This window comes from Variovorax sp. Root411 (assembly GCF_001425205.1).
Taxonomy (GTDB): Bacteria; Pseudomonadota; Gammaproteobacteria; order Burkholderiales; family Burkholderiaceae_C; genus Variovorax.
The window spans coordinates 173,188-229,548 of sequence record NZ_LMDW01000002.1 but is presented as its reverse complement, the minus strand read 5'-3'; the positions used below and the strand labels follow the sequence as shown (position 1 = coordinate 229,548).

At 66.7% G+C, this 56,361-nt stretch carries 48 protein-coding genes, 1 tRNA gene and 4 pseudogenes (1 of these 53 only partly in view); 27 read left to right on the top strand and 26 right to left on the bottom strand.

Translation table 11 applies throughout. The annotated features are described in order from the left end of the window. A protein-coding gene (locus ASC92_RS07160; protein WP_056512450.1) for a putative selenate ABC transporter substrate-binding protein crosses the window boundary here: on the bottom strand, positions 1 to 472 show its 5' portion. It extends 389 nt beyond the left edge of the window; the window shows 472 of its 861 coding nt (coding positions 1-472); the start codon lies at positions 470 to 472; its stop codon lies beyond the left edge, outside the window. A gap of 83 nt (positions 473 to 555) precedes the next feature. Between ASC92_RS07160 and selD the strand changes: the two genes are divergently transcribed. Next, a complete protein-coding gene (gene selD, locus ASC92_RS07155; RefSeq protein ID WP_235505719.1) occupies positions 556 to 1,623 on the top strand; it encodes a selenide, water dikinase SelD in 1,068 nt (355 codons plus the stop codon). 83 nt (positions 1,624 to 1,706) lie between these two features. On the opposite strand, the gene ASC92_RS07150 is transcribed toward selD, so the two are convergent. Then, positions 1,707 to 1,934 (bottom strand): hypothetical protein, encoded by a 228-nt coding sequence (locus ASC92_RS07150; protein ID WP_056512444.1) that lies wholly within the window; start codon positions 1,932 to 1,934, stop codon positions 1,707 to 1,709. A gap of 203 nt (positions 1,935 to 2,137) precedes the next feature. Here ASC92_RS07150 and ASC92_RS07145 point away from each other — a divergent pair, with 203 nt between their 5' ends. From ASC92_RS07145 to ASC92_RS07135, 3 genes are all read left to right on the top strand, one after another. Further along, positions 2,138 to 4,654 carry an ABC transporter permease gene (locus tag ASC92_RS07145; RefSeq protein WP_056512441.1) on the top strand — a complete coding sequence of 839 codons (2,517 nt, stop codon included), beginning with the start codon at positions 2,138 to 2,140 and terminating at the stop codon, positions 4,652 to 4,654. A gap of 89 nt (positions 4,655 to 4,743) precedes the next feature. Then, positions 4,744 to 6,249 (top strand): AAA family ATPase, encoded by a 1,506-nt coding sequence (locus tag ASC92_RS07140; RefSeq protein WP_056512438.1) that lies wholly within the window; start codon positions 4,744 to 4,746, stop codon positions 6,247 to 6,249. Positions 6,250 to 6,347: 98 nt separating this feature from the next. Continuing rightward, positions 6,348 to 6,572, top strand: a complete 225-nt coding sequence (locus tag ASC92_RS07135) for a SlyX family protein (protein ID WP_056512436.1) — start codon at positions 6,348 to 6,350, stop codon at positions 6,570 to 6,572. Positions 6,573 to 6,578: 6 nt separating this feature from the next. On the opposite strand, the gene trhA is transcribed toward ASC92_RS07135, so the two are convergent. Genes trhA through cyoA form a run of 8 tightly spaced genes read right to left on the bottom strand, consistent with a single transcriptional unit; the run spans position 6,579 to position 14,099 of the window. Further along, positions 6,579 to 7,265: a PAQR family membrane homeostasis protein TrhA gene (trhA, locus tag ASC92_RS07130; RefSeq protein WP_056512432.1), complete on the bottom strand. Its 687-nt coding sequence runs from the start codon at positions 7,263 to 7,265 to the stop codon at positions 6,579 to 6,581. Positions 7,266 to 7,302: 37 nt separating this feature from the next. Further along, a complete protein-coding gene (locus ASC92_RS07125) occupies positions 7,303 to 7,848 on the bottom strand; it encodes a response regulator transcription factor (protein ID WP_056512428.1) in 546 nt (181 codons plus the stop codon). Beyond that, complete coding sequence (locus ASC92_RS07120) at positions 7,829 to 9,226, bottom strand: ATP-binding protein (protein WP_056512834.1); 1,398 nt, start codon at positions 9,224 to 9,226, stop codon at positions 7,829 to 7,831. Before ASC92_RS07120 ends, ASC92_RS07125 begins: the two co-directional genes overlap by 20 nt. Further along, positions 9,210 to 10,004, bottom strand: coding sequence for an SURF1 family protein (locus ASC92_RS07115; RefSeq protein ID WP_056512424.1), 795 nt, complete (start codon positions 10,002 to 10,004; stop codon positions 9,210 to 9,212). Before ASC92_RS07115 ends, ASC92_RS07120 begins: the two co-directional genes overlap by 17 nt. Further along, a complete protein-coding gene (gene cyoD, locus ASC92_RS07110; protein ID WP_056512422.1) occupies positions 10,004 to 10,414 on the bottom strand; it encodes a cytochrome o ubiquinol oxidase subunit IV in 411 nt (136 codons plus the stop codon). The genes ASC92_RS07115 and cyoD overlap by 1 nt, the downstream gene beginning before the upstream one ends. Further along, a complete protein-coding gene (gene cyoC / locus ASC92_RS07105; protein WP_007839254.1) occupies positions 10,411 to 11,073 on the bottom strand; it encodes a cytochrome o ubiquinol oxidase subunit III in 663 nt (220 codons plus the stop codon). Before cyoC ends, cyoD begins: the two co-directional genes overlap by 4 nt. Continuing rightward, the gene (gene cyoB / locus ASC92_RS07100; RefSeq protein ID WP_056512419.1) at positions 11,066 to 13,069 is read right to left on the bottom strand and encodes a cytochrome o ubiquinol oxidase subunit I; all 2,004 of its coding nucleotides are present in this window, start codon (positions 13,067 to 13,069) and stop codon (positions 11,066 to 11,068) included. Before cyoB ends, cyoC begins: the two co-directional genes overlap by 8 nt. 1 nt (position 13,070) lies before the next feature. Next, positions 13,071 to 14,099: a ubiquinol oxidase subunit II gene (cyoA, locus tag ASC92_RS07095; RefSeq protein ID WP_056512416.1), complete on the bottom strand. Its 1,029-nt coding sequence runs from the start codon at positions 14,097 to 14,099 to the stop codon at positions 13,071 to 13,073. A 178-nt stretch (positions 14,100 to 14,277) separates the two neighbouring features. On the opposite strand from cyoA, the gene ASC92_RS07090 reads away from it, so the two are divergent. Both ASC92_RS07090 and ASC92_RS07085 read left to right on the top strand, forming a co-directional pair. Beyond that, positions 14,278 to 15,618, top strand: coding sequence for an MFS transporter (locus ASC92_RS07090; protein WP_056512411.1), 1,341 nt, complete (start codon positions 14,278 to 14,280; stop codon positions 15,616 to 15,618). Between the two features lie 62 nt (positions 15,619 to 15,680). Next, positions 15,681 to 16,370 carry an HAD family hydrolase gene (locus ASC92_RS07085; protein ID WP_056512408.1) on the top strand — a complete coding sequence of 230 codons (690 nt, stop codon included), beginning with the start codon at positions 15,681 to 15,683 and terminating at the stop codon, positions 16,368 to 16,370. A 10-nt stretch (positions 16,371 to 16,380) separates the two neighbouring features. Here ASC92_RS07085 and ASC92_RS07080 read toward each other — a convergent pair whose 3' ends face one another. From ASC92_RS07080 to ASC92_RS07060, 5 genes are all read right to left on the bottom strand, one after another. Further along, a complete protein-coding gene (locus tag ASC92_RS07080) occupies positions 16,381 to 17,394 on the bottom strand; it encodes an isopenicillin N synthase family dioxygenase (RefSeq protein ID WP_056512832.1) in 1,014 nt (337 codons plus the stop codon). A 16-nt stretch (positions 17,395 to 17,410) separates the two neighbouring features. Further along, the gene (locus ASC92_RS07075; RefSeq protein WP_056512406.1) at positions 17,411 to 18,154 is read right to left on the bottom strand and encodes an amino acid ABC transporter ATP-binding protein; all 744 of its coding nucleotides are present in this window, start codon (positions 18,152 to 18,154) and stop codon (positions 17,411 to 17,413) included. Further along, the gene (locus ASC92_RS07070; protein ID WP_056512402.1) at positions 18,151 to 18,861 is read right to left on the bottom strand and encodes an amino acid ABC transporter permease; all 711 of its coding nucleotides are present in this window, start codon (positions 18,859 to 18,861) and stop codon (positions 18,151 to 18,153) included. Before ASC92_RS07070 ends, ASC92_RS07075 begins: the two co-directional genes overlap by 4 nt. A 13-nt stretch (positions 18,862 to 18,874) precedes the next feature. Then, positions 18,875 to 19,570, bottom strand: a complete 696-nt coding sequence (locus ASC92_RS07065; RefSeq protein ID WP_056512398.1) for an amino acid ABC transporter permease — start codon at positions 19,568 to 19,570, stop codon at positions 18,875 to 18,877. 167 nt (positions 19,571 to 19,737) lie between these two features. Beyond that, positions 19,738 to 20,565 (bottom strand): ABC transporter substrate-binding protein, encoded by an 828-nt coding sequence (locus tag ASC92_RS07060; protein WP_056512396.1) that lies wholly within the window; start codon positions 20,563 to 20,565, stop codon positions 19,738 to 19,740. 389 nt (positions 20,566 to 20,954) lie between these two features. On the opposite strand from ASC92_RS07060, the pseudogene ASC92_RS07055 reads away from it, so the two are divergent. The 9 genes and pseudogenes from ASC92_RS07055 (at position 20,955) to ASC92_RS07020 (ending at position 31,480) form a co-directional block, all read left to right on the top strand. Next, positions 20,955 to 23,555 (top strand): annotated as a pseudogene (locus tag ASC92_RS07055) (type VI secretion system Vgr family protein). Then, positions 23,546 to 25,411 carry an esterase/lipase family protein gene (locus ASC92_RS07050; protein WP_056512392.1) on the top strand — a complete coding sequence of 622 codons (1,866 nt, stop codon included), beginning with the start codon at positions 23,546 to 23,548 and terminating at the stop codon, positions 25,409 to 25,411. Before ASC92_RS07055 ends, ASC92_RS07050 begins: the two are co-directional and overlap by 10 nt. Positions 25,412 to 25,449: 38 nt before the next feature. Next, positions 25,450 to 26,412, top strand: a complete 963-nt coding sequence (locus tag ASC92_RS07045) for a T6SS immunity protein Tli4 family protein (protein ID WP_056512389.1) — start codon at positions 25,450 to 25,452, stop codon at positions 26,410 to 26,412. An 11-nt stretch (positions 26,413 to 26,423) separates the two neighbouring features. Beyond that, complete coding sequence (locus ASC92_RS28510) at positions 26,424 to 26,633, top strand: hypothetical protein (RefSeq protein ID WP_157609001.1); 210 nt, start codon at positions 26,424 to 26,426, stop codon at positions 26,631 to 26,633. A gap of 58 nt (positions 26,634 to 26,691) precedes the next feature. Next, positions 26,692 to 27,570: a T6SS immunity protein Tli4 family protein gene (locus ASC92_RS07040; protein ID WP_235505718.1), complete on the top strand. Its 879-nt coding sequence runs from the start codon at positions 26,692 to 26,694 to the stop codon at positions 27,568 to 27,570. 242 nt (positions 27,571 to 27,812) lie between these two features. Beyond that, entirely contained in the window at positions 27,813 to 28,307 is a 495-nt protein-coding gene (locus ASC92_RS07035; RefSeq protein ID WP_056512384.1) for a pentapeptide repeat-containing protein, read from the top strand. Between the two features lie 267 nt (positions 28,308 to 28,574). Beyond that, complete coding sequence (gene fabV / locus ASC92_RS07030) at positions 28,575 to 29,771, top strand: enoyl-ACP reductase FabV (protein WP_056512382.1); 1,197 nt, start codon at positions 28,575 to 28,577, stop codon at positions 29,769 to 29,771. Positions 29,772 to 29,798: 27 nt separating this feature from the next. Further along, the gene (locus ASC92_RS07025) at positions 29,799 to 30,218 is read left to right on the top strand and encodes a group II truncated hemoglobin (protein ID WP_056512379.1); all 420 of its coding nucleotides are present in this window, start codon (positions 29,799 to 29,801) and stop codon (positions 30,216 to 30,218) included. 38 nt (positions 30,219 to 30,256) lie between these two features. Continuing rightward, complete coding sequence (locus ASC92_RS07020) at positions 30,257 to 31,480, top strand: NAD(P)/FAD-dependent oxidoreductase (protein ID WP_056512376.1); 1,224 nt, start codon at positions 30,257 to 30,259, stop codon at positions 31,478 to 31,480. A gap of 143 nt (positions 31,481 to 31,623) precedes the next feature. On the opposite strand, the gene ASC92_RS07015 is transcribed toward ASC92_RS07020, so the two are convergent. After that, entirely contained in the window at positions 31,624 to 32,280 is a 657-nt protein-coding gene (locus tag ASC92_RS07015) for a Smr/MutS family protein (RefSeq protein ID WP_056512373.1), read from the bottom strand. Beyond that, positions 32,280 to 32,957 (bottom strand): RadC family protein, encoded by a 678-nt coding sequence (radC, locus tag ASC92_RS07010; protein WP_056512371.1) that lies wholly within the window; start codon positions 32,955 to 32,957, stop codon positions 32,280 to 32,282. Before radC ends, ASC92_RS07015 begins: the two co-directional genes overlap by 1 nt. A gap of 108 nt (positions 32,958 to 33,065) precedes the next feature. On the opposite strand from radC, the gene ASC92_RS07005 reads away from it, so the two are divergent. The 3 genes from ASC92_RS07005 (at position 33,066) to ASC92_RS06995 (ending at position 35,525) form a co-directional block, all read left to right on the top strand. After that, positions 33,066 to 33,509 carry an FKBP-type peptidyl-prolyl cis-trans isomerase gene (locus tag ASC92_RS07005; RefSeq protein ID WP_056512829.1) on the top strand — a complete coding sequence of 148 codons (444 nt, stop codon included), beginning with the start codon at positions 33,066 to 33,068 and terminating at the stop codon, positions 33,507 to 33,509. An 85-nt stretch (positions 33,510 to 33,594) separates the two neighbouring features. Further along, entirely contained in the window at positions 33,595 to 34,563 is a 969-nt protein-coding gene (gene ispH / locus ASC92_RS07000; protein WP_056512370.1) for a 4-hydroxy-3-methylbut-2-enyl diphosphate reductase, read from the top strand. Next, a complete protein-coding gene (locus tag ASC92_RS06995) occupies positions 34,560 to 35,525 on the top strand; it encodes a threonine/serine dehydratase (RefSeq protein WP_056512367.1) in 966 nt (321 codons plus the stop codon). Before ispH ends, ASC92_RS06995 begins: the two co-directional genes overlap by 4 nt. Before the next feature lie 104 nt (positions 35,526 to 35,629). Here ASC92_RS06995 and ASC92_RS06990 read toward each other — a convergent pair whose 3' ends face one another. Then, entirely contained in the window at positions 35,630 to 36,031 is a 402-nt protein-coding gene (locus ASC92_RS06990; protein ID WP_056512364.1) for a VOC family protein, read from the bottom strand. A gap of 61 nt (positions 36,032 to 36,092) precedes the next feature. Between ASC92_RS06990 and serS the strand changes: the two genes are divergently transcribed. The 4 genes from serS to ASC92_RS29630 all read left to right on the top strand — a co-directional run bounded on the left by serS (position 36,093) and on the right by ASC92_RS29630 (position 38,253). Beyond that, positions 36,093 to 37,424, top strand: coding sequence for a serine--tRNA ligase (gene serS / locus ASC92_RS06985; protein ID WP_056512361.1), 1,332 nt, complete (start codon positions 36,093 to 36,095; stop codon positions 37,422 to 37,424). 57 nt (positions 37,425 to 37,481) lie between these two features. Next, positions 37,482 to 37,571: transfer RNA gene (locus tag ASC92_RS06980), tRNA-Ser, on the top strand. Positions 37,572 to 37,745: 174 nt separating this feature from the next. After that, the gene (locus tag ASC92_RS06975; protein WP_056512358.1) at positions 37,746 to 38,000 is read left to right on the top strand and encodes an Arm DNA-binding domain-containing protein; all 255 of its coding nucleotides are present in this window, start codon (positions 37,746 to 37,748) and stop codon (positions 37,998 to 38,000) included. Between the two features lie 46 nt (positions 38,001 to 38,046). Beyond that, on the top strand, positions 38,047 to 38,253 hold the full coding sequence (locus ASC92_RS29630; RefSeq protein WP_414820397.1) for a phage integrase central domain-containing protein: 207 nt from the start codon (positions 38,047 to 38,049) through the stop codon (positions 38,251 to 38,253). 104 nt (positions 38,254 to 38,357) lie between these two features. On the opposite strand, the gene ASC92_RS06970 is transcribed toward ASC92_RS29630, so the two are convergent. The 3 genes from ASC92_RS06970 to ASC92_RS06960 form a co-directional block, all read right to left on the bottom strand. Continuing rightward, positions 38,358 to 39,731: a hypothetical protein gene (locus ASC92_RS06970; protein ID WP_157609000.1), complete on the bottom strand. Its 1,374-nt coding sequence runs from the start codon at positions 39,729 to 39,731 to the stop codon at positions 38,358 to 38,360. Between the two features lie 226 nt (positions 39,732 to 39,957). Continuing rightward, the gene (locus ASC92_RS06965; protein WP_056512352.1) at positions 39,958 to 40,818 is read right to left on the bottom strand and encodes a YihY family inner membrane protein; all 861 of its coding nucleotides are present in this window, start codon (positions 40,816 to 40,818) and stop codon (positions 39,958 to 39,960) included. Next, positions 40,806 to 41,708 (bottom strand): LysR family transcriptional regulator, encoded by a 903-nt coding sequence (locus ASC92_RS06960; protein WP_056512350.1) that lies wholly within the window; start codon positions 41,706 to 41,708, stop codon positions 40,806 to 40,808. Before ASC92_RS06960 ends, ASC92_RS06965 begins: the two co-directional genes overlap by 13 nt. 205 nt (positions 41,709 to 41,913) lie before the next feature. Here ASC92_RS06960 and ASC92_RS06955 point away from each other — a divergent pair, with 205 nt between their 5' ends. Genes ASC92_RS06955 through ASC92_RS06935 form a run of 5 tightly spaced genes read left to right on the top strand, consistent with a single transcriptional unit; the run spans position 41,914 to position 48,418 of the window. Further along, a complete protein-coding gene (locus ASC92_RS06955; protein WP_056512826.1) occupies positions 41,914 to 42,732 on the top strand; it encodes an SDR family NAD(P)-dependent oxidoreductase in 819 nt (272 codons plus the stop codon). Continuing rightward, entirely contained in the window at positions 42,729 to 43,898 is a 1,170-nt protein-coding gene (locus ASC92_RS06950; protein WP_056512345.1) for an acetyl-CoA acetyltransferase, read from the top strand. Before ASC92_RS06955 ends, ASC92_RS06950 begins: the two co-directional genes overlap by 4 nt. Then, positions 43,895 to 45,484, top strand: a complete 1,590-nt coding sequence (locus tag ASC92_RS06945) for an acyl-CoA synthetase (protein ID WP_056512343.1) — start codon at positions 43,895 to 43,897, stop codon at positions 45,482 to 45,484. Before ASC92_RS06950 ends, ASC92_RS06945 begins: the two co-directional genes overlap by 4 nt. 40 nt (positions 45,485 to 45,524) lie before the next feature. After that, entirely contained in the window at positions 45,525 to 46,541 is a 1,017-nt protein-coding gene (locus ASC92_RS06940) for a TRAP transporter substrate-binding protein (RefSeq protein ID WP_056512340.1), read from the top strand. Positions 46,542 to 46,546: 5 nt separating this feature from the next. Continuing rightward, positions 46,547 to 48,418, top strand: coding sequence for a TRAP transporter large permease subunit (locus ASC92_RS06935; protein WP_414820400.1), 1,872 nt, complete (start codon positions 46,547 to 46,549; stop codon positions 48,416 to 48,418). A 10-nt stretch (positions 48,419 to 48,428) separates the two neighbouring features. On the opposite strand, the gene ASC92_RS06930 is transcribed toward ASC92_RS06935, so the two are convergent. The 5 genes and pseudogenes from ASC92_RS06930 to ASC92_RS29585 form a co-directional block, all read right to left on the bottom strand. Next, complete coding sequence (locus ASC92_RS06930; protein ID WP_056512332.1) at positions 48,429 to 50,147, bottom strand: tannase/feruloyl esterase family alpha/beta hydrolase; 1,719 nt, start codon at positions 50,145 to 50,147, stop codon at positions 48,429 to 48,431. 93 nt (positions 50,148 to 50,240) lie between these two features. Continuing rightward, positions 50,241 to 51,131: an OmpA family protein gene (locus tag ASC92_RS06925; RefSeq protein WP_235505717.1), complete on the bottom strand. Its 891-nt coding sequence runs from the start codon at positions 51,129 to 51,131 to the stop codon at positions 50,241 to 50,243. 32 nt (positions 51,132 to 51,163) lie between these two features. Continuing rightward, positions 51,164 to 54,772 (bottom strand): annotated as a pseudogene (locus tag ASC92_RS06920) (beta strand repeat-containing protein); the annotation flags it as partial. A gap of 1 nt (position 54,773) precedes the next feature. Further along, a pseudogene (locus ASC92_RS29590) lies at positions 54,774 to 55,351 on the bottom strand (adhesin); the annotation flags it as partial. Between the two features lie 486 nt (positions 55,352 to 55,837). Next, a pseudogene (locus ASC92_RS29585) lies at positions 55,838 to 56,157 on the bottom strand (hypothetical protein); the annotation flags it as partial. Positions 56,158 to 56,361: the final 204 nt, after the last annotated feature.

Here is a 56,361-nt window from a genome sequence, read left to right as displayed (position 1 = left end):
CGGCCTGCAGCAAAAAGTAGCGCGGCATCAGGCTGCCCGAGGTGGACGAGGGTGCGCCGAAGGCAAAGGTCTTGCCCTTCAGGTCTGCCAGGGTCTTCGCGGTGCTGTCGACCGGTACGATGAACTTGCTGGTGAACACCTCGTCTTCCGCGCGCTGCACGATCGGCACGGCGCCGCCATTGGTGCGGATGCGCGCCTGCACGAAGGTGAAGCCGCCCAGCCAGGCCATGTCGATCTTGTTTGTGGCCAGGCCTTCGACCACGGCGGCGTAGTCGGTCACGGGCGTGAACTGCACGTCCATGCCGGTTTCCTTCTTGAGGTAATCGCCCAGCGGCGTGAACTTGCGCTGCAGCTCGGTGGGCGCCTCGTCGGGGATGGCCGAGACGCGCAGCACGCCCTGGGCGAGGGCGCCGAAGCTGGCGACGGAAACGGCGAGCGCGAGCGCCACCTGGGTGAGAGTTGTCTTCTTCATGGATGTGCCTCGAAAACGTGCAGCAGGTGCGGGAAGGGAAAGGACAGGATTGTAGAAAGCGGGGCCGCTTCGATAATCGACCCATGAACCCAACGCTCATGAACCCGCTTGCGCCCTTGCGCCTCACGAGTTTTTCGCATGGCGGCGGCTGCGGCTGCAAGATCGCGCCCGGCGTGCTGTCGCAGATCCTGAAGAACCACGCCGGCGGCATGATTCCGCCCGAACTCATGGTGGGCATCGAGACCGCCGACGACGCGGCCGTCTACAGGCTCAACGACCAGCAGGCACTGATCGCGACCACCGACTTTTTCATGCCCATCGTGGACGACCCCTACGAGTTCGGCCGCATCGCCGCAACCAACGCCATCAGCGACGTGTACGCGATGGGCGGCCAGCCGATCATGGCGCTGGCCCTGGTGGCCATGCCGATCAACCAGCTGCCCGTGGAAGTCATCGCCGAGATCGTGCGCGGCGGGCAGGACGTGTGCCGTGCAGCCGGCATTCCGATTGCAGGCGGCCACACCATCGATTCGGTCGAGCCGATCTACGGCCTCGTCGCGATGGGGCTGGTGCACCCGGATCGCGTGCGGCGCAATGCCGATGCGAAGGCGGGCGACGTGCTGGTGCTGGGCAAGCCGCTGGGCGTGGGCGTGCTTTCGGCCGCGCTCAAGAAGGAGCAACTGTCCGAGACGGGCTACCGCCAACTGATCGAGAACACGACGAAGCTCAACACGCCCGGCATCGCGCTGTCGGCACTCGACGGCGTGCATGCGCTGACCGATGTCACGGGCTTCGGGCTGGCCGGCCACGCGCTCGAACTGGCGCGCGGCGCGAAGCTGGCGGCGGTGGTCGAGTGGTCGAAGGTGCCGTTGCTCGACAACGTGGTGGCGATGGCCGCCGCCGGGTTCGTTACCGGCGCTTCGGGGCGCAACTGGGCGGGCTATGGCACCGAGGTCGAACTCGCAGCCGGCCTGCCGGCCACCGCGCAGAACCTGCTGAGCGACCCGCAGACATCGGGCGGCCTGCTCGTGAGCTGTGCGCCCGAAGCGGTCGATGCGGTGCTGAAGATCTTTCGCGACGAAGGCTTTGCGCGAGCGGCGGTCATAGGCCGTGTGGAGGCTGGCGAGCCCTCGTTGCGCGTGATTTCATAGGCCCCGGTATGTCTCCCTCCCCTTCCGGGGGAGGGCAGGGGTGGGGGCAAGCGGCGCTCGATAAGTGGATCTGGCGACCGGCGCTACTTGGGCGCCGCAGCGTCGCCGCCGCTCGGCGCGGGTGCCGCGCCGCCGGAGGAACTGCCGCCGTTCGGGCCGCTCATGCGGCCGACGCCGGAGTCGGCGGGCCTGACGTCCGCCGGGCTCGCGCCGGTCACCTTCGGTACGGGGGGTTTGGGATCGCAGGCACTGGCCAGCACACCTGCAACCAGGCACAGGCCGACGATCTGCAAGCGCTGGCATCGTGGCATAGACACTCCTCGCGAAGGATGGTCCGACAAACAAACTGGCTGTCTTCTTGCCTCGCCCTTTGCCCGCCGGGATGCCCGGTTTGCGATAGAACGGGGTGTGTTTGTCGCATCATGCGGCAGCATCCTGCCGGGATCAAGGGGCGCCAGGGCGCAATAACCCTTGAGGCCGGACGTGCCCCGGATCGTCGGCTATCGTTCGCGCCATGAATGCCTCCCTCCGCCTGGGTTGGCGCACGCTCTGGCGCGACCTGCGCGCCGGCGAGTTGCGCCTGTTGATCGTCGCCGTGCTGCTGGCCGTGGCCGCGCTCACGGCGGTCGGCTTCTTCGCCGACCGGCTGCAGGGCGGGCTGAAGCGCGATGCGCGCCAGCTGCTGGGCGGCGATGCGGTGATCGTCAGCGACAACCCGACGCCCGCGGCCTTCGTGGCGCAGGCCAGGTCGCTCGGCCTGGAAGGTTCCGGCACCTACGGCTTTCCGACCATGGCGCGGGCCGAAGACGCGCAGGGCGGCGCCAGCAAGCTGGTGGCGCTGAAGGCCGTGGCCGCGGGCTATCCGCTGCGCGGCAGCCTGCAGACCTCGACCACTTTCGAAGGCCCGGGCAAGGCCACGCGAGACATCCCCCCGCCGGGCGAGGTGTGGGTCGATGCCTCGCTGCTCGACTCGCTCGCGCTCAAGGTCGGCGACACGCTGCTGCTCGGCGACGCCGGCCTGCGCGTCGGCCGCGTCATCACGCTGGAGCCCGACCGCGGTGCCGGCTTCATGAGCTTCTCGCCGCGCGTGATGATCAACCAGGCCGACGTCGCGCGCACCGCACTCGTGCAGCCGGCCAGCCGCGTCGGCTACCGCTATGCGGTGGCGGGCAGCGACGCGGCGGTGAAGCGTTTTTCCGACTGGGCCGACGCCACCATCAAGAAAGGCGAGCTGCGCGGCGTGCGGCTCGATTCCTTCGAAGGCGGCCGGCCCGAGATGCGCCAGACGCTGGACCGCGCCGAAAAATTCCTGAGCCTGGTCGCGCTCCTCGCGGCGCTGCTGTCGGCCGTGGCCGTGGCGCTGGCCGCGCGCGGCTTTGCGGCCAGCCACCTCGACGACTGCGCGATGCTGCGCGTGCTGGGCCAGAGCCAGCGCACCATCGCCGTCGCCTACGCCTTCGAGTTCGCGGTGATCGGCATCGTGGCCAGCGCGCTCGGCGTGGCGATCGGCTTCGCGGTGCACTACGTGTTCGTGCTGCTGCTGGCGGGGCTGGTCGAAACCGCGCTGCCCGCGGCCACGCTGTGGCCGGTGGCCTTTGGGCTGGGCATGGGGCTCACGCTGCTGTTTGCCTTCGGCCTGCCGCCGGTGCTGCAACTGGCCCGCGTGCCGCCGCTGCGCGTGATCCGGCGCGACGTGGGCGGCCTCAAGCCCGCTTCGCTCGCGGTGCTGGGCGTCGGCGTCGCAGGCTTCGCGGCGCTGCTGATGGCGGCGAGCAGCGACATCAAGCTGGGCCTCATTGCCGTCGGCGGCTTCGCGGGCGCGGTGGCGGTGTTCGCGCTGCTGAGCTGGCTCGCGGTGAAGGTGCTGCGCCGCAGCGTCAACGAAACGACTGCGCCGCGCTGGCTGGTGCTGGCCACGCGGCAGATCTCGGCGCGGCCGGCGTATGCGGTGGTGCAGGTCAGTGCGCTGTCGGTGGGGCTGCTGGCGCTGGTGCTGCTGGTGCTGCTGCGCACCGACCTTGTCGCGAGCTGGCGCCAGGCCACGCCGCCCGACGCGCCGAACCGCTTCGTCATCAACGTCATGCCCGACCAGAGCGACGCCTTCCAGAAGTCGCTGCGCGATGCGGGCGTGCGCAAGTTCGACTGGTATCCCATGATCCGCGGCCGCCTCGTGGCCATCAACGACAAGCCGGTGTCGCCCGACGACTACGCCGAGGACCGCGCCAAGCGGCTGGTGGACCGCGAGTTCAACCTCAGCAACAGCGTGGCCGCGCCCGCGCACAACAGCATCACGGCCGGCAGGTGGACGCCGGATGCGCCCGGCGAGGTGAGCGTGGAAGAGGGCCTGGCCGAGACGCTGGGCTTGAAGCTCGGCGACTCGCTGCGCTTCGACATCGGCGGCACGCAGAACGAGGCGCGCATCACCTCGCTGCGCAAGGTCGACTGGGGCTCGATGCACGCCAACTTCTTCGTCATGTACACGGTGGCTTCGCTGGCCGACGTGCCCACCACCTTCATGGGCGCCTTCCGCGCGCCCGAGACGCGGGGCTTCGACAACGCGCTGGTGCGCAGCTATCCGAACGTCACCAACGTGGACATGAGCGCCACCATCAACCAGGTGCAGCGCGTGCTCGACCAGGTGATCCGCGCGGTCGAATTCCTGTTCGGCTTCACGCTCGCGGCCGGGCTGGTGGTGCTGTTCGCGGCGGTCACGGCCACGCGCGAGGAGCGCGCGCGCGAGTTCGCGGTGATGCGCGCGGTGGGCGCGCGCGCCAGCCTGCTGCGGCAGGTGCAGCGCGCCGAGCTGGCGGGTGTCGGACTGCTTGCGGGTTTTCTCGCGAGCATCGTGGCCTCGGCGATCGGCTGGGCGCTGGCGCGCTATGTGTTCGAGTTCACATGGAGGGCCTCGCCCATCGTGCTGGTGGCCGGTGCGCTGGCCGGCGCGGTGCTTGCGCTGGGAGCCGGATGGTGGGGCCTGCGCGACGTGCTGCGCCGCCCGGTGGTGGACACGCTGCGCCGCGCTGCCGAGTAGCAATCTTTTTCTTCGGCTTCGGGCCGGACGGGGCCGGGGAATGCAATACATTCCCCGGCCCCGTATTCAATTCAGAAGAAGCTTTCTACATGCGCTTGGCGTCATTCCAGATCACCAACTTTCGCTCGATCAACGACAGCGGCCCCATCGATTCCACACAGCAGATCACGGCGATCCTCGGACGGAATGACAGCGGCAAATCGAACCTGCTGCGCGCACTCCACAGCCTGAACCCGGCAGAGGGGCTGGCCGAACTCAGCCCCATCAAGGACTTTCCGCGCCACCGGCGGCTCGAGGAGTGCAATGGCGATACGCCAGTCGTCTTCACGCGCTGGCGCCTCGACGAAAGCGAGCAGGCCGAACTGGCCGGAATCCTGCCGCGCGCGTCAGGCGTGCGCCACGTCACCGCGGCCCGCGGCTATGCCACTGCGCGCTGGGCCGGGCTCGAAGGGCTCAACGCGCTGTCGCTCGACGTGAGCGACATCAAGGGCAAGGTCCGCAAGATCGTGCCGGGCGTCAAGGCCGCCGCCGAGAAGGTCGCCGAGGATGCGAAGGCGACGCTGGAACAGGAGGCCGACACCTTCGACGCCGCGATGATCATGAGCCCCGACTACATCAGGTGGTCGGCCGGCGCGGTCCAGGCGGCACAGGCCTTGCGCAAGGCGCTGGCCGTGGCGCGCGCCGAGCTCAGCGACAAGCAGGAGCAGATGCTGGCCGAGCTCGAAGACGTGGCCCTGTCCATCGCCAACGACGCGCCCGCGCTCGCCCGCGCGCAGGCCTGGGTGCTCGAGAAGCTGCCGCGCTTCATCTACGTCGACGAATACCCGGCGCTGCCCGGCCGCCAGAACATCGCGGAGTACCTCGGGCGCCAGGGTTGGGGCCAGCTCACGCCCGCGCAGCAGAGCTTCGGCAAGCTGTGCAAGGTCGCGGGGCTCGACCCGCAGCAACTGCAGGACCTGCTGGAAAAGAACGACCAAGCCACGCGCAACCAGCTCGCCAATCGCGCGGGCTCGGTGGTGACGGCCGAGATCCGCCGCCTGTGGAAGGACCGTGCGCTGAAGGTGCGCTTCAACCTCGACGGGCAGTACCTCGACACGCTGGTGTCGGACCCGAACGGCGCCTACGAGGTCGAGGTGAACCTCGACGAGCGCAGCCGCGGCTTCCAGTGGTTCTTCTCGTTCTACGTCGCGTTCTTTGCGGACACCCGGAGCGGCCGCGCGGAAGACGCGATCCTGCTGCTGGACGAGCCCGGCCTGCACCTGCACGCCCACTCGCAGGCCGATCTGCTCGCGCATTTCGAGAAGGACTTCGGCAACCAGATCATCTACACCACGCACTCGCCCTTCATGGTGCCCACGCATCGGCTCGATGCGGTGCGCACGGCCAGCCTGGGCGAGGTCGGCGGTACGACGGTGAGCAATGCCGCGGAGGGCGACGAGCGCACGCTGTTTCCGCTGAAGGCGGCGCTGGCGTTGGGCCGGATGGCCGTCGAGCCTACGAAGGCGCCGCCACAGGAGGTACGTGTCACGCGCTCCGAAGCGTCGGCCAGCGCCGTGAATGAACAGGCAGGCAGCCAACTGGCACAGGCTGAATAGCAGGCCCCAGCCGCCTGCTCAGGTGGCTGCGACCATGCGCTCGCATGAGCAGGCCCTTCAAGTCCGACAGGCTTCGTATCTTCCTGTCCAATAGCGCCATGGAAAACCCACAGAACGACCTCGCGGAACGCGTCACCGAACTCGAGATCAAGTCGAGCTACGCCGAAGACCTGCTCGACCAGCTGAACATGACGATCTACCGCCAGCAGCAGCAGATCGACCGGCTGATCCTGCAGGTCACGCAGCTCCGCGAGCAGAGCCAGAACGCGGCGCAGGACGGCGCGTCGCGCAATCCGCGCGACGAGCTGCCGCCGCACTACTGAAGAAGCTCAGCCGTGCGAGTGCCAGAGCACGGCGAAGAAGTGGCAGGTGCTGCCGCCGAGCACGAACAGGTGCCACACCGAATGGGCGAAGCGCACCTTGTTGTCGAACAAGAAGACCACGGCCCCAGCCGTGTAGAAGAGCCCGCCGGCCACGAGCCAGCCCAGACCCGCCGGTGACATGCGCTCGTACAGCGGCACCGCCGCCATCAGCGCCATCCACCCCATTGCCACGTAGAGCCCGGTCGACCACAGCGGATGCTGGAGCCGGTTGAACAGCTTGGCGCTCACGCCCAGCACGGCCGCCGCGCAGATGGCGCCGAACAGCGTCCACCCCAGCGGACCGCGCAGCACGCCGAACACGAAGGGCATGTAGCTGCCCGCGATGAACAGGTAGATGGCCGCGTGGTCCAGCCGGTTGAACCAGGCTTTGGCGCGACCCACGGGCAGCGCGTGGTACAGCGTGGAAATCAGGTACAGCACGATGGCCGTGCCCGCGAACAGGCAGGCGCCGACCACGCCCGCGGCCTGTCCGTTCTGCACGGCGCTGTAGACCAGGATGGGCAGCGCGGCAATGGCCAGCGCCAGGCCCAGGCCGTGGCTCAGGGCGTTGAAGAGCTCTTCCATCGCCGTCTGGTTGCGTGCCGCCAGGGCAGGGGTGCGTGGCGAAGTTTGTGTCCGGGAAAGGGCTGTCATCGGGACCTCATGCGAGTTGGATGGTTGGGCTGCCTGGCTACTTGACCTGCTGCTTGCCCAGCTTGCGCGCCAGCGTGCGCCGGTGCATGCCGAGCCGGCGCGCGGTCTCCGAGATGTTGAAGCCGGTTTCGGCCAGCGTCTCGTGGATGCGCTCCCATTCGAGCGTCTTGATCGAGGTGGAGCGGTTGGTCAGCTCGACCTCGGTGGTGCCGGCGGCGCGGCCGAAGGCGGCCTCGATGTCGTCGGTGTTCGACGGCTTGGCAAGGTAGTGGCAGGCGCCGAGCTTGATGGCCTCGACGGCGGTGGCGATGCTGGCGAAGCCCGTCAGCACCACGATCAGCATCTTGGCGTTGTGCCGGTGCAGCATCTGCACGCAGGCCAGGCCCGAGGCCTCGCCGTTGAGCTTGAGGTCGACCACCGCGTAGCCCGGCGACGAGGTGGCGAGCAGCGCCTCGACGTCTGCGAGGTTGCTGGCGAGCGCCACGGCATAGCCGCGCCGCTCGAAGGAGCGGCCGAGCGTGCGCGCGAAGGCGTCGTCGTCCTCGACGATCAGCAACTGGCGCTCAGCTCCGGTTTCGGTCATGGCCTTCCGTTTCGATGGTCTCGCCGGCGAGGACTTTTTCGTCCTCTGCTTCCTCTTCTTCCAGCACGATGGCCGCCAGCGGTAGCGTGATCTTCACGATGGCGCCGCCCTCGGGCCGGTTGGCCGCCGCGACGCGGCCGCCCACGGTGCGCGCCACGTTGACGACCAGGAACAGCCCCAGCCCGCCGCCAGGGCGACCCTTGCTCGACTGGTAGGGCTTCCCGAACTCCTTCAGGATGGCCGGCAGGAAGCCGGGGCCTGCGTCGGTGACCGTGATCGTCAGCGCGCCGGCGTCGTGCGCCGCTTCGAGGCGCAGCCAGTGCGGCGACGCCTCCAGCGCATTGTCGAGCACGTTGCAGATCATCTGCTTGAGCGCCGAGTCCGAGACCATGGGCAGGTCGCGGCCGAAGCGGTTGTCGTATTCGAAATCTTCCACCGGGCGGGTGGTGCGCCACTCTTCGATCAGGTCGTCGAGGAAGGTACTGACGGTGGTTTCTTCGGACGACTCGCCGCGCGCCTCGCCGGCCGACAGCAGGATGCCGCTCACGATGCTCTTGCAGCGCTGGATCTGCAGCTCCATCTCGGCCACCTCGGTCAGCAGCTCGGGGTCGGAGCTGAAGTGCGGCAGCCGGCGCCAGTCGCCGAGGATCACGGCCAGCGTGGCCAGCGGCGTGCCCAGCTCGTGCGCCGCGCCCGAGGCCAGCAGGCCCATGCGCACGATGTGTTCCTCTTCCGAGGCGCGCTGGCGCAGGTCGGCCAGCCGCGCGTCGCGCGCGCGCAGGTTGCGGCTGATGCGGGTGATGAAGATCACGAGCAGCGCCGCGTTCAGCGCGAAGCACACCAGCATGCCCTGGATGTAGGGGCTCCACAGGCCACGGTTGTGGTCCAGCGGCAGCGCGAGCGGGCGCGAGAACAGCGCCAGTCCGGCGAAGCAGATGCTGGTGATGACCACGATGGTCCAGGTCGACCAGGGCTTCAGCAGCACCGCGCCCAGCGTCACCTGCAGCAGGAACAAAAACACGAAGGGGTTGGTGGCGCCGCCGCTCAGGTAGAGCTGCGCCGTGAGCGTGGCCACGTCGACCAGCAGCGCGAGGAACAGTTCGCCGTTCGTCACGCGCCGGTGGTTGCGCGAGCGCAGCAGGCTGACCATGTTGAAGAGCGCCAGGCAGGCCAGCACCTGCAGCATGTGGTCCAGCGGCAGGCGGATCGCGAAGCCGTAGTGCACCACCAGGATGGTGACCACTTGCCCGACCACGGCGAACCAGCGCAGCTGGATCAGCTGCTGCATGTTCTGATGGCCAGTGGCGTTGTCGAGGCTCGCGACACCGGCGCGGGGGGCGTGCAGCTCCCCTGCGATCGCCTCAATCGCGGCGGGCATCTTCGGCAGGGCGGGTGTCGGCATGGGCCGCATTTTCGCCGCGCCGCACGAACCAGGCGGCGATCAGCACCATCAGCGCCAGGCCATACCAAGTCAGGGCATAGACGAGATGGCTGTTGGGGAAGGCGATGACCGTGAGGCCGGCGGCGGGCCACGCGGGGGTGTCGGCGTTGGCCGTGGCCTGCGCGGGGGGCGCCTCGGCATCGACGAAGTACGGCGCGACGTCGTTCAGGCCGCGCGTCGCGGCGATGGCCTGCACGTCGCGCGAGAACCAGCGGTCGCCGGGCGGATCGTTCTTGCGCAGGAAGCCGCCCTTGGGTTCGGTCAGGCGCAGCAGGCCGGCGACGGTGGTTTCACCCTGCGGCTCGGGCGCGGTGCGGGCCGAACGCTCGCGCGCCTCGGGCGGCACGAAGCCGCGATTGACCAGCACCACGGTGCCTTCGGTCGTGCGCAGCGGGGTCAGCACCCAGAAGCCCGCGCCGAGCTTCGTGCTGGCCTGCACCAGCGTTTCCTTGTCATGGAGGAAGGTGCCGGCGAGGCGGACATGCCGGTATTCGTCGTTGGCCGCGTTGACGGTGGGCCATTCGTTTCGCCCGGGGGGCGCGGCCGCCGGGGCATGCACGCGCTGGTCGACGCGGGCGATGAGATCGAGCTTCCAGGCCCTGCGCTCGACCTGCCAGGTGCCGAGCGCGAAGAAGCTGGCGAAGGCAAGGGCGGCGCAGACCGCCAGCGCCACCCGCGCGGAAGCGGAACGCTGGCGGACGGCCTGCTCCGCCATCAGGGCATGTTCTTCATGTCGTGCATCGAGTGCGGCATCATGTTGGTGTTCATGTGGTACATGACCCACAGCGAACCGGCCAGCGTGATGACCACGAGCACCAGCGTGAAGATCAGCGCCAGCATGTTCCAGCCGCCTTCGGACTTGGCGTCCATGTGCAGGAAGTACACCATGTGCACCACGATCTGCACCACGGCAAAGGCCAGGATGACCAGCGCGGTGGTGCCGGGCTTGTCGAAGACCTTGCCCATCACGATCCAGAACGGAATGGCGGTGAGGATCACGGCCAGCACGAAGCCGGTCATGTAGCCCTTGAAGGTGCTGTGGCTCACCGGGCCGTCGTCATGACCGTGACCGTGGTCGTCGTGGCCATGTGCGCCGTGGCCGGCGGTTTCGATATGCGCGCTCATTGCAGCGATCCCATCAGGTACACGAAGGTGAAGACGCCGATCCAGACCACGTCCAGAAAGTGCCAGAACATCGACAGGCACATCAGGCGGCGGCGGTTGGCGGCGGTGAAGCCGTGCTTGGGCAGCTGGATCATCAGCACGATGAGCCAGACGATGCCGAAGGTCACGTGCAGGCCGTGGGTGCCCACCAGCGCGAAGAACGACGACAGGAATGCGCTGCGCTGCGGGCCCGCGCCTTCGTGGATCAGGTGCGCGAACTCGTACAGCTCCAGGCCGATGAAGCCCGCGCCCAGCAGGCCGGTGATGGCCAGCCAGACCAGCACGCCGCCCATGCGGCGCTGCTGCATCTGGAGCACGGCGAAGCCGTAGGTGATGGACGAGAACAGCAGCAGCGAGGTGTTGATCGCCACCAGCGGCAGGTCGAACAGGTCGGCGCCCGAGGGGCCGGCCGCGTAGCTGCGGCCCAGCACGCCGTACACCGCGAACAGGCAGGCGAAGACCAGGCAGTCGCTCATCAGGTAGAGCCAGAAGCCCAGCAGCGTGCCGTTCTCGGGGTGGTGGTCTTCGTTGCGGACGTTGAACACCTCGAAGGTGGGCACGCTCGAGGCGTTGCCCACGGTGTTCGCGTGGCTGGAGGGGAGGGCGGTACTGTTAGACATGGGCGGCCAGCAGGCGCGTGCGCGCGTCTTCGGTGCGAACGACTTCATCCGCGGGGATGTGGTAGTCGCGCTTGTAATTGAAGGTATGGATGATCACGGCGGCGAGCATGGAGAAGAAGCCGATGCCGGCCACGAGCCACATCTGCCAGATCAGCGCGAAGCCGCACACCGCCGCCAGCGCGGCGATGACGAAGCCGGCGGCCGTGTTCTTGGGCATGTGGATCGGGCTGAAGCCTTCCAGCGGACGCTCGTAGCCGCGGGCCTTCATGTCGGACCAGGCGTCGTTGTCATGGATGCGCGGCGTGAACGCGAAGTTGTAGGCAGGCGGCGGCGACGAGGTCGACCACTCCAGCGTGCGGCCGTTCCACGGATCGCCCGTGGTGTCGCGCAGCGACTCGCGGCGGATGTAGCTCACCACCAGCTGGATGATGAACGAGCCGATGCCCAGCGCGATCAGCACGGCGCCGAAGGCGGCGACCTGGAACCAGATCTGCAGCGACATGTCCTGGAAGTGGTTCATGCGGCGCGTGACGCCCATCAGGCCCAGGATGTACAGCGGCATGAAGGCCATCCAGAAGCCGACGATCCAGAACCAGAACGAGCACTTGCCCCAGAACGGGTCGAGCTTGTAGCCGAAGGCCTTCGGGAACCAGTAGGTGATGCCCGCCAGCATGCCGAACAGCACGCCGCCGATGATCACGTTGTGGAAGTGGGCGATCAGGAACAGGCTGTTGTGCAGCACGAAGTCGGCCGGGGGCACCGCCAGCAGCACGCCGGTCATGCCGCCGATCACGAAGGTGATCATGAAGCCGATGGTCCACATCATGGGCAGCTCGAAACGGATGCGGCCGCGGTACATGGTGAAGAGCCAGTTGAAGATCTTCGCGCCCGTCGGGATCGAGATGATCATCGTCGTGATGCCGAAGAACGAGTTCACGCTGGCGCCGGAGCCCATGGTGAAGAAGTGGTGCAGCCACACGAGGTACGACAGGATCGTGATCACGACCGTCGCGTACACCATCGAGGCGTAGCCGAACAGGCGCTTGCCCGAGAAGGTGGAAACCACTTCCGAGAAGATGCCGAAGGCCGGCAGGATCAGGATGTACACCTCGGGGTGGCCCCAGATCCAGATCAGGTTCACGTACATCATGGCGTTGCCGCCGAGGTCGTTCGTGAAGAAGTTGGTGCCGACGTAGCGGTCGAGCGACAGCAGGGCCAGCACGGCGGTCAGCACCGGGAAGGCGGCGACGATCAGCACGTTGGTGCACAGGGCGGTCCAGGTGAAGACGGGCATCTTCATCATCGTCATGCCGGGCGCACGCATCTTCACGATGGTGGCCAGCAGGTTCACCCCGGATAGCAAGGTTCCGACCCCCGCTATCTGCAATGACCAGATGTAGTAGTCGACCCCCACGTCGGGGCTGAACAGAATGCCCGACAGCGGCGGGTAGGCCAGCCAGCCGGTCTTGGCGAACTCGCCGACGAACAGCGAGGCCATCACGAGGCCGGCGCCGAAGGTGGTCATCCAGAAGCTGAAGTTGTTCAGGAACGGGAAGGCCACGTCGCGCGCGCCGATCTGCAGCGGCACCACGAAGTTCATCAGGCCCGTGACCAGCGGCATCGCCACGAAGAAGATCATGATCACGCCGTGGGCAGTGAAGACCTGGTCGTAGTGATGCGGCGGCAGGAAGCCGGCGTTGTCGCCGAAGGCCATTGCCTGCTGGGCCCGCATCATCAGCGCGTCGGCGAAGCCGCGCAGCAGCATCACCAGGCCCAGGATGATGTACATGATGCCGATCTTCTTGTGGTCGATGCTGGTGATCCAGTCGCGCCACAGCATGCCCCACAGCTTGAAGTAGGTCAGTGCGCCCAGCACGGCGATGCCGCCCAGCACCACGCCCGCGAAGGTTGCGAGCAGGATGGGTTCGTGGAAGGGAATCGCCTCCCAGGTGAGGCGGCCGAAGACGAGCTTCGTCAGGTCAAGGTTCTGCAACATCTTATTCTTCGGTGGTGCACATCGCGGTGACGTACTTGCGCTTGGGCGAATCGAGGGAGTCGGCCTGCCAGGCCTGCTTGGTGGCGACGTTGAAGGCGCCGGGCTTGCCCAGGCCGCCGTCGGCGTCGATGGCCATCATTTCCTTCATGCACATCTTGCCGCGGTCGACGCACAGGTTGAGGATGGCGTCGTACAGCGCGGGGTCCACCGAGGCGTAGTGGCGCACGGGCTCGCGCTCGCTCGGCACTTCGAGCTTCTTCTGGTAGAGCTCGCGCGTGAGTTCGCCGTCCTTGCCGGCCTTGACCTTCTGCACCCACTGGTCGAAGTCGCCGTTGCTCAGGCCGTGGAACTTGAAGCGCATGCCCGAGAAGCCGGCGCCGCTGTAGTTGGCGGAGAAACCTTCGAACTCGCCCGGCTTGTTGATCACTGCGTGCAGCTTGGTTTCCATGCCCGGCATGGCGTAGATCTGGCCGGCCAGCGCGGGGATGAAGAAGGAGTTCATGACCGAGGAGGCCGTGATCTTGAAGCTGATCGGGCGGTCCACCGGGGCGGCCAGCTCGTTCACCGTGGCGATGCCCTGCTCGGGGTAGATGAAGAGCCACTTCCAGTCGAGCGCCACCACTTCGACCACCAGCGGCTTGGCTTCGGCCGGGATTGCGCGTTGCGCGTCGAGGCGGCGCAGCGGCTGGTAGGGGTCGAGCGTGTGGGTGCTGATCCAGGTGATGGCGCCCAGCGCGATGATGATGAGCAGCGGCGCCGCCCAGATCGCCAGCTCGAGCTGGGTCGAGTGGTCCCAGTCGGGGCTGTAGGTGGCCTCCTTGTTCGACTGGCGGTAGCGCCAGGCAAAGAAGATGGTCAGGGCGATCACCGGGATGATGATGATCAGCATCAGCACGGTGGAGACGACGATGAGGCGTCCCTGCTGATTGGCGATGTCGCCGGAGGGGTTCATCAGCACCGTGTTGCAGCCCGCCAGGAGCATGGCGGAAAGCAGCAGGAGTGATCGGCGAAGGTTCTTGAGGATGTGCATGCCGGGGGAAAAGAGGTGCAGGGGCGACGCAAAAAGACCCCACAATCTACGCTCGAAGACGGGTTTCGCCTATTGGACGTTTTGTCCTATGGCGGTAAATGTGTTTCGGTGCGACGCTCTAGGTTCTCCATGGTCTTATGTGTCGCGTCCAGGCGCGGCACCTGAATTACAGCAAGCAATGACGACGTCCAGCATCAGCACGCAAGGTGACCACCCGCTGCCGCATTCGCCCGAACGTGGCGCCCGGCAAGGTGGCGACGACCACTCGCACATCGCCCCCGGCGAAATCGCGGTCGGCGTGATCATCGGCCGCGCCTCCGAATATTTCGACTTTTTTGTCTACGGCATCGCCTCGGTGCTGGTGTTTCCGGCGGTTTTCTTCCCCTTCGAGCAACACCTCGAAGGTGTTCTGTACTCGTTCCTGATCTTTTCCTTCGCCTTCATCGCGCGCCCGTTCGGAACGGTCATCTCGATGATCATCCAGCGACGATTCGGGCGAGAGGCCAAGCTCACGCTGGCACTTTTCGTGCTCGGCACGTCGACCGCAGGCATTGCCTTCCTGCCGGGCTACGCGAGCCTCGGTTTCACGGCCATCGTGCTGCTGTCGGTGTTTCGCTTCGGCCAGGGCCTGGCGCTCGGCGGTTCGTGGGACGGCCTGCCGTCGCTGCTGGCGCTGAACGCACCGGCCAACCGCCGCGGCTGGTATGCCATGCTGGGCCAGCTGGGCGCGCCCATCGGCTTTTTCATTGCCAGTGCGCTGTTCGCCTACCTGTATTCGAGCCTGCCGTCCGAGGACTTCCTCGACTGGGGCTGGCGTTACACCTTCTACGTGGCCTTCGCCATCAACGTGGTGGCGCTGTTCGCCCGCCTGCGCCTGGTGGCCACCGACGAATACTCGCGCCTGCTCGAAGAGCGCGAACTGGAGCCCACCAGCGTGACCGAGCTGGTCGGCTCGCAGGGTGCCAACCTGTTGATCGGCGCCTTCGCAGCGCTGGCCAGCTATGCGCTGTTCCACCTGATCACCGTGTTCCCGCTGTCGTGGATCACGCTGTACTCCGACCAGTCGGTCACCGAATTCCTGGTGGTGCAGATGATCGGTGCGGTGCTTGGCGCCGCCGGTATCGTGGCCTCGGGCCTGCTGGCCGACCGCATCGGCCGCCGCTTCACGCTGGGCGGCCTGGCCGCCGTGATCGCGGCCTTCAGCGGCTTCGCCCCCACGCTGCTCGACGGCGGCCGTGTCGGCCAGGACATCTTCATCCTGGTGGGCTTCGTGATCCTGGGTCTGTCTTACGGACAGGCCGCTGGCGCCGTGACCTCGAACTTCGCGCCCAAGTACCGCTACGTCGGCGCGGCCCTGACGGCCGACCTGGCCTGGCTGATCGGTGCGGCGTTCGCGCCGCTGGTCGCCCTCGGCTTGTCGGCCCACTTCGGCCTGGCCTACGTCAGCGTCTACCTGCTGTCGGGCGCCATCGCCACGCTGGCCGCGCTGGGGCTGAACCGGGCGCTGGCGCGCGACTGACCGGCAGCGCAGCCGTTTCTTCCGAAGGGGCCGTTTCGGCCCCTTTTCATTAGGATGACCCGATGTTCGCCGCCGCGATTTTCGACATGGACGGGCTGCTGATCGATTCGGAGCGTCCCATCATGGCCGCCTGGATCGAGGCTGCCCGCACGTTCGACATCGAGCTTTCGCGCAGCCAGTACCTGCAGGTCGTGGGGCTGGCCACCGCCGAGTCCGAGTTGATCCTCGCATCGCTGCTGGGCGGCACCGACGCCTACCGCCATGCCATTGCACATGTGCGCCAGCGCCTGCAGCTGGCGCGCTCCGACGGCACGCCGCTGTTTCCCATCAAGCCCGGCGCAGCCGAGTTCCTGACGGCGCTGCGCGAGCGCGGCACGCGCTGCGCCGTGGCCTCGTCGTCCACCAGCGGGCAGATCCAGGCCTGCCTCGGCAGCCTCGACGTGCTCCATCACTTCGAGGCCTTCGCGGGCGGCGACGAGGTGGTGCGCGCCAAGCCCGATCCGGCGCTCTACCTGCTCGCGGCCGCGCGGCTGGGCGTGGACCCGGCGGACTGCATCGCCTTCGAGGACAGCGAGAACGGCGCCAAGGCTGCGCTGGCCGCGGGCATGCGCGTGGTGGTGGTGCCCGATCTCAAGCACCCGCCCGAATCCATCGTCGAGCGGGCATTCCACATACTCGGCTCGCTGCACGACGCGTTGGTACATTTGCCGCGCTGGTTTCCTTCGACGACGGAAAAGCAGCAGCCCGTGTGACCGGGCCTGTTCAGAGCACTTCGTCGCGCAGCTGCGGGAACACCTTCGACACCTTCGCGAGCAGGTAGTCGCCGTAGCGGCCATTGAAGGCGTGCACATTGGCGCGGTCCCAGCGCTCGGCGCTGTCGTCTCGCGCCTCGGCACCTGCTAGCCCTTCGATGCGCTGCACGCGGGCCTCGAAATTCGGATCGAAGAACAGCGGGAACGACAGCCGGTCGCGACCCGAGGTGTTGCGCTTCACGCGGTGCGGCGTCGACTTGTAGAGCCCGCCGGTCATGCGGTCGAGCATGTCGCCGATGTTGCAGACGAACGGGCCGGGAATTGGCGGCGCGTCGATCCAGCCGCCCGGCGTGTGCACGGCGAGGCCGCCCACGTCGTCCTGGTGCAGGATGGTGAGCAGCCCGTAGTCGGTGTGCTCGCCCACGCCCCATTGCACGTCGAGGCCTTCGGGCACTGGCTGCGAGGGGTAGTTGAAGAGGCGGAACAGGATCAGCGGGTCGGCCGTGTAGCGTTGCGCGAAGTAGCTTGCCGGCAGGCCGAGGCTCAGCGCGATGCCTTCCATCAGGCGGTGGCCCAGTTGCGTAACGGCGGCCATGTAGTCGAGGATGGCCTCGCGAAAGCCCGGCACGTCGGGAAACAGATTGGGCCCGTGCACCGGCGTCTTCGCCTGCACCAGCGGGTGCGTAGCCGGCAATTCGGTGCCAAGGTAGAGGCCTTCCTTCCAGTCGGGCCGGCCCGAGGTCAGCTCGCCGCCCAGTGGGAAGAAGCCGCGCCAGGCGCGCCCGCCCAGGGCCATGCGCCACTGCATCTTGGCTTCTTCAGGCAGGTCGAAGAAGCGGTGGCTCAGGTCTTCGAGCCGCTGCACCAGCGCGGCGTCGACGCCGTGGCCCATGGCATAGAAGAAGCCGTGCGCGCGGCAGGCGGCGCCGATCTGCGCGGCCACGCCATCGCGTTCGGGCGCACCGGCCACGAGGGGCGCGACATCGATCACGGGCAGCGAGAGGAGGGATTCGGATGTGCTCATGATCGTCGAAAGCATGTCACGCGTCCCGCGCGAACGGCGAGCGGATGTCCGAAAGAAACTGCTGCGCGCGTGGATGCTGCGGCCGGTTGAAGAAGTCGTCGGGCGTGGCGCGCTCCAGCACCTTGCCCTCGTCCATGAACAGCACGCGGTCGGCCACCTCGCGCGCGAAGCCCATCTCGTGCGTCACGCAGACCATCGTCATGCCGTCGCGCGTGAGGTCGCGCATCACCAGCAGCACCTCGCCGACCATCTCGGGGTCGAGTGCGCTGGTGGGCTCGTCGAACAGCATCAGCGGCGGCTGCATCGCGAGTGCGCGCGCGATCGCCACGCGCTGCTGCTGGCCGCCCGACAGTTCGCTGGGCCACGCGTTGGCCTTGTTCGACAGGCCCACGCGCTGCAGCAGCGCCATCGCGCGCTCCTCGGCCTCCCTGCGCGTGAGCCCGCGCAGCTGCATCGGCGCCATCGTGCAGTTCTGCAGCACGGTGAGATGCGGGAACAGGTTGAACTGCTGGAACACGAAGCCGATGCGCGAGCGGAAGGCGTTCACGTCGAGGCCGCTCGCATGGATGTCCTGGCCGTCCACCACGATGCGGCCCGACTGGATCGGCTCCAGCCGGTTGAAGGTGCGGATCAGCGTCGACTTGCCCGAGCCCGAGGGCCCGCACACCACGACGACTTCGCCCTTGTGGATGGTCTCGGTGATGTCGACCAGCGCGTGGTAGCTGCCGTACCATTTGTTGACTTTTTCGAGTTCGATCATGCGGATACCTTGGGTGCAACGGTGGACATGCCGCGGCGCGCGAGCCGGCGTTCCAGCCAGTAGGCGAAGCGCGACAGGCCGAAGCAGAGAATGAAATACGTGCCGCCCAATATGAGGTAGATCTGCGCGGGCTTGGTGAACACCTGCGTGTTGATCTGCGTCGCGATGAACGACACCTCGGCCAGCCCGATGATGTAGCCCAGCGAGGTCTCCTTGATGGTCGAGACGAACTGGTTCACCAACGAGGGCAGCATGCTGCGCAGTGCTTGCGGCAGCACCACGAGGCGCATCGCGCGGCCGTAGCCCAGGCCCAGCGCGCGGGCGGTTTCCATCTGCCCGCGTGGCAGGCCCTGGATGCCGGCGCGCACGATCTCCGCGAGGTAGGCGGCGTCGAATATCACCAGCGCGATCAGCATGGTGGTGAACTGGTCGGTCTTCACGCCCGTGACGCTCGGAAGGAAGAAGTAGGCCCAGAAGATCACCATCAAGAGCGGCAGGCCGCGCACCACGAACACGAAGCCCGTGACCGGCCAGCGCAGCCAGCGCCACGGGCTGATGCGCGCGAGGCCGAGCACGATGCCCAATGGCAGCGCGAGCACGAGCCCGCAGGAGGCCAGCAGCAGCGTGAGCACCAGCCCGCCGAGCGGGCCGTTGGGGTACTGCCCGATGAGGAAGTAGACCCAGTAGTCGTTGATGATCTGGAGCATCAGCGCACCGCCTTCATATGGTCCTCACCGGGTAGCGGTGGTGGTACCAGGTCGCCAGCCCCGTGATGGCCAGCGACACCGTGAGGTACGCCGCGCTCGCGAAGGCGAACGACTCGAAGCTGCGGAAGGTCGCGCTCTCGACCTGGCCTGCCTGGTACATCAGTTCGGCCACGCCGATCACGGTGGCGATGGAGGTGTTCTTCCACAGGCTCAGCGTCTGCGAGATGAGCGGCGGCACCGTCACGCGCAGCGCCTGCGGCAGCACCACGCGGCGCATGGTGGCGAGGTAGCTGAAGCCCATCGCGCGGCCGGCTTCGAACTGCACCATGGGAATCGCGCGGATGCCGCTGCGGATGTCCTCGGCCATGAAGGCCGCCGTGTACAGCGACAGCGCAATGATCGCGCTGTAGGCCTCGATGTGCCCCGCGTAGAGCCATTGCTTGATGCCCTCGGGCAGCAGCTCGGGCGCGCCGAAATACCAGAACAGCATGTGCGCGAGCAGCGGGATGTTGCGGATCGACTCGACGTACGCAAAGCCGAGCCAGCGCAGCGGGGCGAAGGGCGAAAGGCGCAGCAACGCGACCACCAGCGCGATGGGCAGCGCCATCACCAGTGCGGCCGCCAGCAGCTGCAGCGACAGCAGCAGGCCCGCGACCAGCATGTCGTGGTACTTGCCGGTGAGCAGCAAGGAATAGTCGAACAGGGGCATGGGGGGCGACAGTATCACCGTCGCGGAGGAATTTGCTCCCTCCCCCGCTGGGGGAGGGTTGGGGTGGGGGCACAGCGGCGATCGAAACGTCACGGCTTGTGCAAAGGCCGTTTGCCCCCATCCCGGCCTTCCCCCAGAGGGGGAAGGAGAAAGACCGAAGACCGAGCTCAGTCGAGCTTGTCGCTGTCGAGCTTGAAGTCGCGCGACTGGAAGCCCGAGGCCGTGTTCGGCCCGTACCACTTCACGAAGATCTTCTGCGCCTCGCCCGACTTCTCGAGCTCGCGCAGCGTGTCGTCCACCACCGCCTTCAGGCCGCTCTCGCCCTTCTTGATGCCGATGGCGAGTGCCTCGGTGCTCAGGTTCTGCTTGAGCACCACGTACTGCGCCTTCTGCGGGCCGAGCTTGGCGTAGCTGCGCAGCAGCGCGGCCTCGTCGTCCACATAGCCCACGCCCTTGCCCTGTTGCAGCGCCTGGAAGGCCTGCTGGCTGGTGTCGAAGGTCACGACCTCGACGTTGGGCACGGCCTTGCGGATGTTGGGCTCCTGCGTGCCGCCGCGGATGGTCAGCACCTTCTTGCCGGCGAGCTGCGGCACCTCGGTGATGCCGCTGTCCTTCTTCACGATGGCCTTCTGGCCCGTCACGAAGGTGGTGAGCGAGAAGTCGATCTGCGCTTCGCGCTCCTTGTTGTGCGTGAGGCCGGCGGCCACCAGGTCCACGTGGCCCTGCTGCAGCTCGGGGATGCGCGCGGCCACGGCGATCTGCTTGAGCACAGGCTTCACGCCGATCTTCTTGGCGATGGCGTCGACCAGGTCGACTTCGTAGCCGACGATCTGGCGTGTCTTCGGGTCGACGAAGGTCGCGGGTTCGTCGGTGCCGAGCACGCCGACGACCAGTTCGCCCTTTTTCTTGATGTCGGCCAGCTGGTCGGCATGGGCGACGGTGCCGAGCATGAAGGTGGAGGCGGCGACGGCCGCGGCGAGCAGGGTATGGCGCATGGGTTGTCCTTCTTTCTTCCGGAGGAAATTCAGGGCCGAACCATATCAATAAAGCCTCAGATTATTAAATCCTCAATCGAGATATGCATATGGTCCATGTGCGCGTGCCTCTTGACCGCGAAGGCCATTGGCCGTCGGCAGGCCACGAGTCGGACATCAATACACCTGCCCGCGGCGTGCCAACCATGCGCATTTGTTCACGCATTGCGCATTGCCCCTTGTGGGTGCTACTTTTGACTGCTTTCGGAGTTGATGCACGGACTTACATAATCCAACAAAAATCGGCCCGCATCCGAGAGGCCAGCGTTTCAGGGAGTCCCAATGTCCATTTTCGATGGTGCGCGCTCGCACGATCGCTCTGCGTGCGCGCTTGTCTTGCTGGAGGCGCCCTGATGCGCCGCGTCACCATCCAGACGGCCCTTGGCGATGCCTTGCAATTTCACCAATTGGTCGGCCGCGAGAGCCTGAGCGAAGCCTACAGCTTCGATCTCGATTTGCTGGGCAATCGCAACGATCTCGATCCCAAGGCCCTGCTCGGCAAGAACGCCACGGTGATGGTGCGCACGGAAACCGGCACTCGGTTTTTGGATGGCATCGTCACGAGCTTCGGCCTGTCGCGGGAGGACGCTCGCCAATCCTTCTACAAGATGCGCCTGCGTCCTTGGTTATGGCTCACGACGCGCCGTAGCGACTACCGCATCTTTCAAGATATGACGGTTCCCGAGATCGTCACGGCGGTGCTCGGCCGCTATGGCTACCCGCTGGAGAAGTAGCTCAGCCGAAGCTACCGTAGCTGGCTCTATTGCACACAGTATGGCGGTGAGACGGATTTCGATTTTGTTTCTCGGCTGTGCGAACACGAGGGCATCGGCTACTATTTTTTGCACGAAGCCGACAAACATGTGCTGGTTTTCGCGGACGACATCGCGAGTTCGCACGGTCCCCTGCCCGGTGGCGAAACCGTGCGCTACCACCCGCAAGAATTCGCGGGCATGACGGGCGGCCTGCAGCCCAGCGAGCGCGTCTACGAATGGGTGCAGTCCGAGGAAATCCGCTCGGGCCGCCACTTCCGCCGCCACTACGATTTCGAAAAACCAAAGGCTGATCTTTCCAGCGAACACCGGGCACTGCCCGACCACGATCACGGAAGCTGCGAAATCTACGAATGGCCGGGCGACTTCATCCAGCACGAGGATGGCGAGACTTATGCGCGCATCCGTAATGAGGAAAAGTCGAGCGAACGCAGCCGTGTCACAGGCTGCTCCAACATCCGCGAACTGGCCCCGGGCCACACCATCGTCCTCGCCGACCACCCGCGCGACTCGGAAAACCGCAAGCACCTCCTGTTGAGCGTCGAGTACGAGTTCAAGGAGAACCTCCAGGCCAGCGAAGGCAAAGGCAGCGAAGGCTCCATTCAGCGCTTCGCCTTCGTCGCGCAACCCACGTCCTTGGCATGGCGGCCGGCACGCGCCACGCCAAAGCCTCGTACCCATGGCCCCCAGAGCGCGCTGGTCGTAGGGCCGGCCGGCGAGGAAATCTGGACCGACAAATACGGTCGAATCAAGGTGCATTTTTTCTGGGACCGACTCGACCAGGAAAATGAGCACTCTTCCTGCTGGTTGCGCGTGTCCACCGGCTGGGCCGGCGCCACCTTTGGCATGGCTGCAGTGCCGCGCATCGGGCAAGAGGTCATTGTCGACTTCTTCAATGGCGATCCGGACTTCCCGTTTGTTTCGGGCCGCGTCCACAATGCCGACGAGATGCCGCCATGGGCGTTGCCCGATCAGAAACAGCTCACGGGCATCCGAAGCCGCGAGATCGGCGGCCAGATGTCGAATCACGTCGTTCTCGATGACACGGCCAACAAGGTGCAGGCGCAGATCAAGAGCGACTACGCGAGCAGCAGCCTCAGCCTTGGTCAGATCGGCCGGATCGAGGACACCTCGGGCCGCAAAGACGACCGGGGCGGTGGCGCCGAACTGCGAACCGATGGACATGCCGTTGTACGCGCGGCCAAGGGCATGCTGCTCACCACCGAGGCGCGTCCCAATGCCCAGTTGCACATCACCGACATGGGTGAGACTTTGCTCCGACTCGCCCAGGGCCGTGACCTGCACGAAGGGATGAGCCAGTCGGCACTGGAGGCCAAGGCCCATGAAACGGGGGACCAGGATTCGGTCGCCAAGGCCCTGAAGGAGCAGAACGACGCCATCAAGGGAAGCGGCGGCGACCCCGCACAAGGCCAGTTCCCGGAATTCCAGCAGCCCCACTTGACCCTGGCCAGCCCGGCCGGCATCCAGACCACCACGCAAGGCTCCACGCACATCGTGAGCACCGAGCACAACGCGCTCACCAGCGGCGCCCACACCAGCGTGAGCGCCGGCAAGAGCCTTCTCGTGTCCGCGAAGGATGCGGTGCGCATGTTCGCCTGGAAGGCCGGCGTCCGTCTGATCGCCGGCAACGCGGACGTCGACATCCAGGCCCTGCGCAACGGCATCCACTTGCTGGGCAGGCTCAACATCAAGCTCGAATCGGAGCGCATCACGATCACGGCCAAGGAAGAGGTGCACATCAACGGCGGTGGCAGCTACAGCCGCTGGACCGCCTCGGGCATCGTGCACGGTACCAACGGTCTCTGGCGCGAGCATGCCGCTACCCACAGCCTGGTCGGCCCCGACAGCCGTACGCCCGAGGTGGTGAACCGGGATGTGAGCGCAGCCTTCGACCAGGAAGTCATCTTCCATCACCTCGACGAGAAGAGCACGGCAGCAGCCAGGCAGGTGTTCAGGCTCACTCGCGACGGGGAGCCGGCGCCGCCGCCCGATTCAGCACCGGTCAACGGACAGGCCACCGCCAAGGGCGGCTCCACCACCAGCACCGATAGCACCACGCGGGTGCAGCGCGCCGACGCGCCGGAGTTCTACAAGGTGCGCTGGCTCGGACGGCGCAGGCAAGGAACGAACGCAGGAGGCAGCGCGCAATGGCCATAGAAGGAGAAGACAAAGACCACTGGCTGGATTTCAGCCTGGGCATCGGCGGCTTCGCCGAGGTGGGGGTGGTCACCACGCCCGTGGCCGACAAGCGCAGGGTTCGCGTGCGCGTGCCGCCGGGCAAGCTCATTCCCATCGTGTTCCTGCCGGGCATCATGGGCAGCAACCTGCGCCTGTCCAAGGCGCGTCAGGCATTGCTCAAGCGCAGCGACAACATCGCCTGGCGCCCCGACGATGCTGGAGACGGCTGGAATCGGCGCAACGCCGAGCCGGCCGAGCGCCAGATGCGGCTGGACCCGGACGAAGTGGAAGTGGACCGCTACGAAGTCACCGACAACGGCCCGGCCGGCTACGACGCCACCGGCGATGCGACCGTCAGCTCCGACAAGCGCCACGGCAACGTGCCCGACGACCTGGGCCACATCGGCAAGCTGCTGATCAACGACCCCAAGGCCGATCCGAGCCACCCGCTGGCTGCCAACCGGCAGAGCTTCACGGCCGCGCAGAAGGCCCGCGCGCGCGGCTGGAGCGAGGTGATGTTCAGCGCCTACGGCGACATCATCAAGCGCATGGAAAGCCAGCTCAACGACATGCTGCGCGGCCAGGGCGCGGAAGTGAGGCTTTCTCCGATCTGGGCGGCCGTGGGCAACCGCTTCGGAACCATGCGGCGCGATCGGGCGGCCGTGCGCGACATCGGGGCCGCCGCGCCGGCCATGCGCGATCCCTCGGCCTTCGGCGCCACCGGGGCGCCACCGCTGACCGCTGACGACATCAAGAAGATCGGCAACTGCTGGTACCCCGTGCACGCCTTCGGCTACAACTGGCTCAAGAGCAACGGCGACGAAGCCAAGGCGCTCGCGCCGAAGATCGACAAGCTCGTCCAGACCTACAACGAGAACGGCTTCGACTGCCCGGGCGTGATCCTGGTGACCCACAGCATGGGCGGCATCCTGGCGCGCGCGCTCATCCATCCGGACTACGGCAACATCAAGAGCAAGGTGCTGGGCATCGTGCACGGCGTGATGCCCACCACTGGCGCTGCGGCGGCCTACAAGCGCATGCGCGCGGGCTTCGAGGGGGGCGGCATCAAGGCAGACATCATCCAGGGCGTGCTCGGCGACGATGGCGCGCAAGTGACTGCGGTGCTGGCCAATGCGCAGGGCGGGCTGGAACTGCTGCCCGCGGCGGCCTACGGCACGCAGTGGCTGCATGTGCAGGATCAGGACGGGAAATTCCTTGCACGGTGGCCCCAGGGCAATGCGGTGGACGAGATCTATACGCTGGGGCCTGAGAAATGGTGGCGGCTCATGAATCCGGCGTGGATTGATCCGGCTGGGCAGATGGGGAAACCCAAAGAGGAAGGTGGAAAGACCCAGAAACAAGTTGGCCCGGAAGCGACGATGCGACGTGTCACCAATGCGATGAAATTTGCCAACGCCATCCAGAACACCTTCCATGAGCGAACCTACGCTCACTATGGCAACGATCCGGATCACCAGGCCTGGAACGAGGTGTCTTGGCGCGTGGTCGACGGCGATGCGGCGAAGGCGGGCGACCCGGCGAACTGGACGATGGTGCCCGGCGAGAAGGGCGACAACAAGAAGGGCCTGCTGAAGGTACGCGGCAACCACGGCGTGGAACTCATACTGAAGCTCCAGCCACCCCTTGCCGCGGCCGACGGCACGGTGCCGGTAGAGCGCAGTGCGAGCAAGGTGAAAGCCAAGGTCAAGTTCATCCAGCGCGGCTACGACCACCAGGACAGCTACAAGAGCCCGGACTCCGGTGCCTCGACGCTGTACGGCATCGTGCGCATCGCCAATGAATTCGACCCGCCGTGGTGGGACAAGAAAGACTGAAGCGCCTTCACTTCAACCATGACCAAGGAAGCATTCCGATGACGAACCCTCGCATTGAACGGCTGTTCGAGCACACCAAGCTGCTGTGCTTCGGGCGCTATGTATTGACGGCCCCCGTGGACTCGCGACTGGCCTTCGGGCGAGACTTCCCGACCCTGCCCAATCAGGCCAAGGACATCGAGAAGGTGATGGAGGCCGAGCGAGCGAAGATATTGAAGGCAGACAGAACTGCGGAGATTACCTATTTTGGGAAGGGGCCTGCACCGAATATGTGGTTAATTCGATCCTTTGAGGATGACACCTCTAAGAAGCTCGGGCTGGAGGGATTCGATGTTTACTACATCGTAGGACCGCACATCTTTGTTGGAGGGGATACGACTGCAAAAAGCTCAAACACAACTGCCGATTCAATCCTTCTGCGAACCGTTGATGTTGCAAAGAACTTGCGCCCTCGTGAACCCGACGAAGTGCCCACCGAACAGGGGCTGTGCCACGAATTCGGATTCCGGCGGCTGGATGGTTCCAAGGGCAACGTGCTGACGCAGGTTGGTCTTCACATGGCGGCATTGCCCGACGTGGTGTTCAGCGTCCAGAGCAACCAGACCCTCAACGCCAACTTCCCCGGCAATAGCGACGGCCTGCTCAAGCTCATCGCCGACCGCAAGCGCGAGGCGGGCAGCAGCTACCCCAAGCTCACGACCTTGCGCGAGGGCAGGAAGAAGGTCCATGGCTGGGACGGCGAGGAGTCGCTGGTGCGCCGCCCCGACGGCACGCAGGACTTCGAGTGGATGTTCATCGGCGAGAACGGCGGCAGCGTCGCGCGTCCCGGCAACCTGAGCGTGGCGATGCGCACCAAGGTCGAGGCCGACCGCATCGGCGCGGCCAAGGCCTCCTCGCTCAGCGACGAAGAGGCCATCGCGCTGTGGGACAGGTTGCTCGATGGCCTGAAGTTCCGCGTGGCGGTGCCCGGCGCGCCCGCCGACGCGGTGGCGATCAAATGAGGAAATCAGCAATGACATCGAACCAACATCCAACACGGCGCCAGGCGCTGCAACGAGCCGCAGGCATCCTGGCGATGGCGGCCTTGCCGCTTCCCGCGCCTGCGCGGCTCCAGGCCCCCATCGAGCCATCAGCCAATGTGCTGTGGAAGCCCATGGACGATACCTCGTGCTTTGGGGCCCCATTCGAGGAGCGCATCACCGATGACGAACCCTCGCATTGAACGGCTGTTCGAACGCACCAAGCTGCTGTGTTTCGGGCGCTATGTATTGACGGCGCCCGTGGACTCGCGCCTGGCCTTCGGGCGGGACTTCCCGACTTTGCCCAACCAGGCCAAGGACATCGAGAAGGTGATGAAGGCCGAGCGGGCAAAGATCTTGAAGGCAAGAAACACCGCCGAGATCACCTACTTCGGCAAGGGGCCGGCTCCGGATACGTGGCTGATTCGATCCTACAAAAGCGTATCGGCCAAAGAACTGGAATTGGAAGGATTTCGTATTTATCACGTTGTGGGGCGGCACATTTTTGTGAACAGCAGGGGGACGGACAACGGAGCGACCGCGGAATCCATTCTTCGAGACACGGTTGAAATCGCTCGGGATCTGCGCCCTCGTGACCCCGACGAAGTGCCCACCGACCAAGGGCTGTGCCACGAATTCGGATTCCGGCGGCTGGATGGCGCCAAGGGCAACGTGCTGACCCAAGTCGGCCTGCACATGGCAGCCTTGCCCGACGTGGTGTTCAGCGTCCAGAGCAACCAGACCCTCAACGCCAACTTCCCCGGCAACAGCGACGGCCTGCTCAAGCTCATCGCCGACCGCAAGCGCGAGGCGGGCAGCAACTACCCCAAGCTCACGACCTTGCGCGAGGGAAAGAAGAAGATCCACGGCTGGGACGGCGAGGAATCGCTGGTGCGACGCCCCGACGGCACGCAGGACTTTGAGTGGATGTTCATCGGCGAAAACGGCGGCAGCGTCGCGCGTCCCGGCAACCTGAGCGTGACGATGCGCACCAAGGTCGAGGCCGACCGCATCGGCGCGGCCAAGGCCTCCTCGCTCAACGACGAGGAAGCCATCGCACTGTGGGACAGGCTGCTCGAAGGCCTGAAGTTCCGCGTGGCCGTGCCGGGCGCGCCCGCCGACGCCGTGGCGATCAGGTGAGGAAATCAGCGATGACTTCGAACCAACATTCAACACGGCGCCAGGCGCTGCAACGAACCGCAGGCGCCCTGGCGATGGCAGCCTTGCCGGTTCCTGCGCTCGCGCGATCCCAGGCCTTTGCCGGACCCGCCAGGCCATCGGCCAATGTGCTGTGGAAGCCCGCGGACGATGTCCCGCGCATTGGGGCCTCGTCCGACGATCGGTTCACGCCAGTTGCTGGCTCATAAGTTCTCTCAACAATCATGAATTCCAAGCAGATCATCACCGACCACGATCTCTGGCGCAAAGGCACGGGAGGCGCACCCGCAGGGCTGGTGGGGCAGGCCGACAGCTTCGCCTATGCCGGCCTCGATCTCGACCTGGCTCAGTTCGTCGATTCCACGTTCAATAGCAGCAACTTCGCAAACACGACGTTCAGGCAGGCCGTGTGGCGGTCCTGCCGATTCACGGGCTGCAGGTTCAGCAACTGCGATTTCGATGGCATCGCCATCGCGGACTGCACCTTCATCGACTGCACGCTCGCGCAATCCGGATTCGCGCGCAGCCGGCTCGCCGGGACCCGGTTCGAGCAATGCCGGTGGAACGGGTTGAGCTTCGATCAAAGCGAATGGAATGGCGTCCAGGTGCTTCGGTGTACAGGCACTCTCGTGAAGGCGGTCGGGCTTCAAGGACAGAGGGTGGATTTCACGGACAGCAACTTCGAACAACTGGAGTTCAGCGGGGCCAATATCAATTGACTCGGATGCTCTTCATGGCGTGTTGCATCTGATCGCAACCAGACTCTCCAGGTAGATTCCCGCCACGCAAACGGTATGTGAGTGCACAAGCGGTGATTTCCTTCGGGCGAGCCAAGAACATGGATGGCTTTGACGCACTTCAGCAGCAAGCTGTTGTTCCGAGTCAATTTCTCGCGGAGATTCTGGCGATTTGTCGCGACGCGCTTCAGTCGACAGGGCGGGTAAATTCGCAGGCTCCCACTACATCCCATCTCCAGCGAGCTCTTCATGATCATCAAACCCCGCGTGCGCGGCTTCATCTGCGTCACGACCCATCCCACCGGCTGCGAAGCCAACGTCAGGCAGCAGATCGACTACGTCAAGGCCCAGGGCCCCATCGCGGGCGGTCCGAAAAGGGTGCTGGTGATCGGCGCATCGACGGGCTATGGCCTGGCCGCGCGCATCACGGCGGCCTTCGGCTGCGGCGCCGACACGCTCGGCGTGTTCTTCGAGCGCGCGGGCAGCGAGACCAAGCCCGGCTCGCCCGGCTGGTACAACACCGCCGCCTTCCATCGCGCCGCGGCTGCAGAAGGCCGCTATGCGAAGAGCATCAACGGCGACGGTTTTTCCGATGCGGCGAAGCAGCAGGCCATCGACACGATCCGCGCGGACCTCGGCCAGGTCGACCTCGTCGTCTACAGCCTGGCCGCGCCGCGCCGCATGCACCCGAAGACGGGCCAGGTCTTCAACTCGGTGCTCAAGCCGGTCGGCAAGGCGGTGAACCTGCGCGGCCTCGACACCGACAACGAGACCATCAAGGAAACGGTGCTCGAAGCCGCGACGCAGGAAGAAATCGACAACACCGTGGCCGTGATGGGCGGCGAAGACTGGCAGATGTGGATCGACGCGCTGCAGCAATCCGGTGTGCTGGCCGACGGCGCGAAGACCACGGCCTTCACCTACCTGGGCGAGCAGATCACGCACGACATCTACTGGAACGGCTCCATCGGCGCCGCCAAGAAGGACCTCGACCAGAAGGTGCTGGGCATTCGCGCACAACTGGCCGCCAAGGGCGGCGACGCGCGCGTGTCGGTGCTGAAGGCGGTGGTCACGCAGGCCAGCTCGGCCATTCCGATGATGCCGCTGTACCTGTCGCTGCTGTTCAAGGTGATGAAGGCGCAGGGCACGCACGAGGGCTGCATCGAGCAGGTGCACGGGCTCTTTGCCGAGAGTCTCTACGGCAGCGCGCCGCACCTCGACGAGGAAGGCCGCCTGCGCGCGGACTACAAGGAGCTGGCGCCGCAGGTGCAGTCGCTGGTGCAGGCGCAGTGGTCCAAGGTGACCAACGACAACCTGTACGAGCTCACCGATTTCGCGGGCTACAAGACCGAGTTCCTGCGTCTCTTCGGCTTCGCGGTGGAGGGCGTGGACTACGAGGCCGACGTGAACCCGGATGTGGACATTCCGGGCCTCGTCCAGCTCTAGGATGCGCCCGGAGGGATACTCCCGCCCATGCAGATTCAAGAAAAGCCGCCCGCCGGCACGCCGTTCGACTGGATCGGCGGCGAACCGAAGGTGGAGGCGCTGGTCGAGCGCTTCTACGACCTGATGGAGCTCGAGCCGGCCTATGCGCAGTTGCGCGCCGTGCACGGCACCAGCCTCGACAACGCACGCCAGCGCCTGTTCTGGTTCCTCTGCGGCTGGCTCGGCGGGCCGCAGCACTACACCGACCGCTTCGGCCATCCGATGCTGCGTGCGCGCCACCTGCCGCAGAGCATCGGCGGCCACAGCATCGGCATCAAGGAGCGCGACCAGTGGCTGGCGTGCATGGACCAGGCGATGGGCGAGACGGGCGTGCCCGAGGACTTGCGTGCGCGTCTGCGCGACTCCTTTTTCAAAACCGCCGACTGGATGCGCAACCGCGGCGAGTGACCGACCCCACAACGATTCCGAAAGACGTTTCTCTCATCATGAATTCCATCGTCATCATCGGCGGCGGCCACGCCGCGGCCCAGCTCTGCGCCGGCCTGGCTGAAGCCGGGCAGGGCGCGCGCGTGCACCTGGTCTGCGAGGAGGCCTGCGAGCCGTACCACCGCCCCCCGCTGTCCAAGGCCTTCCTCAAGAGCGCCGAGGAAACCACGCAGCCGCACAAGGCCGTCGACTGGTACCGCGAGGCGGGCATCACGCTGCACCTGGGCGACGCCGCCGTGGCGATTGACCGCGAGGCGCGCACCGTCAGGCTGCGTTCGGGCGCGGTGCTGCCGTGGGAGCGCCTGGTGCTGGCCACCGGCACGCGCGCACGCCAGATGCCCGACCTGAAACCGGGCCTCGAGAACGTCGCGAGCCTGCGTGCCGCCGTTGAAGCACACCGCCTGCGCGAGCGGCTCGCATCGGCCGAGAAGGTGACCGTGCTCGGCGGCGGCTTCATCGGGCTCGAAGTGGCGGCCACCGCCAAGGCACTCGGCAAGTCGGTGCAGGTGATCGAAAGCGCGCCGCGGCTGCTGGGCCGTGCCGTCTCGCCGGAGCTGTCGGCGCATGTGCTCGCCACGCACCGCGCGGCCGGCATCGACATCGTGCTCGGCGCGCGGACGGGCGCGTTCGAAGTCGAAGGCGACCGGCTGGTGTCGATCCAGGTCAACGGCGTGAAGCAGCCGGTCGACCTGCTGCTGCTCGGAATCGGCGCGGTGCCTGAGACCGCGCTCGCACAGGCGGCCGGTATCGAATGCGCCGACGGCATCGTGGTCGACGGCCACATGCAGACCAGCGCGGCCGGCGTGCTCGCGGTGGGCGACTGCACGCGCTTTCCCGACCGCCGCGCGGGCCGCGCGCTGCGGCTCGAGTCGGTGCAGAACGCCAACGACCAGGCGCGCACGGCCGTGGCCACGCTGACCGGCGCGGCGCGCGCGCACGACGTGGTCGCGTGGTTCTGGTCCGACCAGGGCGGCATGCGCCTGCAGATGGCGGGCTTGATGCCGGCCGAAGGCACGCCGGGCCTCGCCAGCATGCGCCGCGCGGGGCCGAAGCCCGATGCGTTCTCGCTGTTCCACTACGTCGATGGGCAGCTCGTGTGCGTGGAGTCGGTGAACGCGCCGGTCGACCACATGATGAGCCGCAAGCTGCTCGAAGCGGGCCGCAGCCCGGATGCTGCGGCGGTGGCGGATGTGGCGGTTCCGTTGAAGAATCACTTGGCATAAGCAGGCTGCGTGTCTTGCTCCCTCCCCCGCTGGGGGAGGGTAGGGGTGGGGCACGACGGCGGTGGATGAGGCGGGGCTTGTGCAAAGGCTGCGAGCCCCCATCCCAGCCTTCCCCCGGGAGGGGAAGGAGCAAGACGAAAGCGTCAGCGCCGCGCGGGCGCCAGCAGAACCACCAAGGCCCCGGCCCCGCCTTCGGCTGGCTTGGCCTGCACGAACGCGATCACTTCGTTCTTCTGGATCAGCCAGCGCTGCGCCTTGGTCTTCAGCACCGGCTGCCTGCCCGGTGAACCCAGGCCCTTGCCGTGCACCACGCGCACGCAGCGCAGCCCCTGCTTGTAGGCATTGCGGATGAAGCCACCGAGCGCCTCGCGCGCCTCGTCGCTGCGCAGCCCGTGCAGGTCGACTTGCCCCTGGATCGCCCATTCGCCCTTGCGCAGCCGCGCCGTCACGTCGGTGCCGATGCCGGGCCGTCGGAAGCTCATGGCGTCGTCCACGTCGAGCAGCGTGGTCACGTCGAACTCGTCGGAGAGCGACTCGCGCAGCACGCGCTGCTCGTCGAGCTGGTGCTGCACCGGAATCGGTGCCGGCGGCTGCGGCGCAAGCGGCACCGAGGTCTTGCGGCGCAGCGGCTCGGTGTCGCCGATGGCGCGGGCAAAGAGGTCTTTCTCGGCGGCGAGCTTGCGTTCGGCCGCGGCCTTTGCGGCCGCCTCGGCGGCTTCGCGCTCGCGGGTTTCGGCGAGCGTGCGCTGCACCTGCTTGAGGTCGGCGAGGTTCTTGAGAGACGGAGCGCGTGCGGCCATCAGAGCACGCCCTTCTCGGCCATCGAGAAGCTCTGTCCGGGGCTCACGATGATGTGGTCGAGCACCCGCACGTCCACCAGCGCCAGCGCGGCGCGCAGCGTCTGCGTGAGCGACTCGTCGGCGCGCGAGGGCTCGATGTTGCCGCTGGGGTGGTTGTGCGCCAGCACCACGGCCGCGGCCTGGTGGTGGATGGCGCGCGTGACGACCTCGCGTGGATAGACGCTGGTCTGCGTGAGCGTGCCGCGGAACATTTCCTCCAGCGCGATCATGCGGTGCTGCACGTCGAGGAACACGACCGCGAACACTTCGTAGGGGCGCGAGCCGATGTGCAGCTGCAGGTACTGCTTGACCGCGTCGGGCGAGTCGAACACCGTGCGCTCCATGAGCCTTTCGCCCATGGCGCGGCGCGCCAGTTCGAGCACCGCGATCAGTTCGGAGCGCTTGGCGCTGCCGCCCATGCCCTTGATGGTCTTGAGCTCCTCGGCGCCGGTGTGCAGCAGGCCCGAGAGGCCGCCGAAGCGCTCGAGCAGCTGCTGCGCCAGCTGCAGCACGTTCATGCCCGCCACTCCGGTGCGCAGCAGCAGGGCCAGCAGCTCGGCGTCGGCCAGCGCGGATGCCCCTCGCGAGATGAGTTTTTCGCGGGGACGGGCGTCGAGAGGGAGATCCTTGAATGCCATGAAACCCTGGGGTGAAACCTTGGCGGAGCCGGGTGAAGCCCCGGTCCTTAAAATGAGGCCCAGTTTATCGGGACACCTACCTTGTCTTTGCCCACCTCCGCTGCCCCCATGTCCCAAATCGTGACTTCCGGCTCCTTCCTGACCCTGCATTACCGGCTGGCCGGCCCGGCGGGCGACATCATCAACACCTTCGCCGACAAGCCCGCGACCCTGTCGCTCGGCACCGGCGAGCTTTCTCCGGCCGTGGAGCAGCGCCTGATGGGCCTGGAAGAGGGCACGCACGCCACCTTCGAGCTGCCCGCCGGCGAGGCCTTCGGCGAGCGCAACCCCGACATGCAGCAGTGGGTGGCCAGGAAGCTGCTCGCTCAGATGGGCGACCCCGACGAGCAATACGCTACCGGCGACGTCGTGCAGTTCCCCACGCCCGACGGCACGGGCAGCTACGCGGGCGCGGTGATCGAATCGAACGAAACCGCGGTGCGCTTCGATTTCAACCATCCGCTGGCCGGCCAGCCCGTCACCTTCGAAGTGAAGCTGATCGGCGTGCTGTGATGATGCCCCCACGCTCATCGCTTCGCGTATCGCTGCCCCCCGAGGGGGCGCGTGCCTCCTTTGGGGCGGCCCGGCAGGAGGCACCATGAACCCCGACATCTCGGAAGTCATCCTTGCCGAACCGCGCGGTTTCTGTGCGGGTGTCGACCGCGCCATCGAGATCGTCGAGCGCGCCCTTGCCAAGTTCGGCGCACCGATCTACGTGCGCCACGAGATCGTGCACAACACCTACGTGGTGAACGAGCTCAAGGCCAAGGGCGCGATCTTCATTGAGGAACTGTCCGACGTGCCGCCCGGCGCCACGCTGGTGTTCAGCGCGCACGGCGTGAGCAAGGCGGTGGAGCAGGAGGCGCGCGACCGCGGCTTCTCGATCTTCGACGCCACCTGCCCGCTGGTGACCAAGGTGCACGTCGAGGTCGCCAAGCTCGCGAAGGAGGGCTTCGAGTTCATCATGATCGGCCACAAGGGGCATCCCGAGGTCGAGGGCACGATGGGCCAGCTCAGCAGCGGCATTCACCTCGTCGAAGACGTGGAAGACGTGGCGACGGTCGCGCCCTTGCAGACCGAAAAGCTCGCAGTGGTCACGCAGACCACGCTGAGCGTGGACGACGCGGCCGAGATCGCCGCCGCCGTGCGCACGCGCTTTCCGGCCGTGCGAGAGCCCAAGCAGCAGGACATCTGCTACGCCACCCAGAACCGCCAGGACGCGGTGAAGATCATGAGCCCGCAGGTCGACCTCGTGATCGTGGTCGGCAGCCCCACCAGCTCCAACAGCAATCGGCTGCGCGAACTGGCGCAGCGGCTGGGCACCGAGAGCTACATGGTCGATTCGGCTGAAGAGCTCAAGCCCGAGTGGTTCGAGGGCAAGACGCGCATCGGCCTCACCGCCGGCGCCTCGGCTCCCGAGGTGCTGGTGCGCGAGGTGATCGAGCGCGTGCGCGCGTTCGGCGCGGTGTCGGTCCGCAAGATGGACGGCATCGAGGAGACCATCAAGTTTCCGCTGCCCAAGGGCCTCAAGCTCGACGACATTCCGCCTCCAGGACATATCTCTTGAACGACAAGAAAACCATCGATTGGCGCTCTGAAATAGATGGCGCCTCCCGCAGGCTGGCCGAGCGTGCCGGCCACTTCCTGCGCGAAACCCCGCTATGGAAGCTGCCGGCGGCCGCCTTCGGCGTCGCGGCGCCGGGCGCCGAGATCTGGCTGAAGCTCGAGCACATGCAGGTCAGCGGCAGCTTCAAGGCGCGCGGCATGATGAACCGGCTGCTGGCCAACGACATTCCGGAAAGCGGCGTGGTCGTGGCCTCGGGCGGCAATGCGGGCATTGCCACGGCGGCCGCGGCGCGGGCCTTGGGCGTGCCTTGCCAGGTGTTCCTGCCGGGCGTGTCGCCCGAAGCCAAGCGCGCGCGGCTGCGTGCGCTAGGCGCGGAAGTGCTCGTCGTCGGCGAGCTATACCCCGATGCACTGGCCGCCTGCCTGACGCGCCAGAAAGAATCCGGCGCCTTGCTCACCCATGCCTACGACCAGCCCGAAGTGGTGGCCGGCGCGGGCACGCTCGGCCGCGAGATCGAGCTGCAGGGCGGCCTGCCCGATGCGGTGCTCGTGAGCGTCGGCGGCGGCGGCCTGATCGGCGGCCTCGCCGGCTGGTTCGAGCAGCGCGCCCGCGTGGTGGCGCTCGAACCCGAAAAGGCGCCCACGCTGTTTCGCGCTCGCGAGGCCGGCGAGCCGGTCGACGTGGAGGTCGGCGGCATCGCGGCCGATTCGCTCGGGGCGCGCCGCATCGGCGCCATTTCCTGGGAGATCACGCAACAGCAGGTGCAGCACGCGCTGCTGCTGTCCGATGAATCCATCCGCGCCGCCCAGCAGTGGCTGTGGAAAGAGCTGAAGCTGGCGGTGGAGCCGGCCGCCGCGCTGCCGCTGGCTGCGCTGCAGACCGGCGTTTACGCGCCGCGCGCGGGCGAGAGGGTCTGCCTGATCGTCTGCGGGGCGAATGTCGATCCCGCGACGGTCGCCTGAGAGTCGAAGGCGGCCACCGCCGGGCCGCCCCAAGGCGAGCCGGGCCTCCCCCTTGGGGGGGGCGAATTACACGGAGCGAAGCGCAGTGAAAAGCCGGGGGGCCTTCATTTTTCGCAGTTCACCATCCACGCCACGCCGAATTTGTCGGTCAGCATGCCGAAGCCCTTGGCCCAGAACTGCGGGCCGTAGGGCATCGTGACCTTGCCGCCTTCGGCCAGCGCGTCGAACAGCTTCTTGCCCTCATCCACGTTGTCGGCCTGCACCGACAGCGAGAAGCCCTTGTAGCCCTCGAAGGGCCACTCCGGCGGCGCATCCGAGGCCATCAGCTTGTGGCCGCGGGCCTCGAGCGTGGCGTGCATGATCTTGTCCTTGTAGCCGGCCGGGGTCTGGGCACCCATCGGGCTCTCGCCGAAGGTCATGCTGAAGGCGACCTTGCCGTCCAGCGCCTTGGCATAGAAGGCGAGCGCTTCGGCGGCATTGCCGTTGAATGTCAGATAGGCTTCCATCGTTTTTCCCTTCGAGGTGGGTGAGTGGGACCGCGATGCTACGCCCACCTAAAATCCCCCCATGCTTGACATCACCCTGCTCCGCAAAGACCTGGCCTCCGCCGTGGCCGGCCTCGAAAAACGCAAGAAGAACCAGCCGTACCTCGATGTGCCGGCGTTCACCGCGCTCGAGGCCGAGCGCAAGACGCTGCAAACCCGCACCGAGGAAATCCAGGCGCGCCGCAACACGCTGAACAAGCAGATCGGCCCGCTCAAGGCCAAGGGCGAATCGGTCGATGCGCTCATGGTCGAAGTCAACGCGCTCAAGGCCGAGCAGGAATCGCAGTCCAAGCGCCTCGAAGAAATCCAGCCCGAACTGCACGCGCTGCTGCTCGCCGTGCCCAACCTGCCGCACGCCAGCGTGCCGCTGGGCGAAGACGAGGCCGGCAACGTCGAGATGCGCCGCTGGGCCCCGAAGGGTGGCGCCGGCGCCAATGCCACGCCGCTGGCCTTCGCGCCCAAGGACCACGTCGACCTCGGCGCGCCGCTGGGCCTCGATTTCGAAATGGGTGCCAAGCTCTCGGGCTCGCGCTTCACCGTCATGAAGGGCCCGATCGCCCGCCTGCACCGCGCGCTCGCGCAATTCATGGTCGACCTGCAGACCGAACAGCACGGCTACACCGAGTGCTACGTGCCCTACGTGGTCAACGCGGCCACGCTCAGCGGCACCGGCCAGCTGCCCAAGTTCGAAGGCGACCTGTTCGCCGCGAAGAAGGGCGGCCAGGACGGCGAGCCTGCGCCCGACCATTCGGCGCTGTACCTCATTCCGACCAGCGAAGTGCCGCTGACCAACTTCGTGCGCGACGAGGTCGTGCCCGAGGCGCAGTTGCCCATCAAGCTCACGGCCCACACGCCTTGCTTCCGCTCCGAAGCCGGCAGCGCGGGCCGCGACACGCGCGGCATGATCCGCCAGCACCAGTTCGACAAAGTCGAGATGGTGCAGATCGTGCACCCGGAGAAGAGCTACGACGCGCTCGAGCAGATGACCGGCCACGCCGAAGCCGTGCTGCAGGCGCTGGAGCTGCCGTATCGCGTGGTGCTGCTGTGCACCGGCGACATGGGCTTCGGTGCCACCAAAACCTACGACCTCGAGGTGTGGCTGCCCGCGCAGGACACCTACCGCGAGATCAGCTCGGTCTCGAACTGCGAAGCCTTCCAGGCGCGCCGTTTGCAGGCCCGTTTCAAGAACGCGCAGGGCAAGAACGAACTCGTGCACACCCTCAACGGCTCCGGCCTCGCGGTGGGCCGCGCGCTGGTCGCCGTGCTGGAGAATCATCAAAACGAAGACGGCTCCATCAACGTGCCTGCGGCGTTGCGTCCGTACCTCGGCGGGCTTGAAGTTTTGCGTGGCTGAGCCCAAGGCTTCAAAAAGCGCAATTTCCTCCGCTATAATCTGAGGCTCGACAGCACCGGAGAGGTGGCAGAGTGGTCGAATGTACCTGACTCGAAATCAGGCGTACTAGCGATAGTACCGAGGGTTCGAATCCCTCCCTCTCCTCCAGAAATGATCCCGTAGTAGGCCGCCAACGGCCGGGAATCACCAGCCAGGCCCCGCTAGACGGGGCTTTTTTGTGCGCGGTTGTCCGGCAACGTCTTTTGACAGCCGGTCCAAATCGGGGGGCAGTTGCGGACATGAACCGCGATTCGCGCGGGTCTTGCTCAGAAATGCCCCCAGATGTCGCTCACTGACATCGCCTGCAAGAACGCGAAATGCGCTGACGGCCGTGCGTACCAACGCTTCGCCGACAGCGGCGGCCTATACCTCGAGGTGACTGCCACGGGCAGCAAGCTCTGGCGCTGGAAGTACAGCGTCAACGTCAAGGAGAAACGGCTGGCAGTCGGCGTCTATCCCGAAGTGACCCTGGCGCAGGCCCGGCGTGCTCGCGATGATGCTCCCCTCGTGTTGAAGGGCTGCACAGACCAAAACTGACGCGAAGCTCAGCGCGTGCATCAGCGTCGGCAACCCCTTCGAGGCGGTGGCTCGGTCCTGGCACAAGCACTGGAAGGCTGGTAAGTCCGAGCGACACGCGGGCTACGTGCTCACTAGGCTTGAAGCGGACGTGTTTCCCGACCTGGGGCGACGGCCGATTGCGACCATCACCGCGCTGCAGCTGCTGGCCGTCGCAAAGAAGATTGACCGTGCTGTGGCTGCGGAACGACTGGACGCCAATGAATGGCGGTAAATCGTCCTTTTCACCATTTCATCTAGAAATCACGCTGAACCTTCTGGCTCCGATTTCTCAAGAAGCCGGCGGTCATGCCGGACTTCTTGCGACTGCTCGCCCGGTCAGCGAACCAGACCGATCTGCATGTAGCCGGCAACCGGGCCGCTGCGCGCACCCACCACGACCGAAAGCGTGCCGTCTTGGGTTCCGAAGTAGAACTCAGAACTCGGGCCAGTGAAAAGCCTCAGATTCGAAATCGTGGCACTTGGTGAGCTCAGATTGGCGGTGAAGCCCGAAGCTGTTGCATCGCTGCGGGCGAGCACACTCGAATAGGTCGTGGCATCAAAGTCCAGCGTTCCCCAAGCGCCACTCGTATCGCCACCGCTGGTCTTGCTCACCGGCCAAGTCGCAGATTCGGCCAATCCAATGCGAAACACCGAGTCATTTGGCGGCTTCGGATTGGTGCCGGCGGAGAGGTAGACGTTCTTTCCGGCTACGCGGGCAATATAGAAGGCGCCCGCATCGAGCGGATCGTTCACGTTGGCGATGTTCCATGCATCCGATGCCGAACCTGCCGTCACGTTGTACGTCAACAAGGAAGCAGGTGGACAGGCGGCAATGGAGGTGATTGCTGCTTCGTTGCACATGTAGACGACCGTGCCACCGCTGGCGACTTGCACCTGCCGAATATTCGAGTCGCGAGTGGCGGCCTGGAGGTTGATGCCCAGGCGGGTGTAGATGCCATCAAGGGCCGGCTGCGCCGTCACGAGCGCACGCGAGGCCACGAAAGGTTGCACGGCATAGGTGCCCGGGACCTTGGCAACTTGGAACGGGAAGCTGCCCACTACGGTATCAGTCGCGAGCCGGAACCGAGTGTTGATGGCCGTGGCCGTATTGCGCGAACTCTTGAACAGATAGGTGCCGGCCTCGGAGAGATCAGAACCAAAGGTGTCCGAAACCGTGTTGCCGGTTTCGTCCGTCATTTCGTACGACATCGTGTCGAAGTTGAGCGCCAGCGTCTGCCGGGTACCATTGGTCGCGAACACCTTGTACTGGCCATTGCGGGCATCGCCAGCCGACACGTTGAAGACGATGTCCTTCACCTGCGCGCTGTTCGCGGAGGCTTTCGCCGTAACTGTGAACACGCTGGCAGCGGTGGTCTCATTGGCGAGCTGTGCGGACCACTTGAGGCTGGAGATGTCCGTTTTACGCAGGCTCACGGAGCCGGCCGGCGAAGAGTTGCTGCTCCAGTCGGACCCGAGGTTCGGGACGATGGTGACCGTATCACCGGGCTTTGCGGCGTACTGGCCGCTGCCATTGGCATCGACAGCGTTGCCATTGACCGTCACGGTGACGCCGAGCGAGACGGGCGCGACGGGCGTGGCCGGAAAGATTGGAAAAACCGCTCCACCACCCCCGCCACCGCCACCGCCACCGCATCCTCCCAACCCTCCCGCCAAGACAGCCGCTCCGGCCACAAGATAAAACAATTTCATTACAAGATTCCCTCTGTTATTTGAATGTCCTGATCGCTGAAACTACGACCAAGGACATACAAATCGTAACGGGGAATTGCACCGAAGCTCTGACACGAGAGAGAGGAGGTAACCCTCTACAAAGTCCAAGTTTTAATAGCTGAACATTGTTTCCGCCAGCATTCCTCGCTGTTGGCAAAGAACCCCGGCAACTGCTCCGAAGGAAGCTGGCGCTCGTGGCGCGAAACTAGGAACGCTGCATGGCGTCCCGGTGACTTCGCTGCCCGGTCCGAGCTGCCTTCCCCGGCTGTCGCCGTCGCGCAAGAGCCAGGTTGGCCGTGATCATGGCCGCGACCAGCGTGATCAGCCACGAGAAGTACACCCACAGCAGGAAGATCGGAAATGCCGCGAACGCCCCGTACAGCGCCTTGTAGGTCGGCACCTTGACGAGGTAGGTGGCGAAGCCCCGTTTGCCCAGCTCGAAAGCCACGCTGGCGATCAGGCCGCCCGCGACGGCGTCGCGCAGCCGCACCTTCGTGTTCGGAACGAAATAGAACATGCCCGTCAGCGCGGTCACACCGAGCACGAGCGGCCCGAGGTCGAGCACGAAGGCGAGCGATGGTGGCAAGGCGCCGATCAGGCCCAGGGAAACGCCCAGCACGTACGACGTTGCCCACAGGCTCAGACCCATCACAGGTGGCCCGACGGCCAGCATCAGCAGGTACAGGCCGACCCTTCTGAAGAAGGGCCGATTCCTCCTCACCTCCCACATCTGGTTCAACGCGTTCTCGACGGTCAGCAACATCGCGACGGCGGTCCCCAGCAGGAAGAGCGAGCCGACCCAGGTCAGGCTGCTGGCATTCGCGGCGAACTGGTCCAGATACTTGAGGACCGTGCGCGCGATGTCTGGCGGCAGCAGCCTGCTCAGCAGGAACTCATGGATCGCGTCCTTGAATCGCTTGAAGATCGGGAATCGCGTGAACAGCGCGAAGCTCGTTGCCAGCAAGGGCACGATGGACAGCAAGGTCGTGAATGTCAGGCTTCCGGCGACCTGGGGCAGGCGTTCTTTCCTGGCGCGGTGGATCGTCAGGCGGGTCAGAGTGAACATGTATCACCCCGCTGTCCGATCTTCGGCAAGCACGACAGCAGCGCCTTCACCTGCGGCGAATCGTCGGACTTGCGCCAGATGGCGACGGTCTCGACGATGGTCTTCTCGCCCTTCATGCTTCGATAGACGACCCCCTCGCGATGCAATGCCTGCACGCTGCCGGGCACCAGCGCCACGCCGATGCCGCCGGACACCAGGCTCACGATGGTGTGCATCTGCCGCGCCGGAAACAGCTTGGGGCTGAAGCCATGCCGCATGCAGGTGGCGACGATGGCGTCGAACATCATCGGACCCTGATGGCGCTCGAATCCGAGGAAGCGTTCGTTCGACAATTTTTCGAGCGCGATGCGCGTGCCGCTGGCCAAGGGGTGCGACGCGGGCAGCGCCACGAGCAGCGGTTCCGTATGGACCAGCCGCGTGTTCAGCGCCACAGGCAGGTCGGGCGTCCGGAACACCAGGCCGACATCGAGCCCGCCACTCTCTACGTCGTGAATGATCTGGTCGGTGGTGCCTTCCAGCAGCGACACGTTCACGCGTTGGTAGTCCTCGGTGAAGGCGCGCAGCATCGGCGGCAGGAATGAATAGGCCGGCAAGCTGATGAAGCCGAGCGAGAGCGAGCCCATCAAGCCCTGAGCGGCCTCCAGGGCGCGCTTGCGCAGGGTGTCGGCCGCTGCCAGCACGGCGCGTGCGTCGCGCAATGCGTCCTCTCCGGCCCGTGTGAGCGCGATGCGGCGCGACGTTCGCTCGAGCAGGGTGACGCCCAGTTCTTCTTCCAGCTCCTTGATCGCCAGGCTCACGGGCGGCTGGGTGAGGTGCAGCCGTTCGGCGGCGCGGCCGAAATGCAGCTCCTCGGAAACGGCGACGAAGCAGCGCAGGTGGCGCATGTCCATTGATTTGCCCTCTGTATCGATTGATCCGGATTTTAAATTTCTCTGGATCGAAGTGCATCCCTAGACTGCATCGCATCTCGCACGCCAAGCACGTGAACGGGGGCCGCTCCCACAAGTGGCAGCAGGAGACGACACCGATGTTCGATCGCATGCCCGGTCCATGGATCACGAGTTCTTTTTTCCTTTCAACCCAACGCACCACATCATGAGCACCACATCACCAACCCGCATCGCTGTCGTCACCGGAGGCGCCCGCGGCATCGGGCGCGCCGTCGGCGAATGGTTTCTTGGTCATGGCTGCAAGGTCGTCTTGCTCGACTGCGACAGCGCAACGCTCGACAGCACGATCTCGGAGATCGGCCGCCCCGGCGATCTGCTTGGCATCCATTGCGACGTGTCCGATCCGGCGCAGGTCGACAGCGCCGTGGCGGCCGTTGTTGCAAAGTTCGGCCGCGTGGACGCGCTGGTCAACAACGCCGGCGTGGCCATCTTCAAGCCGGTGCTGGAAACCTCCTTCAAGGAATGGCGAACGGTGATGGCCACCAACCTCGATGGCGCCTTCCTCTGCACGCAGGCCTTCGGCGCGGTGATGGCCGGCAACGGCGGCGGCGCCATCGTCAACGTCGCCTCGATCTCCGGGCTGCGGGCCAGCACGCTGCGCGTGGCCTATGGCACCAGCAAGGCCGCGCTCATCCACATGACGAAGCAGCATGCGGTCGAGCTCGGCGATGCCGGCGTGCGCGTGAACGTCATCGCCCCCGGCCCGGTGGAAACCGAGATGGCCAAGCTCGTGCACAGCGTGGCGATCCGCTCCGACTACTACGACGCGATTCCGCTGAACCGCTACGGCACCACCGAGGAGATGGCGAACGTCATCGGCTTCCTGTGCAGCCCCGAAGCGAGCTTCATCAATGGCCAGGTCGTGGCTGTCGACGGCGGCTTCGATGCGGCGGGCGTCGGCCTGCCGACCCTTCGCCGCCGCAAGGCCGAAGCCGGGGCCGAACTGCAAGGGGCCAAGGCATGACGAATCTGCCGTACATCATCGGCTGGGGCCACACGCGCTTCGGCAAGCTCGACGCCGCCGATCCCGAGCAACTCGTGCGCGAGGCCGTCGAGCCCGCGCTGCAGACGGCGGGCCTGCAGCCGCGGGACATCGACGGCATCTTCGTCGGCCACTTCAATGGTGGCTTCCTGCCGCAGGACTTCACCAGTTCGCTCGTTGCGCTGGCGTTTCCCGAAATGCGCCACGTTCCCGCAACGCGCACCGAAAACGCCTGCGCCACCGGCTCCTCCGCGATCTGGGCCGCGCTCGATGCGGTGCAGGCGGGCCGCGTCGATCGCGCGCTGGTGGTGGGCTTCGAGATCATGAACGCCGTCTCCACGCCGCAGGTGGCCGAGACCTTGCTGCGTTGTTCCTACGTGAAGGAAGAGGGCACGACGCCCGCGGGCTTTGCCGGTGTGTTCGGCAAGATCGCCGGCAGCTACTTCGAGCGCTTCGGCGACCAGAGCGACGCGCTGGCATCCATTGCAGCGAAGAACCACGCCAATGGCATGCACAACCCGTATGCGCACATGCGCCGGGACCTGGGCTTCGACTTCTGCCGCAACGCATCGGACAAGAACCCCTTTGTCGCAGGCCCGCTCAAGCGTTCCGATTGTTCGCTGGTGTCCGACGGCGCCGCCGCGCTGGTCATCTCGGCCGAGCCCAACGGCAATGCAACGGTCACGCCGGTGCGCTGGCGCTCGCGCACGCAGGTCAACGAGTTCCTGCCGCTGTCGCGGCGCGACCCCACGCGCTTCGAGGGCGCGGCCCTCGCGTGGCAGCGGGGCATGAGCGCTGCGCAGGCCAGTCTCGACGACCTCGGCTTTGTCGAGACGCACGACTGCTTCACGGTGGCCGAGCTGCTCGAGTACGAAGCGATGGGCCTGGCGCCGCACGGCCAGGGGGCGCGGGTGATTCTCGACGGCGTGACGCGCCGGGATGGCAAGCTGCCCGTCAATCTCTCGGGCGGGCTGAAGTCGCGCGGCCATCCGATCGGCGCCACCGGCGTGTCGCAGCACGTCATGGCGGCCATGCAGCTGTCCGGCACGGCGGGCGATATGCAGGTCGGCAATCCGAAGCTCGGCGCCGTGTTCAACATGGGCGGCGCCGCGGTCGCCAACTACCTCAGCGTGCTGGAGAGCGTGTGAGCCACCCTCCGGTCGCCAATCTCGCTTCGCTGCTCGCGCAGACGGCGGCGCTGTTCCCCGATCGCGCCGGGCTCATCCAGGGCGAGCGGGTCTGGACGTGGCGCGAGATCGACGCGCGTGTCGACGCGCTGGTGCAGGGGCTTCGCTCGCTGGGCGTGAAGGCCGGCGACAAGGTGCTGATGCAGTCGCGCAACAACGCAGCCCTGTTCGAAAGCTGCTGGGCTGCGTTCCGCCTCGGCGCGGTCTGGGTGCCGACCAACTTCCGGCTCACGCCACCGGAGATCGCCTACCTGGGCAGTTCGAGCGAAGCCACGGTGATGCTGGCCGAGGACTGCTTCGGCGGCCACGTCGATGCGGTGAAGGAGGCTTCATCGCACCTGCGCCACGTCGTCACGATCGGGCAGGCGCGCAGCGGCGAGATCGGCTACGAAAGCCTGGTCCGCGCAAACCTCGGCGCCCCCGCGCTGGAGGCCGAAGTGGAGGCCGGCACGCCGCTCTGGTATTTCTATACCTCCGGCACGACAGGACGCCCGAAGGCCGCGATGCTGACGCACGGCCAGATGGCCTTCGTGGTGGCCAACCACCTCGCCGACCTGATCCCGGGCACCGACGAGAACGATCGCTCCATCGCGGTGGCGCCGCTGTCGCATGGCGCGGGCATCCATGCTTTGCTCAACGTCGCCCGCGGCGCGGCAACGGTGCTCCTGCCCTCGGAAAAGCTCGAGCCCGAGGTCTTCTGGCAACTGGTCGAGGAGCATCGCGTGAGCAACGTCTTCACCGTGCCCACCATCGTCAAGATGCTGGTCGAGGACCCTGCGGTGGACCGCTACGACCACAGCTCGCTGCGCTACGTGATCTATGCCGGCGCGCCCATGTACCGGGCCGACCAGAAGCGCGCGCTGCGCAAGCTCGGCAGGGTGCTGGTGCAGTACTTCGGCCTCGGCGAAGTGACCGGCTGCATCACGGTGCTGCCGCCGTCCATGCACGCGAGCGACGACGCCGACCCGAACGCCAACGTCGGCTCCTGCGGGCGTCCGCGCACCGGCATGCAGGTCGCCATCCTCGACGGGCAGATGCAGCCGGTGCCGCCGGGCACGGTCGGAGAAATCTGCTGCCGCGGACCAGCCGTGTTCGCGGGTTACTTCAACAACCCCGAGGCCACCGCCAAGGCCTTGCGCGGCGGCTGGTTCCACACCGGCGACCTCGGCCGCGTGGATGCCAGGGGCCTGCTCTACATCACCGGCCGCGAGTCCGACATGTACATCTCGGGCGGCTCCAACGTGTACCCGCGAGAAGTCGAAGAAGTGCTGCTCACGCATCCGGGCGTGGCCGAAGTCGCCGTGCTCGGCATGCCCGACGAGAAGTGGGGCGAGATCGGTGTCGCGGTCGTCGTCGCGAGCCAGCCGGGCCTCACTGCCGAGGCGCTGCTCGGCCATCTGGACGGGCGCTGCGCCAGGTACCGCTGGCCGCGCCACTTCTTCTTCTGGGATTCGCTGCCGAAGTCGGGTTACGGCAAGATCACCAAGAACGACATCCGAACGCGCCTCGTCGAGCGTGGAGAATTGCGCCCGGCCATGCACGGCTGAGCCACCGATCACAATTACGAACCACCAAGGAGACAAAGCCATGAACATTTCCCGACGCACCATTCTTCGCGGCGCCGCCGCTGCCGCCGTTGTTGCCGCCCCCGCGGGCAGCGCCTTCGCGCAGACCAAGGCCGAGTTCACCTACAAGTACGCGAACAACCTGCCGGTGACGCATCCGATGAACCTGCGCGCCAAGGAGATGGCCGATGCGATCCGCACCGAGACCAACGGCCGCGTCGACATCCAGATCTTCCCGAACAACCAGCTCGGCTCCGACACGGATGTGCTGAGCCAGCTGCGCTCGGGCGGCGTCGAGTTCTTCACCCTCTCGGGCCTGATCCTCTCGACACTGGTGCCGGCGGCATCGATCAGCGGCGTCGGCTTTGCCTTCAAGGACTACCCGAGCGTGTGGAAGGCGATGGACGGCGAACTGGGTGCCTACATCCGCGCGCAGATCACCAAGGCCGGCATCGTGCCGATGGAAAAGATCTGGGACAACGGCTTTCGCCAGATCACCTCGTCGTCCAGGCCCATCGCGACGCCCGCCGACCTGAAGGGCTTCAAGATCCGCGTGCCGGTGTCGCCGCTGTGGACCTCGATGTTCAAGGCCCTCGATGCGGCGCCGGCGTCGATCAACTTCGCCGAGGTCTATTCCGCGCTGCAGACGAAGATCGTCGACGGCCAGGAGAACCCGCTGGCCATCATCTCGACGGCCAAGCTCTTCGAGGTGCAGAAGTACTGCTCGCTGTCCAACCACATGTGGGACGGCTTCTGGTTCCTGGCCAACCGCCGCGCCTGGGAGAAGCTGCCGGCCGACCTGCGCACCATCGTGGCCAAGCACATCGACGCGGCCGGCCTGAAGGAGCGCAATGACGTGGCGCAGCTCAACGCCGGGCTGCAGACGGAGCTGGCCGGCAAGGGCCTGGCCTTCAACCAGCCGGACGCCGCCGCCTTCCGCGACCAGCTTCGCAAGGCCGGCTTCTATGGCGAGTGGAAGAGCAAGTACGGCGACGAGGCATGGGCCCTCCTGGAACGCTCCGTCGGCAAGCTGGCATGAACGCGATGAGCCCCGCCGGCCACGGCGTGCAGGCGTCGCCGGCGGTGAGCCCCGCTTCGCCGGCGGCGCGCATCGACCGCATGCTCGGGCTCATCGTCGAAGCGGCCGCCGGTGCGCTCGTGCTGGCGGACATCGCCGTGCTGCTGGCCGGCGTCGTGGCGCGCTTCGCGTTCCACAGGCCGCTGGTCTGGTCCGACGAACTCGCCTCGATGCTCTTCATCTGGCTGGCGATGCTCGGTGCCGTGGTCGCCCTGCGGCGCGGCGAGCACATGCGCATGACGGCGCTGGTCTCGCGCCAGGCGCCCGCGCGCCAGCAGTTGCTGGAGGCCATCAGCGTGTGCGCATCGCTGGCCTTCCTCGCGATGGTGGCCTGGCCAGCGTGGGAATATGCCTCGGAGGAGCGCTTCATCACCACGCCGGCCCTCGAGATCTCGAATGCATGGCGCGCTGCGGCGCTGCCTTGCGGCATCGCCCTGATGATGCTGTTCTCGGTGCTGCGGCTGTTCAAGGATGCCGACTGGCGCACGGGCACCAAGGCCTTCGCCGCCGTGGCCATCGTGATCGGCGCCTTCGCGCTGGGCCGCGGCGTCTTCGAAGACCTGGGGCGCTACAACCTGCTGATCTTCTTCGTGGGCGTGGTCGGGGCGAGCGTGTTCAGTGGCATTCCCATCGCCTTTGCGTTCGGCCTGGGGACCATCGGCTACCTGGCGCTGGGAACGGACACCGCGCTGCCGGTGATCATCGGCCGCATGGACGAGGGCATGTCGCACCTGATCCTGCTGGCCGTGCCCCTGTTCGTGTTCCTGGGGCTGCTCATCGAAATGACCGGCATGGCCAAGGCCATGATCGCCTTCCTCGCGGGCCTGCTGGGCCACGTGCGCGGCGGCCTGCAGTTCGTGCTGGTCGGGGCGATGTACCTCGTCTCCGGCATCTCGGGGTCCAAGGCCGCCGACATGGCCGCGGTGGCGCCGGCGCTCTTTCCGGAAATGAAGAAGCGCGGCGCCAGCGAAGGCGACCTGGTGGCGCTGCTCTCGGCCACCGGCGCGCAGACCGAGACCGTGCCGCCGAGCCTGGTGCTGATCACCATCGGATCGGTCACGGGCGTCTCGATTGCGGCGCTGTTCACCGGCGGCCTTTTGCCGGCCGTGGTGCTGGGGCTCACGCTGTGCGTCGTCGTCTGGCTGCGGGCGCGGGGCGAGGATCTCAGCCATGTCGAGCGTCCCTCGCGGCGGCAGGTGGCCAAGCTGGCGGCGATTGCCGTGCCGGCGCTGGCATTGCCCTTCATCATCCGCGCGGCTGTCGTCGAAGGCGTGGCCACGGCCACCGAGGTCTCGACCATCGGCATCGTCTATGCCGTGCTGTCGGGCCTGCTGGTGTACCGCCAGTTCGACTGGAAGCGCGTCGGGCCGATGCTGGTGGCGACGGCGTCGCTGTCGGGCGCGATCCTGCTGATCATCGGCACCGCGACGGGAATGGCCTGGGGGCTGACGCAGTCGGGCTTCTCCAGTTCGCTGGCGCAGGCCATGACCGGGTTGCCGGGCGGCGCGCCGATGTTCCTGGCCGTTTCGCTGGTCACCTTCGTGGTGCTCGGCTCGGTGCTCGAGGGCATCCCGGCCATCGTGCTGTTCGGCCCGCTGCTGTTCCCGATCGCCCGCCAGCTCGGCATCCACGAGGTGCACTACGCCATGGTCGTCGTGCTGTCGATGGGGCTGGGGCTGTTCGCGCCGCCGTTGGGCGTGGGCTACTACGCGGCATGCGCGATCGGGCGGGTGCATCCGGACAAGGGCATCCGGCCCATCGTCGGCTACATGCTCGCGCTGCTGGTCGGCACGATCGTGGTCGCCGCGGTGCCGTGGCTCTCCATCGGGTTCCTTTGATGGAGCCTGCTCAAGGCGTCGCCGCGCGGCACTGGTAGCTCGACGCCTGCATGCGGTCGCCGCCTGCGTAGTGCGGGTACGCGGGGTAGCGGCACATCGGTCGAGACGCCTGGACGACAAACGGCGGCAGCGGCGCATTGACCGTTTGCACCAGCGCGTCTGCGGGCGCAGCGCCCGTGCTTACCCATCGGTCCAGCGGATCCAGGAGGTCCACCATCGTCGGCACCGGCGCGCCGCCTCCGACCGCCCGGGAATTGCCGCTGTGTGTCGAGCCCGGTGAAACATACAGTCGCACCGATCTTTCCACGGCCGGTGCTCCCATGCGCGCCACGAGCGCACCGTGGTACTGGATTCCCATGAGGGGGCTCTGTGCGCGGTCGGCGGCGTTCTCGCGCACGATCAGCTTGCCGCCGCGAGCGAAGAATGCCGAAAGGTCCGGGTCGGTGGCGTCGATCATCGCGGAGGTCTTCTGGACCCGCGCCTGGAACTCCTGGGGACGATAGCGGCGCACGTCGTAGTCCTTGTCGCGGGCGACGGCGTAGCGGATCCAGTTGCTGCCGTAGATCCACTGCGTCGAATGGCGCGCCGCATCCGGAGGAGCAATGGGCGCCGCCGTGCCGGAGACCCAGCGCACCATGTTCAGGGCGGAGGGACCGTCGAGGCTGTCCTCATGGCCGTACAGCCACTGTGGGTAGGTGGTGAGCCCGTTGGCGATGGGAAAGGGAAAAACATACGGCGAGTGGATGCCACGCACCAGTCGCAGCTGCGCGTCCGACAGGCATTGCAACCCTGCATCGCCGCCGCCGGGGCAGCGCAGCGGCTGCAGGTCGACGCGGGCCTGGCAAGCCATGTAGTTGTTGACGACGCCGTCGGCCAGCCCGTCGAGCGCATCGCAGGCATCGGAGGTGGCTTTCGCGATCAGCGGGATCTTGCCGGCCTGAAGCCAGTCGTCGTGTTGTGGCACCTGGTTGCGCACGAATGCATGGAACAGGCCGGTCCAGTTGATGACGGGCACCACGCTGACGATGCCGTCGTAGTCGGCCGGGAACCGCTGCGCCATCATCATTCCTTCGCGCCCGCCCTCCGAGCCGCCGAAGTAGTACGTGTGCTGCGGCGGTCGTGCGTAGTAGGCGCGCATGAGGTCCACGGCCGCGTCCTTCACCTTCTTGTACGAAGCGAACGCGAAGTTCTCGAGCATCTCGTCGTTCAGCGCGAAGGCGCCTGGCTCGCCGGGAGGGAAGGCGCTCGCCTGGTGGCCCGAGTCCTGGCCAAAGGTCGCATAGCCCCGCGCGATGGGCAGCGGGTCGCCCGGCGCGGCGTCGCGCAAGGGCGCGAGGCCGGTGATCAACACGCCGTTGAAGCCACCGCCGCCGTACTGCAGGGCCTTTCCATTCCATTCGGTCGGAAGGTTCAGCTGGAAGTTGATGACTTGCGCGGCAGGGTCACGCGATGCGATCGTGCCCGTGACCTTGCAGAAGCGGGGAAGGGCCGGCGCGAATGCACCGGCGTTGGCCGTTCCTGCACTTGCAGGCGCAAGCACGGCGGAAGTGACCGAGGCCCTGCCGCTGGGCAAGCCGATGGCTCCGGGCTCGATGACATGGCGTGCCAGAGACGCACAGGAAGTTGCCAGCTGCTCGGTGGTCGGCGGCACGGTGCCGCAAGCCGTCAGCGAGAGCCCGGCCGCGGCGAGGGCGGCGTGAGCGAAGGCACGGGGGGTGAAGCGGGGCATCGTGTCTCCAGACACCGCTCTGCGGCGGCGCGGCGCCATCTTACGGTCGAAACTGCCGGCGGGCCCTGCGTTCGGCATGGCCCGCCGCGGAGTTCACCGCTGCGCAGACACCTCGATCTCCACGCGGCGGTTCGGGGCGAGGCAGTCGATCAGGTCCGGGCGCCTCGCCTGTGCGCACTGCACCTTCGGCTCCGATTCGCCCTTGCCCTGCACCTGCACGACCTGCGCCGGTACGCCGGCCTGCACCAGGTAGTCGCGCACGGTGTTGGCGCGCGCCAGCGAGAGCGCCTGGTTGTAGCTGCTGCTGCCGAGCCGGTCGGTGTGCCCCGTTACCCTGATCGAGTCCACCGGCCTGGCGCTGCTCCTGATGTCGCTTGCCAGCGCGTCCAGCTTGCGCCGTCCCTCGGGCAGCAGGTCGGCCAGTGAGCGGCCGTCGAAGCGGAACAGGCCGTCGGCGCCGAGCGTCGTCTTTGCAGGCAGAGCCACTGGCTGGGCGTTAGCGGCGGGCTTCGTCGCGGGCATCGGCTTGAGAAGGTCCGCGCAGCCCGGTCCCTTCCAGTACATGCCGTTGGCCAGCACGTCTGCATTGAAGCGGACCATGTACTGGCAGGTGATGTATTCCGGGCCGGCGCCCGTGCGGAAGTGGAAGATGTAGTTCCACTCGCGCACGCCGCCCAGGCCTTCGCGAAAGTGCGGAAAGCCCAGCAGCTCGCGCACCTGGTCCTTGCCCATGCCGGCACGCATGGCGCGCAGGGCCTCGAGGCTCGGAAAGGCGCCTTGCTGCCATTTGGCCGAGTCCAGCGCGGGAAAGTCCTCGTCCTTCGGCGGTGCCGGGTTCTCCGAAGCGGCCCTGGCCTGCATCTCCGGCGTGATGGTGTAGCTCGGGCTGGCGCAGCCGCCGGCCACCAGTGCCGCGAGGCAGAGTGCGGCGAGCGGTGCGCTACGGACCGTGAAGAAAGTCTTGGCTTGAAGAGGCTTGTTCATGATGGAGTTCGTCCAGTTCATCCGTATGGCGATCAGTTGAAGACCCATTCCGCGCCAACGGTGGCGCCCACCCCGGCACGGCTGGTGGCCACGCCGCCGGTGATGCTCCAGGCGTTGTTCTCGGAAGTGCGCCGGAAACTGATGCCCAGCGCGCCCTGGCCCTTGAAGGAGCCCGCGCCGATGCGCATGACCGTCTTGCCCGGAACGTAGCTCGCAGGCATCTGCAGGGCCATGGCCGCGGCAACCCCGGCATAGGCGTTCTTCTCGACGCTGTCGATGCGGCTGTTGGTCGCATCGATGCGGTTGTTCAGGCCGCCGCTGACCGCGTTCAGCTGGTTCACGTTGACGGCATCGGTGCCCGCCACGCCCGGCGCCACGTTGTGCACCGTGACCGGAGCGGTGGCGTTGCTGCCGCCCATCGTCACGCTGTTGTGGTTGATCGTGCCGTCCGCGTTGCTGTCGTACTTGACCGCCGACTGGTCGATGGCAGCGACCGTGCCCTGCACACCCCGCAGCTGCGAGACGTTGACCGCATCGCTGTCGGCCGTGCCCGCGGCCACGCCGGTGATCTGCCGGAACTGGCCGCTGGCTGCATTGCCCACCGATACCGCCGCCAGCGTGCTGGTGGTCGCGCCGATGGCAATGCGCTGCGCGGCAGTGGCGGTGGGCGGGATGTAGCCGGCCACGCCCGCGGCGGTGGAGGCCACCGAGCCCGCGCCCAGCGCCACGCCGCCGGCCTGCGTCACGCTGGTGCCCGCGCCCAGTGCCACGCCTTGCACGGCGGCGGCCGACGACTGCGTGCCCAGCGCGATGGAGTCGGCCAGGTGCGAGGTCGCGCCCTGGCCGATCGCAATGCCGCCCGGCGCGCTTTGCTGCACCACCGCGCCGTTGCCGATGCCCACGCCGTTGTTGCCGTTGACTACCGTCTGCGGGCCCACGGCCACCGACTCCGCGCCGATGGCCAGCGAGTCCGCCGCGGCGGAGTTGGCATGGAAGTACAGCGTCGGCGTCACCGCGAAGGCCGTCAGCGCGCCCGACAGCTGCCGCACCGTGACCGCGTCCTGCGCTTGCGTGCCGTCGGCCACGTTGGTGATCTGGCGGTAGGTGGTCGCACTGCCGACCGACAGTGCGCCCAGCAGGGTGCGGTCGGTGGTGTTGTAGGAGATCAGCGAACTGCCGGCCGGAATGCTGCCGGTGGAAGGCGCGACCGCCCGGTCGGAGACGGCACCCGAACCGATGGCCACCGCACCGGCAACAGTTGCGCTCGCATCCTTGCCCGACGCGATGGCGTCGGCACCGGTCGCACCGAGGTTGTCTTCGTTGCCGCCGCCGGTGGAGTTGACGCTGTAGTACCTGATCTTGTTGGCCGTGACCGTGGTGTTGAGATCCTCGATCGACTGGTTGGTGGCGAACAGTTGCGAGCCGTTGATGGCATCGGTCGAGCTGCCGGAGATCCGCCCGGCCGCCACGTTGGTGATCGTGCGTTCGGCTCCGGCCGTGCCCACGCTCACCGTGCCCACCGGGGTGGTGCCCTGGAAGTTGTAGGTCGTGCCGTTGATCGTCGTGCTCGCAGTCCCCACGGCAGCGGCCGTGGCCGAACCCGCGCCCAGCGCCACGCTGTTGGCGTCCGCGGCCGTGGCCCCCAGGCCGATGGCCACCGCCGAAGCACCGCCCGCCGCCGCGTTCTTGCCCGACGCGATGGCGTTGGTGCCGGTGGCACCAAGGTTGTCCTCGTTGGTGCCGCCGGTGGAATTGACGCTGTAGTACCTGGTCTTGTTGGTCGTGACCGTCGTGCTGAGGTCCTCGATCGACTGGTTGGTTGCGAACAGCTGCGAGCCGTTGATCGCGTCGGTCGAGGTGTTGGAGATCCGGCCGGCCGCCACGTTGGTGATCGTGCGTTCCGCCCCCGGCGCGCCGACGCTCACCGTGCTCGTCGGCGTGGTGCCCTGGAAGTTGTAGGTCGTGCCGTTGATGGTCGCGCTGGCCGTGCCGACCGCCGCCGTGGTGATCGAGCCGGAGCCCAGCGCCACGTCGCCCGCATTGGCAGTCGCCGTCGCGGCGTCGCCAATGGCCACGCTGCCGGCCTTGCCGGCCGCACCGGCCGTGGAGCCGTTGCCCAGTGCCACCGAGCCCTGGCCGATCGCCTTGTTGCCATTGCCGATGGCGACTGCACCGTTGGCCTGGTTGGCAGCAGTGGCCGTTGCCGTGCCGTCGCTGTTGGCGATGTTGTTGGCACCGCCGGTAAAGGCACCGGTACCGCTGGCAAAGCTCGGATCGCCGATGGCAACGGCCCCGTCGCCGTAAGCCGTGTTGCCCGAGCCGATCGAGATGGCCTTGCCGCCCGTGGCCTTCGCGTTCTTGCCGATGGCCACTGCCTCCGCCGAATCGGCCGTCGCAGTGCTGCCGATGGCAATGGTGTCCGCGGCGCTGGCGCGCGCGCCGTTGCCCATGGCAACGCCGCTGGTACCCGCGGCCAGGGCGTTCACGCCGGCGGCCAGGGCGTTGATGCCCGTGGCGCCGTCGTTCGCATAGTTCCCCTGCTGCGTGCCGTTGTCGTTCACGCTGTAGTAGTGGATCTTGGACGCATTCACCTGCGTGGTCAGCTGGCTCAAGTTCACCGCATCGGTGAGCGCCACGCCAGGCGCCACGTTGGTGATGACCGTGTTTCCGGCATTGATGCCGGTGTTGGTCACGCTCGGGCCGCCTGTGATCGTGAGGCCGTTGTTGTTCAGCACCGTGCCGCCCGTGGTCACGCTGGTGAAGTTGGGCGTGGCGCTGGTGGCGATCTGCACCTCTGCACCGTTCTGCGTGATGGCGACGTTGTCGCCCGCCGTGTAGGTGGCGGTGCCGCCCGGGGCGATGTTCTGCACGCTGGTGCCCGTCGCCGTGCCCGTGCCTGTCCGGGCCGTGGTCATGTTCCAGCCCTTGCTGGCCGTGGAGCCGATGTTGGCCAGTTCGGCGTTGGTGGCGAACAGCTGCGAGCCGTTGATCGCGTCGGTCGAGGTGTTGGAGATCCGACCGGCTGCGACGTTGGTGATGGTGCGCTCGGCGCCCACCGCACCCACGCTCACGGTACTCGTTGCCGTGGTGCCCTGGAAGGTGTGGGGCGTGCCGTTGATGGTCACGCCGGGGGTGTTGACCACGGCCGCCGTGACCGAGCCCGAGCCCAGTGCCACGTCGCCCGCGTTGGTGCCCGCCGCCGCGCCGGTGCCCAGCGCCAGCCCGTTGACGACGCTGGCCGCGGCGTTGTTGCCCATGGCCACGCTGCCGGTGGCGGCCGCAGTGGTGCTGGCGCCCACGCCCGCAGCGATGGAGTTGATGCCCTTTGCGCCGTCGTTGTTCACGTTGGCCCCGGCCACCCCGTTGTCGTTCACGCTGTAGTACTTGGTCTTGTTGGCCGCGACCGTGTCGTTCAGCTGGGTCACGTTCACGCCGTCGGTACCTGCCACACCGGGCGCGACGTTGGTGATGACCGTGTTGCCGGCGTTGATGCCGGTGGTGGTCACGCTCGGCCCGCCCGTGATCGTGAGGCCGTTGTTGTTCAGCACCGTGCCGCCGGTGGTCACGCTGGTGAAGTTGGGCGTGGCGCTGGTGGCGATCTGCACCTCTGCGCCGTTCTGCGTGATGGCGATGTTGTTGCCNGTGTTGGTCACGCTCGGGCCGCCCGTGATCGTGAGGCCGTTGTTGTTCAGCACCGTGCCGCCGGTGGTCACGCTGGTGAAGTTGGGCGTGGCGCTGGTGGCGATCTGCACCTCTGCGCCGTTCTGCGTGATGGCGATGTTGTTGCCTGCCGTGTAGGTGGCGGTGCCGCCGGGGGCGATGTTCTGCACGCTGGTGCCTGTGACCGTGCCGGTGCCCGTCTGGCCTGTGGTCACGTTCCAGCCCTTGCCGGCCGTGGTGGCCACGTCGTCGATCGCGGCGTTGGTGGCGAACAGCTGGCTGCCGTTGATCGCGTCGGTGCTTGTCCCAGAGATCCGGCCGGCCGCGACGTTGGTGATGGTGCGCTCAGCGCCCACCGCGCCCACGCTCACGGTGCTCGTCGGCGTGGTGCCCTGGAAGTTGTACGTCTTGCCATTGATCACCGTGCTGGCTGTGCCGACTGCTGCCGCGGTTGCCGAGCCGGAGCCCAGTGCCACGCTGTTGGCATTCGCAGCCGTCGCGCCCAGGCCGATGGCCACCGCCGAGTTCCCCGCCGCCGTCGCGTTCTTGCCCGAGGCGATCGCATCGGTGCCCGTGCGCCGAGGTTGTTCTCGTTGCCCCCGCCCGTCGAATTGANGCCACGCTGTTGGCATTCGCAGCCGTCGCGCCCAGGCCGATGGCCACCGCCGAGTTCCCCGCCGCCGTCGCGTTCTTGCCCGAGGCGATCGCATCGGTGCCCGTGGCGCCGAGGTTGTTCTCGTTGCCCCCGCCCGTCGAATTGACGCTGTAGTACTTGGTCTTGTTGGCCGCGACCGTGTCGTTCAGCTGGGTCACGTTCACGCCGTCGGTGCCTGCGACACCGGGCGCGACGTTGGTGATGACCGTGTTGCCGGCGTTGATGCCGGTGTTGGTCACGCTCGGGCCGCCCGTGATCGTGAGGCCGTTGTTGTTCAGCACCGTGCCGCCGGTGGTCACGCTGGTGAAGTTGGGCGTGGCGCTGGTGGCGATCTGCACCTCTGCGCCGTTCTGCGTGATGGCGATGTTGTTGCCCGCCGTGTAGGTGGCGNGTGGTCACGCTGGTGAAGTTGGGCGTGGCGCTGGTGGCGATCTGCACCTCTGCGCCGTTCTGCGTGATGGCGATGTTGTTGCCCGCCGTGTAGGTGGCGGTGGCGCCTGGTGCGATGTTCTGCACGCTGGTGCCTGTGACCGTGCCGGTGCCCGTCTGGCCTGTGGTCACGTTCCAGCCCTTGCTGGCCGTGGTGGCCACGTCGTCGATCGCGGCGTTCGTGGCGAACAGCTGCGAGCCGTTGATGGCGTCGGTCGAGGAGTTCGAGATCCGCCCAGCCGCGACATTGGTGATCGTGCGTTCAGCGCCGACTGCACCCACGCTCACCGTCGAGGTCGGTGTGGTGCCCTGGAAGTTGTAGGTCTTGCCGTTGATCACGGCGTTGGCTGTGCCGACCGCCGCAGCGGTTGCCGAGCCGGAGCCCAGCGCCACGCTGTTGGCATTCGCAGCCGTCGCGCCCAGGCCGATGGCCACCGCCGAGTTCCCCGCCGCCGTCGCGTTCTTGCCCGAGGCGATCGCATCGGT

Excerpts from the sequence above, each read along its gene's own strand:
- ASC92_RS07085 (WP_056512408.1), top strand. The coding sequence starts at position 15,681 with ATGTTCGCCGCCGCGATTTTCGACATGGACGGGCTGCTGATCGATTCG.
- ASC92_RS06955 (WP_056512826.1), top strand. The coding sequence starts at position 41,914 with ATGAGCACCACATCACCAACCCGCATCGCTGTCGTCACCGGAGGCGCC.
- fabV (WP_056512382.1), top strand. The coding sequence starts at position 28,575 with ATGATCATCAAACCCCGCGTGCGCGGCTTCATCTGCGTCACGACCCAT.
- ASC92_RS07005 (WP_056512829.1), top strand. The coding sequence starts at position 33,066 with ATGTCCCAAATCGTGACTTCCGGCTCCTTCCTGACCCTGCATTACCGG.
- radC (WP_056512371.1), bottom strand. The coding sequence starts at position 32,957 with ATGGCATTCAAGGATCTCCCTCTCGACGCCCGTCCCCGCGAAAAACTC.
- ASC92_RS07115 (WP_056512424.1), bottom strand. The coding sequence starts at position 10,004 with ATGGCGGAGCAGGCCGTCCGCCAGCGTTCCGCTTCCGCGCGGGTGGCG.
- ASC92_RS07135 (WP_056512436.1), top strand. The coding sequence starts at position 6,348 with ATGGAAAACCCACAGAACGACCTCGCGGAACGCGTCACCGAACTCGAG.
- ASC92_RS07145 (WP_056512441.1), top strand. The coding sequence starts at position 2,138 with ATGAATGCCTCCCTCCGCCTGGGTTGGCGCACGCTCTGGCGCGACCTG.
- ASC92_RS06950 (WP_056512345.1), top strand. The coding sequence starts at position 42,729 with ATGACGAATCTGCCGTACATCATCGGCTGGGGCCACACGCGCTTCGGC.
- ASC92_RS07090 (WP_056512411.1), top strand. The coding sequence starts at position 14,278 with ATGACGACGTCCAGCATCAGCACGCAAGGTGACCACCCGCTGCCGCAT.
- selD (WP_235505719.1), top strand. The coding sequence starts at position 556 with ATGAACCCAACGCTCATGAACCCGCTTGCGCCCTTGCGCCTCACGAGT.
- ASC92_RS07080 (WP_056512832.1), bottom strand. The coding sequence starts at position 17,394 with ATGAGCACATCCGAATCCCTCCTCTCGCTGCCCGTGATCGATGTCGCG.
- ASC92_RS07120 (WP_056512834.1), bottom strand. The coding sequence starts at position 9,226 with ATGCCCGCCGCGATTGAGGCGATCGCAGGGGAGCTGCACGCCCCCCGC.
- ASC92_RS07060 (WP_056512396.1), bottom strand. The coding sequence starts at position 20,565 with ATGCGCCATACCCTGCTCGCCGCGGCCGTCGCCGCCTCCACCTTCATG.
- ASC92_RS07140 (WP_056512438.1), top strand. The coding sequence starts at position 4,744 with ATGCGCTTGGCGTCATTCCAGATCACCAACTTTCGCTCGATCAACGAC.
- ASC92_RS06970 (WP_157609000.1), bottom strand. The coding sequence starts at position 39,731 with ATGAAATTGTTTTATCTTGTGGCCGGAGCGGCTGTCTTGGCGGGAGGG.
- cyoB (WP_056512419.1), bottom strand. The coding sequence starts at position 13,069 with ATGTTGCAGAACCTTGACCTGACGAAGCTCGTCTTCGGCCGCCTCACC.
- ASC92_RS07075 (WP_056512406.1), bottom strand. The coding sequence starts at position 18,154 with ATGATCGAACTCGAAAAAGTCAACAAATGGTACGGCAGCTACCACGCG.
- ASC92_RS07025 (WP_056512379.1), top strand. The coding sequence starts at position 29,799 with ATGCAGATTCAAGAAAAGCCGCCCGCCGGCACGCCGTTCGACTGGATC.
- ASC92_RS06935 (WP_414820400.1), top strand. The coding sequence starts at position 46,547 with ATGAGCCCCGCCGGCCACGGCGTGCAGGCGTCGCCGGCGGTGAGCCCC.
- ASC92_RS06975 (WP_056512358.1), top strand. The coding sequence starts at position 37,746 with ATGTCGCTCACTGACATCGCCTGCAAGAACGCGAAATGCGCTGACGGC.
- ASC92_RS07150 (WP_056512444.1), bottom strand. The coding sequence starts at position 1,934 with ATGCCACGATGCCAGCGCTTGCAGATCGTCGGCCTGTGCCTGGTTGCA.
- ASC92_RS07050 (WP_056512392.1), top strand. The coding sequence starts at position 23,546 with ATGGCCATAGAAGGAGAAGACAAAGACCACTGGCTGGATTTCAGCCTG.
- ASC92_RS06965 (WP_056512352.1), bottom strand. The coding sequence starts at position 40,818 with ATGTTCACTCTGACCCGCCTGACGATCCACCGCGCCAGGAAAGAACGC.
- ASC92_RS28510 (WP_157609001.1), top strand. The coding sequence starts at position 26,424 with ATGACATCGAACCAACATCCAACACGGCGCCAGGCGCTGCAACGAGCC.
- ASC92_RS06930 (WP_056512332.1), bottom strand. The coding sequence starts at position 50,147 with ATGCCCCGCTTCACCCCCCGTGCCTTCGCTCACGCCGCCCTCGCCGCG.
- ASC92_RS07015 (WP_056512373.1), bottom strand. The coding sequence starts at position 32,280 with ATGGCCGCACGCGCTCCGTCTCTCAAGAACCTCGCCGACCTCAAGCAG.
- ASC92_RS06940 (WP_056512340.1), top strand. The coding sequence starts at position 45,525 with ATGAACATTTCCCGACGCACCATTCTTCGCGGCGCCGCCGCTGCCGCC.
- ASC92_RS07070 (WP_056512402.1), bottom strand. The coding sequence starts at position 18,861 with ATGCTCCAGATCATCAACGACTACTGGGTCTACTTCCTCATCGGGCAG.
- cyoC (WP_007839254.1), bottom strand. The coding sequence starts at position 11,073 with ATGTCTAACAGTACCGCCCTCCCCTCCAGCCACGCGAACACCGTGGGC.
- ASC92_RS07065 (WP_056512398.1), bottom strand. The coding sequence starts at position 19,570 with ATGCCCCTGTTCGACTATTCCTTGCTGCTCACCGGCAAGTACCACGAC.
- ASC92_RS06925 (WP_235505717.1), bottom strand. The coding sequence starts at position 51,131 with ATGAACAAGCCTCTTCAAGCCAAGACTTTCTTCACGGTCCGTAGCGCA.
- ASC92_RS07035 (WP_056512384.1), top strand. The coding sequence starts at position 27,813 with ATGAATTCCAAGCAGATCATCACCGACCACGATCTCTGGCGCAAAGGC.
- ASC92_RS06960 (WP_056512350.1), bottom strand. The coding sequence starts at position 41,708 with ATGGACATGCGCCACCTGCGCTGCTTCGTCGCCGTTTCCGAGGAGCTG.
- cyoA (WP_056512416.1), bottom strand. The coding sequence starts at position 14,099 with ATGCACATCCTCAAGAACCTTCGCCGATCACTCCTGCTGCTTTCCGCC.
- cyoD (WP_056512422.1), bottom strand. The coding sequence starts at position 10,414 with ATGAGCGCGCATATCGAAACCGCCGGCCACGGCGCACATGGCCACGAC.
- serS (WP_056512361.1), top strand. The coding sequence starts at position 36,093 with ATGCTTGACATCACCCTGCTCCGCAAAGACCTGGCCTCCGCCGTGGCC.
- ASC92_RS06990 (WP_056512364.1), bottom strand. The coding sequence starts at position 36,031 with ATGGAAGCCTATCTGACATTCAACGGCAATGCCGCCGAAGCGCTCGCC.
- ispH (WP_056512370.1), top strand. The coding sequence starts at position 33,595 with ATGAACCCCGACATCTCGGAAGTCATCCTTGCCGAACCGCGCGGTTTC.
- ASC92_RS07020 (WP_056512376.1), top strand. The coding sequence starts at position 30,257 with ATGAATTCCATCGTCATCATCGGCGGCGGCCACGCCGCGGCCCAGCTC.
- ASC92_RS07045 (WP_056512389.1), top strand. The coding sequence starts at position 25,450 with ATGACGAACCCTCGCATTGAACGGCTGTTCGAGCACACCAAGCTGCTG.
- trhA (WP_056512432.1), bottom strand. The coding sequence starts at position 7,265 with ATGACAGCCCTTTCCCGGACACAAACTTCGCCACGCACCCCTGCCCTG.
- ASC92_RS07125 (WP_056512428.1), bottom strand. The coding sequence starts at position 7,848 with ATGACCGAAACCGGAGCTGAGCGCCAGTTGCTGATCGTCGAGGACGAC.